General features: G+C 39.0%; 56 protein-coding genes and 1 other RNA gene (1 of these 57 running past the window's edge). 31 read left to right on the forward strand and 26 right to left on the reverse strand.

What is annotated here, in order from left to right:
- The 7 genes from R2S57_RS22730 to R2S57_RS22760 form a co-directional block, all read left to right on the forward strand.
- Nucleotides 1-1,248 (forward strand): type IV secretory system conjugative DNA transfer family protein (locus tag R2S57_RS22730; RefSeq protein ID WP_316847241.1); only part of this gene is annotated, 1,248 nt, incomplete at its 5' end.
- Complete coding sequence (locus R2S57_RS22735) at nt 1,223-1,771, forward strand: M23 family metallopeptidase (protein WP_316847242.1); 549 nt, start codon at nt 1,223-1,225, stop codon at nt 1,769-1,771. The genes R2S57_RS22730 and R2S57_RS22735, both read left to right, overlap by 26 nt.
- A 38-nt stretch (nt 1,772-1,809) precedes the next feature.
- The gene (locus tag R2S57_RS22740) at nt 1,810-2,619 is read left to right on the forward strand and encodes a DUF4099 domain-containing protein (protein WP_316847243.1); all 810 of its coding nucleotides are present in this window, start codon (nt 1,810-1,812) and stop codon (nt 2,617-2,619) included.
- Nucleotides 2,620-3,222, forward strand: coding sequence for a hypothetical protein (locus R2S57_RS22745; RefSeq protein WP_316847244.1), 603 nt, complete (start codon nt 2,620-2,622; stop codon nt 3,220-3,222).
- A gap of 59 nt (nt 3,223-3,281) precedes the next feature.
- Nucleotides 3,282-4,076 carry a hypothetical protein gene (locus tag R2S57_RS22750; RefSeq protein WP_316847245.1) on the forward strand — a complete coding sequence of 265 codons (795 nt, stop codon included), beginning with the start codon at nt 3,282-3,284 and terminating at the stop codon, nt 4,074-4,076.
- Between the two features lie 176 nt (nt 4,077-4,252).
- A complete protein-coding gene (locus R2S57_RS22755; protein ID WP_316847246.1) occupies nt 4,253-5,038 on the forward strand; it encodes a hypothetical protein in 786 nt (261 codons plus the stop codon).
- A gap of 186 nt (nt 5,039-5,224) precedes the next feature.
- Entirely contained in the window at nt 5,225-5,401 is a 177-nt protein-coding gene (locus R2S57_RS22760; protein ID WP_316847247.1) for a histone H1, read from the forward strand.
- 118 nt (nt 5,402-5,519) lie between these two features.
- On the opposite strand, the gene R2S57_RS22765 is transcribed toward R2S57_RS22760, so the two are convergent.
- A complete protein-coding gene (locus R2S57_RS22765) occupies nt 5,520-5,921 on the reverse strand; it encodes a hypothetical protein (RefSeq protein WP_316826094.1) in 402 nt (133 codons plus the stop codon).
- A gap of 119 nt (nt 5,922-6,040) precedes the next feature.
- Between R2S57_RS22765 and R2S57_RS22770 the strand changes: the two genes are divergently transcribed.
- The 9 genes from R2S57_RS22770 to R2S57_RS22810 all read left to right on the forward strand — a co-directional run bounded on the left by R2S57_RS22770 (nt 6,041) and on the right by R2S57_RS22810 (nt 11,957).
- On the forward strand, nt 6,041-6,610 hold the full coding sequence (locus R2S57_RS22770; RefSeq protein WP_316826095.1) for a UPF0758 domain-containing protein: 570 nt from the start codon (nt 6,041-6,043) through the stop codon (nt 6,608-6,610).
- A gap of 396 nt (nt 6,611-7,006) precedes the next feature.
- Complete coding sequence (locus R2S57_RS22775; RefSeq protein ID WP_316847248.1) at nt 7,007-7,426, forward strand: single-stranded DNA-binding protein; 420 nt, start codon at nt 7,007-7,009, stop codon at nt 7,424-7,426.
- Between the two features lie 122 nt (nt 7,427-7,548).
- Entirely contained in the window at nt 7,549-7,767 is a 219-nt protein-coding gene (locus R2S57_RS22780) for a hypothetical protein (protein ID WP_316847249.1), read from the forward strand.
- Nucleotides 7,764-8,315, forward strand: coding sequence for a PRTRC system protein E (locus R2S57_RS22785; protein WP_316847250.1), 552 nt, complete (start codon nt 7,764-7,766; stop codon nt 8,313-8,315). Before R2S57_RS22780 ends, R2S57_RS22785 begins: the two co-directional genes overlap by 4 nt.
- A 16-nt stretch (nt 8,316-8,331) precedes the next feature.
- Entirely contained in the window at nt 8,332-8,550 is a 219-nt protein-coding gene (locus R2S57_RS22790; protein ID WP_316847251.1) for a PRTRC system protein C, read from the forward strand.
- Between the two features lie 231 nt (nt 8,551-8,781).
- Nucleotides 8,782-9,723 carry a hypothetical protein gene (locus R2S57_RS22795; protein ID WP_316847252.1) on the forward strand — a complete coding sequence of 314 codons (942 nt, stop codon included), beginning with the start codon at nt 8,782-8,784 and terminating at the stop codon, nt 9,721-9,723.
- Nucleotides 9,704-10,417: a PRTRC system protein B gene (locus tag R2S57_RS22800; protein WP_316847253.1), complete on the forward strand. Its 714-nt coding sequence runs from the start codon at nt 9,704-9,706 to the stop codon at nt 10,415-10,417. The genes R2S57_RS22795 and R2S57_RS22800 overlap by 20 nt, the downstream gene beginning before the upstream one ends.
- Nucleotides 10,414-11,202, forward strand: a complete 789-nt coding sequence (locus R2S57_RS22805; RefSeq protein WP_316847254.1) for a PRTRC system ThiF family protein — start codon at nt 10,414-10,416, stop codon at nt 11,200-11,202. The genes R2S57_RS22800 and R2S57_RS22805 overlap by 4 nt, the downstream gene beginning before the upstream one ends.
- Nucleotides 11,203-11,822: 620 nt before the next feature.
- The gene (locus R2S57_RS22810; RefSeq protein WP_316826103.1) at nt 11,823-11,957 is read left to right on the forward strand and encodes a hypothetical protein; all 135 of its coding nucleotides are present in this window, start codon (nt 11,823-11,825) and stop codon (nt 11,955-11,957) included.
- A 54-nt stretch (nt 11,958-12,011) separates the two neighbouring features.
- Here R2S57_RS22810 and R2S57_RS22815 read toward each other — a convergent pair whose 3' ends face one another.
- The 8 genes from R2S57_RS22815 to R2S57_RS22850 form a co-directional block, all read right to left on the reverse strand.
- On the reverse strand, nt 12,012-12,344 hold the full coding sequence (locus tag R2S57_RS22815) for a hypothetical protein (protein WP_316847255.1): 333 nt from the start codon (nt 12,342-12,344) through the stop codon (nt 12,012-12,014).
- A gap of 5 nt (nt 12,345-12,349) precedes the next feature.
- Entirely contained in the window at nt 12,350-12,646 is a 297-nt protein-coding gene (locus R2S57_RS22820; protein ID WP_316847256.1) for a helix-turn-helix domain-containing protein, read from the reverse strand.
- 99 nt (nt 12,647-12,745) lie between these two features.
- Nucleotides 12,746-13,486, reverse strand: coding sequence for a hypothetical protein (locus R2S57_RS22825; RefSeq protein ID WP_316847257.1), 741 nt, complete (start codon nt 13,484-13,486; stop codon nt 12,746-12,748).
- Nucleotides 13,487-13,582: 96 nt separating this feature from the next.
- Nucleotides 13,583-14,128: an ORF6N domain-containing protein gene (locus R2S57_RS22830; protein WP_316847258.1), complete on the reverse strand. Its 546-nt coding sequence runs from the start codon at nt 14,126-14,128 to the stop codon at nt 13,583-13,585.
- Nucleotides 14,129-15,385, reverse strand: coding sequence for a site-specific integrase (locus tag R2S57_RS22835; protein ID WP_316847259.1), 1,257 nt, complete (start codon nt 15,383-15,385; stop codon nt 14,129-14,131). It lies immediately after the preceding gene.
- 259 nt (nt 15,386-15,644) lie between these two features.
- Nucleotides 15,645-16,010, reverse strand: a transfer-messenger RNA (tmRNA) gene (gene ssrA / locus R2S57_RS22840).
- Between the two features lie 141 nt (nt 16,011-16,151).
- A complete protein-coding gene (locus R2S57_RS22845; protein ID WP_316847260.1) occupies nt 16,152-17,351 on the reverse strand; it encodes a pyridoxal phosphate-dependent aminotransferase in 1,200 nt (399 codons plus the stop codon).
- A 62-nt stretch (nt 17,352-17,413) separates the two neighbouring features.
- On the reverse strand, nt 17,414-17,806 hold the full coding sequence (locus R2S57_RS22850) for a DUF1573 domain-containing protein (protein WP_316847261.1): 393 nt from the start codon (nt 17,804-17,806) through the stop codon (nt 17,414-17,416).
- A 172-nt stretch (nt 17,807-17,978) separates the two neighbouring features.
- Between R2S57_RS22850 and R2S57_RS22855 the strand changes: the two genes are divergently transcribed.
- From R2S57_RS22855 to R2S57_RS22865, 3 genes are all read left to right on the forward strand, one after another.
- Nucleotides 17,979-20,399: a thiamine pyrophosphate-dependent enzyme gene (locus R2S57_RS22855; protein WP_316847262.1), complete on the forward strand. Its 2,421-nt coding sequence runs from the start codon at nt 17,979-17,981 to the stop codon at nt 20,397-20,399.
- A 265-nt stretch (nt 20,400-20,664) separates the two neighbouring features.
- Entirely contained in the window at nt 20,665-22,290 is a 1,626-nt protein-coding gene (locus tag R2S57_RS22860) for a tetratricopeptide repeat protein (RefSeq protein WP_316847263.1), read from the forward strand.
- 24 nt (nt 22,291-22,314) lie between these two features.
- Nucleotides 22,315-22,980, forward strand: coding sequence for a sensor histidine kinase (locus R2S57_RS22865; protein ID WP_410479105.1), 666 nt, complete (start codon nt 22,315-22,317; stop codon nt 22,978-22,980).
- A gap of 1 nt (nt 22,981) precedes the next feature.
- Here R2S57_RS22865 and R2S57_RS22870 read toward each other — a convergent pair whose 3' ends face one another.
- The 9 genes from R2S57_RS22870 to R2S57_RS22910 form a co-directional block, all read right to left on the reverse strand.
- A complete protein-coding gene (locus R2S57_RS22870; protein ID WP_316847265.1) occupies nt 22,982-23,737 on the reverse strand; it encodes a LytTR family DNA-binding domain-containing protein in 756 nt (251 codons plus the stop codon).
- Nucleotides 23,738-23,862: 125 nt separating this feature from the next.
- Nucleotides 23,863-24,471 carry a DUF1684 domain-containing protein gene (locus tag R2S57_RS22875; protein WP_316847266.1) on the reverse strand — a complete coding sequence of 203 codons (609 nt, stop codon included), beginning with the start codon at nt 24,469-24,471 and terminating at the stop codon, nt 23,863-23,865.
- Between the two features lie 9 nt (nt 24,472-24,480).
- A complete protein-coding gene (aroC, locus tag R2S57_RS22880) occupies nt 24,481-25,578 on the reverse strand; it encodes a chorismate synthase (RefSeq protein ID WP_316847267.1) in 1,098 nt (365 codons plus the stop codon).
- A 148-nt stretch (nt 25,579-25,726) separates the two neighbouring features.
- Nucleotides 25,727-26,995 (reverse strand): 3-phosphoshikimate 1-carboxyvinyltransferase, encoded by a 1,269-nt coding sequence (gene aroA / locus R2S57_RS22885; RefSeq protein ID WP_316847268.1) that lies wholly within the window; start codon nt 26,993-26,995, stop codon nt 25,727-25,729.
- A 128-nt stretch (nt 26,996-27,123) separates the two neighbouring features.
- The gene (locus tag R2S57_RS22890; protein ID WP_057934078.1) at nt 27,124-28,263 is read right to left on the reverse strand and encodes a chorismate mutase; all 1,140 of its coding nucleotides are present in this window, start codon (nt 28,261-28,263) and stop codon (nt 27,124-27,126) included.
- Nucleotides 28,264-28,392: 129 nt separating this feature from the next.
- Entirely contained in the window at nt 28,393-29,226 is an 834-nt protein-coding gene (locus R2S57_RS22895) for a prephenate dehydratase (protein WP_316847269.1), read from the reverse strand.
- A gap of 685 nt (nt 29,227-29,911) precedes the next feature.
- The gene (locus R2S57_RS22900; RefSeq protein ID WP_316847270.1) at nt 29,912-30,874 is read right to left on the reverse strand and encodes a sterol desaturase family protein; all 963 of its coding nucleotides are present in this window, start codon (nt 30,872-30,874) and stop codon (nt 29,912-29,914) included.
- Nucleotides 30,875-30,876: 2 nt separating this feature from the next.
- Complete coding sequence (gene aroB, locus R2S57_RS22905) at nt 30,877-31,935, reverse strand: 3-dehydroquinate synthase (protein ID WP_316847271.1); 1,059 nt, start codon at nt 31,933-31,935, stop codon at nt 30,877-30,879.
- Nucleotides 31,935-32,141, reverse strand: a complete 207-nt coding sequence (locus tag R2S57_RS22910; RefSeq protein WP_029275915.1) for an RNA-binding S4 domain-containing protein — start codon at nt 32,139-32,141, stop codon at nt 31,935-31,937. The genes aroB and R2S57_RS22910 overlap by 1 nt, the downstream gene beginning before the upstream one ends.
- 94 nt (nt 32,142-32,235) lie before the next feature.
- Here R2S57_RS22910 and R2S57_RS22915 point away from each other — a divergent pair, with 94 nt between their 5' ends.
- Nucleotides 32,236-33,420 carry a proline dehydrogenase family protein gene (locus R2S57_RS22915; RefSeq protein ID WP_316847272.1) on the forward strand — a complete coding sequence of 395 codons (1,185 nt, stop codon included), beginning with the start codon at nt 32,236-32,238 and terminating at the stop codon, nt 33,418-33,420.
- A gap of 586 nt (nt 33,421-34,006) precedes the next feature.
- Here the strand turns inward: R2S57_RS22915 and R2S57_RS22920 are convergent.
- From R2S57_RS22920 to R2S57_RS22940, 5 genes are all read right to left on the reverse strand, one after another.
- Entirely contained in the window at nt 34,007-34,327 is a 321-nt protein-coding gene (locus R2S57_RS22920; protein WP_316847273.1) for a DUF962 domain-containing protein, read from the reverse strand.
- An 8-nt stretch (nt 34,328-34,335) separates the two neighbouring features.
- The gene (locus R2S57_RS22925; protein WP_316847274.1) at nt 34,336-34,971 is read right to left on the reverse strand and encodes an HAD family phosphatase; all 636 of its coding nucleotides are present in this window, start codon (nt 34,969-34,971) and stop codon (nt 34,336-34,338) included.
- A 128-nt stretch (nt 34,972-35,099) separates the two neighbouring features.
- Nucleotides 35,100-37,808 carry a PQQ-dependent sugar dehydrogenase gene (locus tag R2S57_RS22930; protein WP_316847275.1) on the reverse strand — a complete coding sequence of 903 codons (2,709 nt, stop codon included), beginning with the start codon at nt 37,806-37,808 and terminating at the stop codon, nt 35,100-35,102.
- Between the two features lie 151 nt (nt 37,809-37,959).
- Nucleotides 37,960-39,375 carry a PQQ-dependent sugar dehydrogenase gene (locus R2S57_RS22935; protein ID WP_316847276.1) on the reverse strand — a complete coding sequence of 472 codons (1,416 nt, stop codon included), beginning with the start codon at nt 39,373-39,375 and terminating at the stop codon, nt 37,960-37,962.
- Between the two features lie 91 nt (nt 39,376-39,466).
- Complete coding sequence (locus tag R2S57_RS22940; protein ID WP_316847277.1) at nt 39,467-39,649, reverse strand: hypothetical protein; 183 nt, start codon at nt 39,647-39,649, stop codon at nt 39,467-39,469.
- 222 nt (nt 39,650-39,871) lie between these two features.
- On the opposite strand from R2S57_RS22940, the gene R2S57_RS22945 reads away from it, so the two are divergent.
- The 9 genes from R2S57_RS22945 (at nt 39,872) to R2S57_RS22985 (ending at nt 50,664) form a co-directional block, all read left to right on the forward strand.
- The gene (locus R2S57_RS22945; RefSeq protein WP_316847278.1) at nt 39,872-40,102 is read left to right on the forward strand and encodes a hypothetical protein; all 231 of its coding nucleotides are present in this window, start codon (nt 39,872-39,874) and stop codon (nt 40,100-40,102) included.
- A 338-nt stretch (nt 40,103-40,440) separates the two neighbouring features.
- Nucleotides 40,441-41,343 carry a helix-turn-helix domain-containing protein gene (locus R2S57_RS22950; protein WP_316847279.1) on the forward strand — a complete coding sequence of 301 codons (903 nt, stop codon included), beginning with the start codon at nt 40,441-40,443 and terminating at the stop codon, nt 41,341-41,343.
- Between the two features lie 105 nt (nt 41,344-41,448).
- Nucleotides 41,449-42,456 carry an aldo/keto reductase gene (locus tag R2S57_RS22955; RefSeq protein WP_316847280.1) on the forward strand — a complete coding sequence of 336 codons (1,008 nt, stop codon included), beginning with the start codon at nt 41,449-41,451 and terminating at the stop codon, nt 42,454-42,456.
- A gap of 179 nt (nt 42,457-42,635) precedes the next feature.
- Nucleotides 42,636-42,824, forward strand: coding sequence for a cold-shock protein (locus R2S57_RS22960; protein WP_316847281.1), 189 nt, complete (start codon nt 42,636-42,638; stop codon nt 42,822-42,824).
- Between the two features lie 4 nt (nt 42,825-42,828).
- Entirely contained in the window at nt 42,829-43,026 is a 198-nt protein-coding gene (locus R2S57_RS22965; RefSeq protein WP_316847282.1) for a cold-shock protein, read from the forward strand.
- 224 nt (nt 43,027-43,250) lie between these two features.
- Nucleotides 43,251-44,027: an AraC family transcriptional regulator gene (locus tag R2S57_RS22970; protein ID WP_316847283.1), complete on the forward strand. Its 777-nt coding sequence runs from the start codon at nt 43,251-43,253 to the stop codon at nt 44,025-44,027.
- A 620-nt stretch (nt 44,028-44,647) separates the two neighbouring features.
- Nucleotides 44,648-47,734: a TonB-dependent receptor gene (locus R2S57_RS22975; protein ID WP_316847284.1), complete on the forward strand. Its 3,087-nt coding sequence runs from the start codon at nt 44,648-44,650 to the stop codon at nt 47,732-47,734.
- 6 nt (nt 47,735-47,740) lie between these two features.
- Complete coding sequence (locus R2S57_RS22980) at nt 47,741-49,243, forward strand: RagB/SusD family nutrient uptake outer membrane protein (protein WP_316847285.1); 1,503 nt, start codon at nt 47,741-47,743, stop codon at nt 49,241-49,243.
- Between the two features lie 2 nt (nt 49,244-49,245).
- Nucleotides 49,246-50,664 (forward strand): arylsulfatase, encoded by a 1,419-nt coding sequence (locus R2S57_RS22985; protein ID WP_316847286.1) that lies wholly within the window; start codon nt 49,246-49,248, stop codon nt 50,662-50,664.
- Nucleotides 50,665-51,718: 1,054 nt separating this feature from the next.
- Here the strand turns inward: R2S57_RS22985 and R2S57_RS22990 are convergent.
- On the reverse strand, nt 51,719-52,987 hold the full coding sequence (locus R2S57_RS22990; protein ID WP_316847287.1) for an Hsp70 family protein: 1,269 nt from the start codon (nt 52,985-52,987) through the stop codon (nt 51,719-51,721).
- 157 nt (nt 52,988-53,144) lie between these two features.
- Between R2S57_RS22990 and R2S57_RS22995 the strand changes: the two genes are divergently transcribed.
- Nucleotides 53,145-54,113: a hypothetical protein gene (locus R2S57_RS22995; protein WP_316847288.1), complete on the forward strand. Its 969-nt coding sequence runs from the start codon at nt 53,145-53,147 to the stop codon at nt 54,111-54,113.
- Nucleotides 54,114-54,296: 183 nt separating this feature from the next.
- On the opposite strand, the gene R2S57_RS23000 is transcribed toward R2S57_RS22995, so the two are convergent.
- A complete protein-coding gene (locus R2S57_RS23000; protein WP_316847289.1) occupies nt 54,297-56,390 on the reverse strand; it encodes an HRDC domain-containing protein in 2,094 nt (697 codons plus the stop codon).
- A 470-nt stretch (nt 56,391-56,860) separates the two neighbouring features.
- Between R2S57_RS23000 and R2S57_RS23005 the strand changes: the two genes are divergently transcribed.
- Nucleotides 56,861-57,127 (forward strand): hypothetical protein, encoded by a 267-nt coding sequence (locus R2S57_RS23005; protein ID WP_316847290.1) that lies wholly within the window; start codon nt 56,861-56,863, stop codon nt 57,125-57,127.
- Between the two features lie 130 nt (nt 57,128-57,257).
- On the opposite strand, the gene R2S57_RS23010 is transcribed toward R2S57_RS23005, so the two are convergent.
- Nucleotides 57,258-57,671 carry the 3' portion of a hypothetical protein gene (locus R2S57_RS23010; protein WP_316847291.1) on the reverse strand. The gene runs 9 nt beyond the window's last position, so the window shows 414 of its 423 coding nt (coding positions 10-423); its start codon lies beyond the right edge, outside the window; its stop codon occupies nt 57,258-57,260.

A 57,671-nucleotide genomic window follows, 5' to 3' on the forward strand; every position in this document is an offset into this window, starting at 1 on the left:
CCGGACCTTGGAAAAATTGCTTATTATCACTTTTTGCTCTCGAAGAAAAAAGGATTACTGGAAGGATTTACTTTTCACGTGATCAATCTGAACGAAGTCGAAAAAAGCAGACGGATCAACCCACTCCGTGCCGATTACATCACAACCCTGGCAGATGCTTCCGAAACAGCTGAAGCAACCGTAGAGGCATTGAAAAAAGGGGATAAGGCCAGTGGTAGTGATGCTTTCTTCACTCAGTCTGCAATTAATTTTCTGGCCTCCTGTATTTATTTTTTAAGTAGGTATCAGAGCGGTAAACTTTCAAGCCTGCCGCATGTGATGGCTTTTTTAAACCGGTCCTATGCAGAGATATTTGCCGTACTGTTTACCGATCCTGAACTGGTTTCGCTGCTTTCCCCGTTTAAATCAGCATTTGCGGCAAAGGCATTTGATCAGCTCGAAGGGCAGATCGGCACACTGAAGATATTTATGAGCCGTATGGCGACCAAAGAAAGCTTCTGGGTGTTTTCGGGAGATGATTTTAATTTGAAAATTTCCAGCAAAGAATCACCCGGTATATTGGTGCTGGCGAATGATCCCAATACGCAGAACATCAATTCCGCATGTTATTCCGTAGTGCTTAACCGTTTGACCAGGTTGATCAATTCAAAAGGCAATCTTCCTTCCGCGCTGCTCATTGATGAAGTACCTACACTTTTTGTACACCGTATTGAGAACCTGATTGCCACGGCCAGATCCAATAGGGTTGCTGTTTTGATCGGGCTTCAGGAACTGCCACAGTTTAAACAGCAATATGGTAAAGATACCGCCTCTACGATTATTTCTGTAATCGGAAATGTGCTTTCCGGATCCGCAAGGAACAAGGAAACACTGGACTGGTTGGAACGGATCCTTGGAAAATCCAAACAGTTGGGTGAAAGCCTTTCGATCGACAGGAGCAAGGTTTCGGTCTCATTGAGTGAAAAACTCGAGGTATTGATCCCTGCAGGGAAGATCGCCTCGCTCGGTGCTGGCGAGATGGTAGGGGTAATTGCAGCCGATGCGCAGAGTTCTTACTCTGGTAAATTCGAGACTTCTGCAATCAATTGCAGGATTAACCTGGATGTGGACGAAATTAAAAAAGAAGAAGATGGATATGTCGAGCTGCCTGTTTACTATGATTTTGGGGGCAAAAAAGAAGAAATTCTCCGGAGCAATTTTATGCGCATCACCAGGGAGATCGATGTTATGGTCGCTGGTTTTTCTTAAGGTAATATGCCTTTCTTTTAACCTTGCCCATGCTCAGTCTTTTGACGGACTGAAATTATCGCTTCCACTGCGCAAGTTTCAGGTTAACTCTGGATTTGGTAACAGGACACACCCCGTAACCGGCAGGATGAATGTTTTTCATACTGGCATAGATCTGCGCGCAAGATCAGATACCGTTTTTGCCATCCTGCCCGGGGAAGTAGTCAAGGTCTCAGCTGACCTGATTATCGGAAACTACATCATCATTGCTCATGGTGCCTATAGCAGTATTTATGGACATCTTTCAAAATCCATGGTCGGTATTGGGAGTCTTGTGGCTTCCGGAACTTCAATCGCTATCACGGGGAATACCGGCAGGGTTACAGGGGAACACCTCCACTTTGGAATAAAACACGAGGGGAGATTTGTTGATCCGCTAAAGTGTCTTTATTTCTTCGGTAACCTGTACGGAAATGACCTTTATCTTTTTTTAAATGACCTTTTCTGGGTAAGAAAACCATCCGGGGTAAACTATTCATATTGAACGCGAAACTGAAATTAACCATTAAAACCGAATTTATTATGAACACAACAATATTGAACGAAAAAGATCTGCCCCTTGAGCAGCTCCGGGAGATCGGGCTTGTAAAAGGTGAAGAACTGTTGATCGATCGAAAAGATATTCATGCGCTTTTATCAGGCGGTAGGACCAATCTGATCAAATTACATGATATCTCCCGTAGCGGTATCGAGATCAAAGAGATGGAAGTAAAACTCTCCTTAGTTAGGGGCGTGTCAGGAAAACCTGACTTGTTGGTCCATCCCATATACAAACAGTCTTTGAATCCTTCTTATATTAACCAGGCAGAAGCTGATCAGCTCATTCTGGGCGAGCGTGCAAATATCTTAAAAGAAGTCGACCGGGACGGGGAGAAAAAATCACTGCTGGTCGAATATGATTGGGACACAAAAGAATTTGTGGTGACTGATATGCTTAAGGTGAAAGCGCCGGAAAAGGTGAATGGTATGACTTTGAGCCCATATCAGAAAGAGCGTTACAGTGCCGGAAGACAGATCGAACTGGAAGATGGCACTTTGATACAGGCGAGCAGCACCAGTGCCGAGGGCATCCGCTCAAACAGGCTTGCATTGGTTGTTTCGGTTTTGATGGACGGTGGGATTTCTTATCTGCTGTTGACCGGCCTCAAGGCATTGATCGGTGAAAAAGGCTTGCTGGCACAAAGCAATGAAAAAAACAACGGTTACAAACAGGCATTTAAGGAATATGAGAAACAGCAGATGTCTAAGCTTGGGGATATGATTTCTGATGAGAAGTTTAGTGCTGGCACTGGTCATAGTCGGGGCTATACCCGATCAGGAACATCAAGATAAATGTTTTCTGCTGTTTCTGTTGCCAGGAAAATATGCGGGATCTATGGATTTTCGTTTAGGACCGATATTTCCGGCAGTGTGATATTTGACTATAATGGTGGCCTATCCGAATACTTTGGGAAGGATGGACATTTAATAGCCGTTGCCGGAGATTTCTGGAGCAGTAGTGTTGTCAATCTAAATATTGTAACCCAAGTCTTTATCTGTTCAAGCGCCATGGAAGCCGTTGCTTTTCTGCATTTTAATCCGAGCAGGTTTACCAGACCAGACGAGCTGTTGTTTATTGCCATTGGTCCTGACTATCATTTTCCCGGAGAGATACTTAAACAAACTGGGAAAGTACAGATTAATTTGCTTTTAGGAGGAGATTTGATCGAAAACCTACGGACAATCAAATTCTGTATGGACTATAGGGGGATTGCGGTTCATTTCACCCTCGGGGATGAAATGGTATTTTTCAAATTACCCGGTAATATTTTTTGTATCCCTCAACAGCTCATTTCGCTGCGGCGGTTTTTCTTATTGGTCAAAATACGGCCTTTTTTCAGGCAATATGTCCCGAAATCCAAAATTTCTTTTTTACACGAATTTATGAATCAATGAAAATGGCTGTATCAACAGCTAAATTTTATTTTTTATCAATCAAAATTAATCCATTTATTATGAACGAAAACAATTTGGAGTATCTTCAGAATAATCTGAAATACTTAGGGTTTGGCGAATCGTTGAACCAGAAACTTAAGGAAGCAATCGAAAAACCACTTCTGGAATTCAAGCTTCAGTTGGAAGTGAGTATGGCAGCCCCAAATGCCAAGGATAAGCCCGAACTCGCTGATAGCATGCGCTATGAGCTTGACTTTTCAAAAAGCAAGGATACGGAAATGTATTTTTTCAACAAATACAATGCATCCCTTCAAAAGGCAGGGCAGCCTGATGCGGTTGACCAGACTTTTTACATCAATAAGGGAAAAGGGGTAACTGTTAAAGAAAGTTATAACCTGCTTTCAGGACGGGCGGTGAATAAAGATGTAGTGCTGAAAAGCGGTGAGAAAGCCAATATGTGGCTAAAGCTTGATCTCTCGGAGCGTGACCCGGAAAAGGGCTTTGCAGTTAAAAATTATGGTGAAAACTATGGCTATAACCTGGCTTCTACTGTTGACCGCTTTGTACTCCCTGATATCAATAAGCAGGGTTTTAAAGACCAGTTGATGAAAAGCCTGGAAAGGGGTAACCTGCATGAAATGACTTTTTCAAAGGATGGCAAAGAGATGAAGGGCTTTATTGCTGCAAATCCGCAGTTTAAAACCCTTGATTTTTATGATCTGAACCTTGCTTCGGTTTATAGCAAAGCGGTTGATCTGAAAGAAGTCCCCGTGAAGACCTTGGCCCCGGTAGAAAATAAGGAAGCTGTTGTAGAGGAAACTTCGGTTGAAGCGAAAAACGGCAGGGGAAGATAATTGTGTTTTGTTTGGGGGGTATCCTCTGTTTAACTGGGGACTTCGGTCCCCGGTTTTTATCTGCTTGCCTTTTTAAGTTACTGGTCAACTGGGTAGAAATTAAGAAAATGAAAGGCTGTTTTAGAATGTTAGGCACTATCTTTCATTTTCGATAAAAGGCATTTCATGTGATGATTATGAACGAAAAGAATTTTAGTGATCTGAAACATACTCTGGAATACCTTGGCTTTGGGAGGACTTTAAACGCTTCATTGAGAAATTGTATAGAATTTGAACTGCCACGGTTCCGTATGACCCTGGACTTAAAAATGCCTGTGCCCAATCCGAAAAATCGGCCGGATCATGTAGATGTGGTACAGTATCAGCTTGAAATATCAAAAGAAAGCGGTACCGATAAGTATTCATTTGACAGATATGATATATATCTTCAGCCGGCCATTAAGCCATATGAAATGAGAAATCAGCGGTTTTATATCAAAAAAGGTGAGGGAATAACAGTTAAAGAGAGCTACAATCTACTTTGTGGACGTGCGGTCAATAAGGATGTTGTGCTTAAGAACGGAGAAAAAGCCAACATGTGGTTTAAGCTTGATCTCTCGGAGCGTGATCCAGAAAAAGGCTATGCATTCAAAAAATATGATTATAATCTGGTTTCTACTGTTGAGGGGTTTGTATTCCAGGGTATTGACAGACCGGGATTTAAAGAACAATTGTTGAAAAGCCTGAATAGGGGCAATCTTCATGAGGTGACCTTTTTAAAGGATGGCAAAGAGATTATGGGCTTTATTGCTGCAAATCCTAAGTTCAAAACCCTTGATTTTTATGATCTGAACCTTGTTTCGGTTTACAGCAAAGCAGTTGGCATTAATGAAGCTTCGACTAAGGCATTGATATCCAGTGAACTTAAAGAAGCTGCTATAAAAGACACTTCGGCTGAAAAAAAAACAGGGAGGGGCAGGTAGAATTGCTTTAATTACCGGACAGACTGCTGTCACGGGCACGGAGGCGAAAGCCTCCGTGCTTTTGCATATTTAATATTTTTAGGCTGTTTTTTTAGGGTAATGTGATGTCGTAAAGCTGTTTATGATTTGAATAATTTGGTGGATTGATGTTAATGGATATATTTGCCGTTCAAATTTATTATAAGCATGGAAAAATTCAGTAAAATCAAAGAATTGATAGCTTCTGTTGAAGCTGATGTAGAAAAATTCTACAGCGCAGGAAACGCTGCAGCAGGAACACGTGTACGTAAAGGTATGCAGGATCTTAAAAACCTTGCTCAGGAGATCAGGGCTGAAGTAACAGAAAAGAAAAATACAAAGTAAAAGAAATCTGTTTTGGGAAATAGTAGCAGGGCCGCTGTCCAATTGGGCAGCGGCCCTGCTTTTGCATGTCGTTAGGGATGTTTTTAACAGCAGACTTTAATCACAAATAGTTTAGAGCTCAGATTTCGACCATCTTCTCGTTTTTTACGATCAGTATCTTTCCGTTCTCCAATTCCAGCCAGCCATAATTGAAACAAAATCTGTAAATGCCTTTTGATGTGTTAAGAATCCGCGTATGGTATTCGAAATTGAATCCGCTGTCCCTTAACAGGAAATTGGTAATTATCGTATTCTCCCCCTTTTCTTCAAATTGGTGTTTTAGTATTTTATGGTTGTTTTTAATAATTTCAGAAAGTTTATCATAAAAAACCGGTTCATTCCATTTTTCAGTCTTTAGCTGGTCGCGCCGCGCATGGTTACGGCATTGATCACTGCAGAAGATCTTATCACTCCTCCCTTCAAATGTATTGTTACAGTTGCGGTAGCTACAGGTCCGCTCGTTTTCTTTAGGCTGCTGCATTTTGAATTATCTTCTGTAGTCCCTATCCGTTTTTTATCCGGTCGGATCGGATAAGCCAATATACAACCGAATCCTCAGAATACGATAGATAATTTTGTTCATACCTAAACTTGATGGATATGAACACCAATAATCTCACCTCCGAAAATTTTTCCTCAGGGAAAAGAAATTACTTTCTTGATTTTAAAAGAGCAGCTAACGATAACCGTTATTTGTGCATTACCAGAAGTGATGCGCAGGATGATGGAACCTATAAACGTTCGACAGTTGTCGTCTTTGAACAGGATTTTCATTTTTTGATTTCTGCAATGTCTTCACTGTTCCACTCTGCAAGCTATCTGGGCCAGGACAATTTCAGTGTTGCGGATGTAGCCCGCCTTAAAAGTTCCGCTGATAACAAAGGAATAAGGTCATGGGATATCAATTTAAGGCCACGGGAAAAATTTGTTTCTTCGGGTGCATCCCAAATGAGTGATGCAGAACTGATGGCGATGCTGATCGGTTCTGGCCGGGCTGATGTGAGTGCTGTCGATTTAGCTCAAAAGATCTTAAAAGCAGTTGGGGGTAGGCTTGAGGTGCTGGCAGCGCAGGACCATAAATCGCTTTCCAGGTTTAAAGGTGTAGGGTTGGCAAAGTCCAGTGCTATCCTGGCAGCGCTTGAGCTGGGTAGAAGGATGTGCGCGGTTTAGGGTAAGTGTAGTACTGCAATTGAAAAATCAACGCATTGGAAATATTTGAATATGGTAAAACCCTGTAAATCATTTATATATTTTTTTTTAGGCTGATTTCAATGTTGGTTTTTGGGGGCCTACGTTAATAGTTTTACGGGGCAAGCGTCTTTTTTGCTATAGGCTGTAAAGTTAAACTTTACAATAGAAAACGGTAAAAAAGGCCGTAAATATCGGGCGCTCGGTGCTCTGCGAGCGCATAATGTTTTGGCTGCGCCAAAACACCCTCCGGGACTTATAGCTCTCGTTTCCTATACACCCGTTTTTTCGGACTTTCTTTTTTTTCGTTTTTTCTTTTGGAAAGATTTTTCGGAAAAAAGGAAAGGAAAAAAAAAGTTAAACTTAAAATTTTACAGAATGGAAATTACAGGAAGATTGACCGCTGATGCAGCGGTAAGAACAGTAAGCGGAGAGAGAAAAGTTGTTGGCTTTTCAATTGCTATCAATGACACTTACCGCTCTGGCGGGGAACAGAAAAAGGTGACCACATTTATCGAGTGTTCCTATTGGCTTAATACAGGAATAGCGGAATATCTAAAAAAAGGGGGTTGGGTACAGGTTTATGGCCGAATTGGTATTAACGCCTATCTGAGCGGTTCGGGTGAGCCCAAAGCCTCTTTAACCTTTCATACTAGTGAAATCAAACTCTTGGGAAGTAATCAGAGAGGTGAAAGTGATTACCCTGCTGCTGAAAATACACAGCATGATGCGCCAAATGCAGAAGAAACAGTGCCCGTAAACAAATTCGAGGGCATTGACGGTGATGTGCCATTTTAATTATTAGGCGGTACTTATCCATTTTAGGTTTTCCGCATGGGACACGACCTAAATTATAATATTTCATTTCAACTGAATTAAAACATGGGGAGCGGTTCACCGCTCCCTTAAAAAACCATATCATGAGCATATTAGCCGATACCACAGAAAAAAAAGCCCTTTACGAAATCGCCAAAACATTGCAGTTTTTTGAAAACCTCTATTGTTTACGGATTTCCGCAGGGGATGCCGTGCGCATCCGCCATGCCGAGAACATTATTAAAAGCGTAATCGGGGGCAACGGTTTCGATGCCGTTTTTTCAAAGCAAAGGGGAACACACTTAATTAAACAGAAACCATGAGAACCAACTTTTTTCAGGCTATCCAAAGGCTGCACAGTGCAGGTTCTTGGATCATCAATGTTTCATTTAGCGCAGAAAGCGAACTGCTCGTTTCTGTTCTGCTCAAAAGTAGCGCAGCAGAATCGGGTGGTAACACATTACCACCAATGTTATACCGTGGAACAGCTAAGGAAATTGACGAGGGCTTTTTTGAAAGCCTTTCTGCTCCCGTGGAACAGACCGTTTCTTTTTTTGCAAACCTATCTGCCTACCAAAAAGGATTGGAAGACGCAAAAGCAAAACTGATCTCCAAACCCAAGGAAAAAAGCAGTTCAGTCTCCGATACGAAAAAGATAGGGGACAGTACAATCGCATCCATAGAATCTGCTTCTATCAAAACCAAATTCGAGGATATTGTAAAAGATATTGCTGCGCTGAACAGTTCCTGTAAATATGGGGAGGCTCTCGCGATTCTTCCAAATGTGGAGGATTATCCCGATAAAAAAGCAGAGATCGAAAAACTCCAAAAGGAACTCAATTGGAGAAAAAGCCAAATGACCCTATTGTAAACCAAAAAAAACAGCCATGCTTAAAGCAACCGCATTACCAAGAACATTCGTTTTCAGCGATAAGGGACAGGAGGTAAAACTGTCTGACCCTGCACAAAAATTCAGCCCCGAACAGGTTATGGATTTTTATTCGGGGACTTATCCCATTCTCACTACGGCAAAGATCGAGGGACCCGAAATCAAGGGAGATGCCCTCGAATTTAAATTCATTACCACATTGGGTACAAAAGGCTAACCATGAAAAACATAGCGAAATGCATCAAAACACAACAATACTCGCAAAATTGGAAACTCCACCAAAATTTGGGGAAATTTCTCGAAAGGTTGGACAGACTGTCCGACCTTTCGGAAATAAAAAAGACAAAAAAAGACCTGCACCCCAATCCCTGACAGAAATGGTTTTTTAAGGCATGTTTTCAGCCCCGTAATCAATGGCTATCCTGTCGAGATCAGCAACAGGGCTTGCGTGGAACGGGAATTTTTTAGTTCTGCAGAAAAACTGTGCAGCTTCTACGGGATAGCCCCTGCGAATTTTCCATTATCAGTGTATCCCGAAAATATAGCAAAGTCAATTAAAGATTTAAAGCAGAAGCTTGAGGGAGTAGATAAAAACCTCGAACTCATTGTGGCGCATGATGAAGATCATGCGGCCTGTTTATCGGTAAAGAAGACCTTTGATACAAAAACCACGCTATACTATCTGCCTGTAGAGCCTTTGTATGATCTTTTGCAGGATGACAAAAGAAAAAAAACAGCCGAACTGTTGCTTTCAGTTTTAGCCTACCTCTATCAGATCGGGGGAATCCCTTATCACGGTGAACAGGGCAGCTACCTGTCTTCTGTTTATGATATGATTTATGACTGGTCAAGTGAAGAAGAATGTTTCGACGATGAAAATGAGCAGCAGTATATCCTCGGCCACATCGAACTGATGGGACATCGCAGCAAGTGGCTTCTTGAAAAGCTGAATAAAAAAGTCCACCTGCAAAAGTTTGAAAAACGCCTCAACGGTTTTCGCCCCTGTTCTGAAACCGAACAAGAACTTTTGGCTTTGGCTAAACAGGCATATGCGCTGTATTGTGATTTCCCCAACTTTTCGATCATAGATCGGATTGATACGGGTCTTTTTGACCAAGATGAAAACTATGATTCATGCAGGGTATATGCGGAAAATTACCTGTCTTTTATTTGGAGTTTTACTGATTGCCTGTACGATCAGGTAATGGAAACAGTAAATAATGAGTTACAGGAATACAACGAAATCGATGAGCCGGCAACCATACAGTTTTTTGATACCGTACAGTTATCCCAGGCGCATGACCACACTTTTGAAATTCGGTTTTTTGATTTACTGAACGGGATAACCGATAACCTAAACGATTTTAATCATGAAAAACATAACCGATAAATTCTCCAGAACCTATCTTCCTGCCAAAGCACTTTTGCTCTACCAACAGCAGGGCAGCGATGAATTTTACATCGAAAGCTATGACATAGGAAAAAGCGGAACACCTATAAATGCACACCCGCTTTCTGTTCGTGAGAGCCAGTCGCTTGCCGATGTTCTTAATACGTCCGAAGAAAACAGACAGGGGTTTTTGCAGCCAAATGGACTGCTTAGAGAAGAAGTAATCTATATCAATTCGCAGCGGAACGGTTTTGTGATTTGGTACACGCCTGTGAAGAAAAGACATTTGATTTTTAAATCGGGACTGACCATCCCCGATGGAATGGCTTCAATGCCACCGCTTTTGTGGAAAGCCACTGCATCTTCACTTGAAATATGGGCTTTAAAAGAATCCAAAAGACCCGAAATGTCGACTAATTTATATTATGCACCATTTTTTAATATCTATACCGATGGCAGGGTATGCATGGGGAATGTAGATATAGACATAGATACTGATTGCGACCTAGAGACATTCATTTCAACTTGGGAAAACTATTTTTTTGGCTCGGCATTCAGCCACCTGCTCACAGAGATTTCTCCTGTTAAGGTTAACATTGTTCCCCTTTGGCAAAAACTCATTTCTTCGGGGGAAGATTTTCCAAAGAACATCTTAAAGAAACACCCTAAAACCATCAAAGATCTGCTGTCATGAAAACAAGAGTCCACATCGTTCATCCAAGTTTTTTAAATCCTGCTAACCCCATTTCTGTCAACCTTATTGGCGCAGGTGGTACAGGAAGTCAGATGCTGACGGCCTTGGCAAAAATTAATGCTGCACTCGGGGCTTTCGGCCATGCAGGCTTACAGGTCACTGTTTTTGACGATGATACCGTTGAACGGCCAAACCTGGCAAGACAGCTTTTTACAGAATTTGAAATCGGTATGAACAAAGCTGTTGTCTTAATTAACCGCTACAATTGTTTCTTTGGGACAAACTGGAAAGCTGTGCCAGAGCGTTTTGAATCTTTTTGCAGCGAAGATAATAACAGGTCTGCAAAGCTGACCATTTCCTGCGTGGATACCCTTTCAGCCAGAATAGCAATTGAAAAAACAATTGCCCTGCAAGCCATCAAAGCCAATCATCGGGACAGTTGCCTGTACCTGATGGATTTTGGTAACAGTAAAGATTCGGGACAGGTAGTGCTTTCGACAATCGGAAAGATCAAACAGGCTGAATCCAAAAAAAATACTACCGTTGATTCTCTCCCTTCACTGACAACAGAATATGCCGAATTGCTTGCAAGTTCTGAGCAGGGCGATGATACGCCAAGCTGTTCGCTTGCCGAGGCACTGGATAAACAGGAACTTTTTATAAATCCTGTACTTGCCAATATAGGTGCATCTTTGCTGTGGACAATGTTCCGTGACGGTATAATCCAATACAGGGGATTCTTTTTGAACCTTGGGGATTTCCGCACGCAGCCTATTGTAGTGTAGCAATCCGCCGAAATCGTTTGGCGGGCTTCGGCCGCCAATTTTTTTTACCTGCTCTTCTCCTGACTCCCAGCCTCCACAAAGAAAAGCAGGTAGATTAAGGATTGCAAAAAAAAATCCGAAGCTCGTATTCAGGTTTTTGCAGAATCTCTCAGGAATCGGAAATTTTAGCTGATGGATTTTAATGTCGGAAAAAAAATGCAAATTTTCCATCGCGGTTTTTTTATGCGGCTAATAGTGATCAAAAGTTGTCTAGTACACATTTGCACATAACTGCTTGTAAATCGACTAATTAAATATATAGAAATGTTAAAAAATGTTAAAATAAATTAGGAAGTGACAATTAATTTTCTCAACTTTATTGTAATTAAGTATCTAAATTTCTAAAACGCCTTAATCAAAGCACCCCATTTTCGGAACTTTGATTTTCCTCCACTCGGAGAAGATAAATATTAAGTAAAGTGTTCATGTATTGATATCAGCTAAGCGGTGTAGACTGCTGTTGGATTAGTTTATCCAATTAATAGCGCTCTCTATTACGAGTATCCACTTGTGGGTATTTAAGGATTTGGTGAAGGACGAGGAATAATTAACTAAATAACTAATAAATAATTTAGAATTGTATGGATGTACAAGATGCTGGATGGATTATAGCTGGATTGCTACCTTTTGCTACGCTGGCATATAAGTATTTAATGAGAAATCACCCGAAGGAAGTGAAGAAAAATGGTGATGAAGAACATATAACTTATCGATAAGAATTACAAAAACCTTAATATGTAAAAATATTAAGGTTTTTTTATACTAAAACATTAGAAGTTAAAATCCATTATGAAAAGTTTTTTGGATTTTCCTTCGAAGTTTTTATGCCAATAAATGGTGCTCCCAAAAACCGGATGATAAGAAGGGAAATAATTAATGTACTCAAACTCATGAAGCTGTTTAATGCATTTATGATAAGTCCTGGTAGAACAAATTTTGCAGATCGCCATTAATTCGCGACGGCTTATATTAAATGGGTATTGAAAACCGTTACGTTCCCAACAAAGTGCAATCGCTGTAAAAAGGCCGAAATGAATTGTCGTAATTCTTTGGTCATCACAGATTGCCCTGAATAAACTGGCCAATATCTTGTTTTTTGCCATAATGGTTAAGGTTGGAGTGATGGCTTTTTTTTGTTCAGATCTTTATATTTTCGGTCCAATAAATTTTCTACTGTTACGGTAAGATAGTAATAAATACTTCCGATTTTTGAGAATGGTAATATCCCATTGATCCTGAGGTTTTGAAGGGTGCCCTGGGATATACCCAATAGTTTTCTTACCTCATTTCCCTTGAGGTATTTTTTTTCAACCGGTTTTTCAATGCTAATGATTTTTCTGATTTCAATCAGCAGCTCTCTCCCAAAATTATCTAAATCCACTTTTGTTATGATTTCCAAATTCATACTTTCTTCTCCTAGATCATTATTATTTTTTTTACGGTAAACATAGGAGCTGGCGGTAAAAAAAAAATGCCCAAAGTTTAAATTTGGGCATTTTTCGGTTTAAGTTTTTGAAATAATCTCAAAGATTTTATCCTTGGGTGATATTTCGGTATATTTTATTGAAGATTCGGGAGAAAAATAATTCTGGGCGGTTGCCATTGGAATGTCCTTGTCCCCGTGCACAAAGTACTTTGAGATCAGTTTATACCAGGAACTATATCCCTGAAACGTTAGGATTTTTGATCCGCTGGGGTGCTGCAATGATTGAAACTGGCGTAGAATATCCATAAAAGTCGCAAGACTTCCCTTTGTAATGCTTATTTTTTCACTAGGTTCAAACTGTTGAAACTGCTTGATCTGGGCTTCCAATTCAATAATCCTTAATTTTAATTCTTCATTTTCTGAATGTTTTTCCCCAAGTATCCTATCGATGGCCAGTGAATTGCTCCATTTAAGGTTCTTTAAAATAGATTTTTTAAAAGCGGAAAGTGAAGCCAGGTATTCCAGGTGTATCGGGTGTTTTTTGGAAAACGGATCTATCCTTTGGTAGTAATTGATTCTAACCGATAGGATTTCAAATACTGAGTTGTAAAAAAACTTTTCCTGGTCGGGATGCTTTCCAATAAAATGTGTGAGATGAAAATTATAAAACTCATCGTACGAACTTTCTGGAAGGCTATACATCTTCAGCAGAAAAAAATTATCTGCTGAACCCTCATCTCTGAAAACCGGTCTTCCAATCTCAAGCGGATTTGGGGAAAAGTCAAATCTTCCCCGGAATTTAAAAAGGTCCTTTCTCATATGAGTAATGTTATGTGTAACTGTTTAATAAATTTAAACAAAAATGGACCCAATACAGAATTTTTGCAATCTCAGCCCATTTTAGTTTATTGAATGCTATATAAAATCCGGTTTGAAACCAATTCTTTTTCTTGGCTCTTTTTCGTTTTCCCTTGATATGATGAGTTCATCCAGATAATTGAAGACGATCTCGAGATTTTTATCATGGTCATTCAGCCTGTTTTTGATTCTTTCCACGTCAGACCTCAATGAGTTTGATTCAACCAAGGCAGCTCGGATCTTTGTGAAAGTCCGTATAATCTCAATGTTTACCAGAATTGCTCTTTCACTGCTCAATACGCTTGAAAGCATTGCAACGCCCTGCTCTGTAAAGGCCATAATCCCATATTTTGAATACTTTCCATGTCCTAAGGTGCCAAATTGGCTCCTTAGGATTTTCTGTTCCTCATCACTGAGTTCAAACATAAAATCCGCTGGGAATCTGAGCAGGTTTCTTTTTACCTGCCGTTTTAACTGTTTGGTCTCGACCTGGTAAAGATCTGATAGATCACTGTCCAGCATTACTTTTTGATCTCTTATATGATAAATTTTGCCTGTCACCATTGCTTCGGTAATAGACGGGTTAATTTCTTTTGTTTCCATTTACTTTGTTATTGTGTAATTATATTTTGTTGAATTCTGAATTGGTTTAAATTCAGCGATCTTTTGTTTAAGGATGGCCATGTCATTATCCACTTTTCTGTCCATTACTTTTGCATAATGCTGCGTTGTCTTAAGATCCTTGTGCCCCAGCATCTTACTGACAGTTTCAATAGGTACATCGTTCAATAGAGTAATAGTTGTTGCAAAAGTATGTCTGGCAAGATGGTAGGTTAGCGGAATATTAAAAGCACACAGATCGGCAATTTCCTTTAAATACGAATTCATTTTTTGGTTCGAGCTCACCGGAAACATTTTATCTGAATCACAGCAAATAGGATGGTCAGCATACTTATCCATAATTAGTACGGCGTTTGGCAGAAGTGGAATTCTTGTTGGTGTACCTGTTTTTTGGCGGTTGGATATTATCCACCGGTCACCGTTATTTCCTACTATAACCTCAGATTTTTTTAACTGATATATATCAATATAGGCCAGTCCGGTATAACAGCTAAATAGAAAGATGTCCTTCACCCTTGCAAGTCGTTCATTACTAATATATTTTTGTTCGAGGACTTTAACCTCTTGTTCATTCAGGCAAATACGATCTATTACCTTGACTGTAGCTTTAAAATTCGCAAACGGATCTTTAATGATCCATCCATGTGCCAAGCATATTTTAATAATTTTTTTGAGATTTTTAATATACTTGACGGCTGAATTGTTGGCGCATTTTCTTACAGTTCTAAGAAAAAAATCATAATCGGTTAAAAAGGTGTGATTGATTTTTTTAATGTCAATATCTGTAGTGTTATATTTTTCTTTAAGAAACTGTCTAATATGGCGGAGGGCTGTCTGATATCTTAATAATGTCATCTTTGAAAACTCACTTCCAACTAAAGCCTTCATTCTATCATTATGGTCTTCAAAAACCTCCGTCAATTTTCTAACCTTATAGCTTCTGCCCAAGAGTTCATCCATCAGATTGAGTGCCGTAGCATCTTCATCCGCCATCATAAGTTTTCTCTGGGCATCGTGGACTTTTAGCTCAAGTTGCTTTAAAAAAGGGTTGATACTTTTTGCTGCTGACGAGCTTTTTCTGACTTTTCCATTGTCCCAGTCAATGTCTAAACACTGTTTTCCCGTGGCAACTTCTGCTCTTTTTTTCTCAACAGTGATCCGAATGTAGATCGATGAGGTGTCTTTTTGGTCTGTTTTTCCTTTCTTCAGAAAGAAAATTAAACTGAAATTTCTTTTCATAATTGTAATCTTAAAAGTGTTTTAAACTTAAGATTGCAGTCAAAAAAAGTCAAGATGTGTACGTGGTAAACTAGTTGATAGTCAATTAGTTAATATCAAATTCGGTGCGTCCGAAACTTTCGTAGTCTGACGCACCGAATGACGCACCTCGCATATGCGTTATTTGGTCAAAAAAGCCATTATTTCCCAAAAAACAAAAGCCTGCAAATCGTTGATTTGCAGGCTTTTAGTGTTTTTTGGTGATTTTTGTTACTGATTCCAGTGGAGCCGAAGGGAGTCGAACCCTTGTCCAGTTGTGAGATAAATTATACCTTCTACATGCTTATTTTTCAATTGATTTTCGGGAAATAAACGGGCTGAAAACCGACCTTATTTAAATCCTTAGATACTTTATCTCACTTTAAGTCGTATCTCCTTAAAGCCAGCTTTGTTGTTTCGATGCCCCGGATTCTAACCCAACAATGCAGCAGTTAGAGGGACAAAAGCTAGTTAGTTCTAAACTAAGCAGCTAAGGCGTAAGTATTTTCGCCAACTAAAATGTGATCGTTCACTTTAAGTGCTCTCCGAACAACGCACTGCATGCTAACATAACCTTCGCCACCCCGTCAAATCCAAGAACGGCCCCAATTTCAGTTTGCAGTTTTAAGTAATCAGTTTGCAAACCGTATTGCAAATGTACAAAAAAAATGGTTAACTGGTTAATTGTTTAAATCGGTTAACTGTTCATATTATTCCATCAATTAACCAATTTAAACAGTTTTAACAATTAACCTACTCTGCCCGGATATTGTTGCAGGGCTACTTCCAAACAGTCCATCGCGGCATTTAAATCATCGGTATTTAATACGTATGCCATACGCACTTCATTTTTACCCGACCCGGGGGTAGAGTAGAAGCCGGTAGCAGGCGCCATCATTACCGTTTGGTTATCATGACTAAATTCTTCTAAAATCCACTGACAGAATTGATCCGCATCATCAATAGGGAATTTTGCTACGACGTAAAATGCACCACCTGGGTTAGGGCAGAAAACGCCATCAATATTATTTAACCGGCCAACCAAAGTATCGCGGCGTAAGGTATATTCCGTATTTACTTTTTCGAAATAGCTATCTGGTGTATCTACAGCAGCAGCTCCGGCAATCTGTTCTACCATGCCGGGGCTTAATCTTGCCTGCGCAAACTTTAATCCCGAGGCTATAACTTCTTTGTTTTTGGTAATTAAACAACCTAAACGTGCACCACAAGCGCTATAACGTTTAGAAACCGTATCCATAATCACCACATTTTCGTCTAATCCATCTAAATGCATCGGCGAAATAAATTCCCTTCCATCGTAACAGAATTCGCGGTAAGCTTCATCTGAGAATAGAAACAGGTCGTATTTAACGCAAAGCGTTTTTAAAGCTTCTAATTCTTCTCTTGAATATAAATAACCTGTCGGGTTATTTGGGTTACAGATAATAATAGCTTTGGTTTTTTCGGTAATCAGTTTTTCAAACTCTGCAATTGGAGGTAGCGCAAAACCATTTTCGATGTACGAAAGGATCGGTTTCACCACCACGTTGCTCATGCAGGCAAAACCGTTATAGTTGGCATAAAAAGGCTCTGGAATGATGATTTCATCACCTTCGTTTACACAGGTCTGCATGGCAATGGTAATGGCTTCTGAGCCACCAACAGTTACCAGTATATTTTCGGGCGTAATGTTGTAACCCAGTTTATTGTAGTATTCGGTAAGTTTTAAACGATAAGCAAGTGTACCTTCCGACGGTGTATAGGCCCAAACATTAAAATCAATGTTTTTAATGGCGTTCAACATTCCTTCAGGTGTTTCTATATCAGGTTGGCCAATATTTAAGTGGTAAACCTTTTTACCCTCTTTTTTAGCTTGATCTGCAAATGGAGTTAATTTTCTGATCGGCGATGCAGGCATCTGCACACCTTTTTGTGAAATTTTTGGCATGGCACAAAAATAAAAAAGTCCCGATGAAAATCGGGACTTTTTAAATATTATCGGTTAAAAAATTATTTTGATGCTGCTGCAACCGTTTCGCCTTTAATATAAAGCACTTTAATCGGTGTTTTAGCATTTGAAGTAATGGTTACCGCTTTAGAAAAAGTAGATGGACCAGCAGCAGCGTTAAACGTTACTGAAATTACACCAGTTTCGCCTTTTTTTAATGGCGTAGAAGTGTATTTAGGTACTGTACATCCGCAACTTGCTTCAGCTTTAGTAATAATTAATGGCTGTTCACCAACGTTGGTGTATTTGAAATCGTAAGTTACTGGTTTGTTTAAAACAATTTTACCGAAATCATGCGTTTCAGTTTCAAATTTAAATTCAGCAGGTTTAGCCTGTGCATTTGCAGCAATACCAAAACCTAATACAAAAGCGAATAATACTAAGATCTTTTTCATGTTATGTGGTTGTAATTTATTTTTTTAAATTCTAAAACAAATTTAATGTTTTCATATTAAAACAAAAACTATTCCAATTATTATTTTACAATTCGATATATAATTTTACAATCGAGGATAAAGGCAAACTTTTAATTTTGTATATATTTGCCACAACCAATCTTTGATTACTATGCCGAATGAAAAATTGATGACCAACGCTACTGATGCTTCCGAACTGAGTTTTGACGATTTTAAATCAATTGTTATAAGCGACTACAAAATAGCCTATGAGAGTAGGCAGGCCAGTGTTTTAGGCCGTAGGGAAGTATTAACAGGCAAGGCTAAATTTGGTATTTTTGGCGATGGTAAAGAGGTTCCGCAGGTGGCCATGGCCAAAGCTTTTAAAAATGGAGACTGGCGTTCGGGCTACTACCGCGATCAAACTTTTGCCTTTGCAACGGGCATTTCGACTATAAAAGAATTTTTTGCCCAGCTTTACGCAAATCCTACTGATGGAGCAGATCCATTCTCTGGAGGAAGACAAATGAACTGTCACTTTGCTACAAAATCAGTGAATGAAGATGGCAGCTGGAACGATTTAACGCAGATAAAGAACTGTTCTTCAGATATTTCGCCAACAGGCGGCCAGATGGCTCGTTTGGTTGGTTTGGCATATGCCTCTAAATTGTTCAGGGAAAATAGAGAACTCGATTATTTAAAACATTTTTCTGTTAATGGAAACGAGGTGGCCTTCGGTACTATTGGCAATGCCTCAACATCAGAAGGTGTATTTTTTGAAGCCATTAATGCTGCCGGTGTTTTACAGATCCCAATGGCCATTTCCATTTGGGATGATGCTTACGGAATTTCGGTTCCGGCAAAATATCAAACTACAAAAGAGGACATTTCGGAAGTTTTAAAAGGTTTTCAGCGTGAGCCTGAACAACCAGGATATGAAATTTATAAAGTAAAAGGCTGGGATTATCCTGCTTTGTGCGAAGTATACGAAAAAGCAATAAATGTTTGTAGAGCCGAGCATGTGCCGGTTTTAATTCATGTAACGGAACTTACTCAACCTCAGGGACATTCTACATCAGGTTCACACGAGCGATATAAGTCTAAGGAACGTTTAACCTGGGAAAGCGAACATGATTGTATCTTGAAAATGCGCGAGTGGATGCTCGACTCGGCTGTAGCTACGGAAGAAGAAATTGCGGAAATTGAAAAAGCGGCAAAAATACTTGTCCGTAATGCGCAAAAAGAAGCCTGGAATGAGTTTTTAGACAGCATTAAGCCAGAACATAAACAAGTAGTAGATCTTATCAGCGGAGTGGCTAAACATCAGCCTGAGCTGGCTAAAATTGCTGCTAATTTGGCTTCAATTGCCGATGCGCAACGTAGGGAGGTTTTTGTTGCCGCACGTAAAGCTATCCGATTGTCGGCCAATCACCCTTCAGCAGAGCGCGATGAACTGTTAAAATGGTATAAAGATCAGGGTGCACTTAATTACGATAGGTACAATTCTAAACTGCATACCGATGGTAAAGAAAGTCCTGCTAATATTACTATAGTAGACCCCATCTACGATGATCTTTCCAAAATGGTTGATGGAAGGGAAGTGCTCAATGCCTGTTTTAACGAAAACTTTGCCCGCGACCAGCGTTTGGTAGCCTTTGGCGAAGATTTAGGTAATATTGGTGATGTAAATCAGGGTTTTGCGGGTTTGCAGGCTAAATATGGTGAATTGAGGATTACCGATACAGGCATAAGAGAAATGACCATTATGGGACAGGGTATTGGCCTGGCCATGCGTGGTTTAAAACCTATTGCAGAAATACAATACCTCGATTATTTAATATTTGCTTTAAATGTATTGAGCGATGATTTAGCTTCACTTTCTTATCGTACGAAAGGGATTCAAAAAGCACCGGTTATTATACGTACACGTGGTCACCGGTTGGAAGGAATCTGGCATTCGGGCTCACCAATTAGTATGTTATTGGGCTCTTTAAGAGGTTTACACCTGTGTGTACCTAGAAATATGACGCAGGCAGCAGGAATCTATAATACCCTTTTTAGGGCCGACGAACCTGCAGTGGTAATCGAATGTTTAAATGGTTACCGTTTAAAAGAAAAGTTGCCCAGCAATGTTGGTGAATTTACTATTGCCTTAGGTAAAGCCGAAGTTTTAGAAGAAGGAAGCGACATTACGGTGGTTTCTTATGGTTCTTCGTTAAGAATCGTTCAGGAAGCAGCAGAAGAACTGTTACTTCTGGGTATTTCAGTCGAAATTATTGACCCTCAGACGCTTTTACCTTTCGATATTGACCATGTTTGTGTAAACTCGCTTTCCAAAACCAATAAATTACTGGTGGTAGATGAGGATGTTCCTGGAGGGGCGTCAGCCTATATCTTACAAAAGATTTTGGAAGAGCAAAAAGGTTATTTCCATTTGGACGGGCAACCGAAAACATTATCGGCTAAAGCACACCGACCACCATTTGGTTCGGATGGCGATTATTTTAGTAAACCTTCTGTAGACGATGTGATTGAAACGATTTACCAGATGATGCACGATGCTAATCCGACAAAATACCCTGCATTCTTTTAATTTAAAATAATGAGATTCATTTAAACCTAACTGTTGGTTTAAAATGAATGAGATGGTGGCATGCTCAAGTAATGTAAAAAAATGTTTTTTTATCAATGTGGTAAAAATTCGGTTACTTAGTAATTGAATTTTTATATACTTTTATAAACCAAATAAAATTTTTTATTTCAGCATGTTTTATATCATCCCAATTGTGAAACACTGTAATTTTCAAGGTTCTTTGTACATATTTTCCAATAAAAAAAATGTTTAATTTTATTGGAAAATGAAGCGATACCTTATTGATAAACAGGTAAGTACCTTTTTCGTATTTTTTAAAACAGGTATCACGTTTTTGATGGTTTTGTTTTCTTATAGCCTCTGTTTTGCACAACTTGCGGCACCACAAAAAAAACTGGATAGCCTTTTAAGTTTAAATCAAAAGAACTTAAAATCGGATTCGACCAAGATCAAAATATTGACAGAAGTTTACCGTCAATATATGAGGATGCGAAACATAGATAAAGCGGAGGAATATTTAGATCAGACCATCCGGCTTTCGCATGAAAAAAACCTTAAAAAATTCTCTTCAATGGCCTATTACCGAAGGGCCGTGATGTACCATGGAAGGTCTAATTACCAAAAGGCTGAAGAAAACTATTTGATAGCAGTTTCCGAATTTTCAGCAATTGGTAATCTGGATATGGAAGCAGGTACTTACCTCAATCTGGGGGCATTGTACAGCAGTATTCCTGATTATGTAAAATCCTTAGAAGTGAACCAAAAAGCCATCGCTATATATGAGAGATTAGGGAATGAAATCGATATGGCCAGTTGTTATACCAATATTTCTACCATTTATCAAAGTTTGGGTAACCAAAGCCAGGCCCTTGTTTATATGAAAATGGCCTTAAAGGTATTTGCTAAAGAAGGAGAAATAAGCAGGGGAGTAGCGGTGGTTTACGAGTTGATTGGCACAAATTATTTTCAGGCATCCGATCGCGAACTGATGGAAATGAATGTTTTACCCAACCAGAAGATTAAACTGGCTTTAGAATATTACAATAAATCACTTAAGGTAGCTGAAACTATAGGTGATATGGGCATTGTAGCCACAGTGAAACGCGATCTGGGCGATCTGTATAGTGCTATAGGACAAAAAGATGCCGCATTAAAATCTTATCAAAGATCAGTCGAATTAAGTAAATCAGGTGATGATCAAGAGGCCTATGCTTCAAGCTTATTTGCCTTGGGTAATTTTTATCAGAAAGAAAACGATTTTACAAACGCCATTATTTTGCTCGGCAATAGTTTAAAAATTGGTGAGGAAAACAGGTTTTTAGATATTGAAAAGCAAGCTGCTTTGGGTTTAAGTACAGTTTACGAAAAACAAAAAGAGTATAATAAATCGTTAGTTTATTATAGGCAGTATATTGATGTTCGAGATCGGATTTTTGACCAGGAAAAGGAAAAAGAGATTACCCGCCGACAAATGCAGTTAGATTTTGGTGTAAAGGAAAGAAATTATTTACTGAAGCAAAAACTTACCGAAGGAGAGTTAAAAAGACAACAACAGGAACTTACTTTAAAAAGGCAGCAACTGGCCTTAAGTGATAAGGAAAAAGCACTGGATCTGTTAACTTTTCAGAAAGCAAAGGCTGATCTTGATATTCAGCGCTTGGCACAGGATGGTAAATTTGCCAGTGCTAAATTTCAGGCACAGATTGCGGCAAGCATAAAAGACAAACAGATCAGTAAGCAGGAGCAACAGATTCAATTTGATGAACGTGTAAAAATATTCCTCTCTATCGCTGCCACTTTAATTTTAATTATTGCTGTTGTGATATTTTTAAATCAAAGAAAAACAACAAGGCTGAATAAAATTATCAATAATCAGAAAGCTGAATTATAGCAGTTAAGTAAGGTTAAAGACCGCATTTTTAGCGTAGTAAGTCATGATATGCGTACACCGGTAAATTCACTGATATCTTTTATGCAGTTGTTGGAAGGTGGCAACATTGAACAGGAGAAGTTAATCCGTTATGCAGCATCGCTGAAGAATAATTTAACCTATACCTCAACGATGATGGAGAATCTGCTCAATTGGGCCGCAAGCCAGATGCAGGGCTTCAATCCATATCTGGAATCGCTCGATATACAGCATCTCACAGCTGAAGTAATTAATTCCTTAAAAGATTATGCTGATCAAAAAGAGCTGAATATCAGGAACTTAATCGCTGACGGGACCATCTGCAAAGCGGATGCAAATATGCTGGGTTTGGTGATCCGAAACCTGGTAAGCAATGCCATTAAATTTACACCAAACGGTGGAACAGTAGAAATTACTTCAGCTAGCCTGGGCAAGCAACAGGAAATCAAGATTTCTGATACCGGCATTGGCTTAAGCTCGGTTCAGGTGGCTCATTTTAATAAACCAGGTTATATTGGTGCGGGTATAAGCACTTTAGGTACGAATAAAGAAAAAGGTACGGGTTTAGGTTTACTGCTCTGCAGAACTTTTGTAGGCATGATGGATGGTAAAATCAATGCTGATGTTAATCCTGCTGGCGGTAGTAACTTCAAAATTGTATTGAAAAAATAATTTATTTTAAAAATCTGGATAAAATTTTCTTATCAATAGATTTTTCCAATAATTCCTGTCGGTTTGATGCACTGATTGGAACCAGAAAATTATGCTCTAAATGCACCTCATGATTGGTTAAGGTGGTGATATGATTAACGTTGATGATATATTGCTTGTGTACCCTGGAGAATATTTTAGAAGGCAGTTGTTTTTCAAGGTTTTTAAGGCTAACCAAAATAATGTGCTTGTCGGAGCTGGTAAACAGTTTAGAAAAATCGCCCATGCTTTCGATATAGATCACATCATCATACTTTAATTTTGTAATCCCCTTGGTTTCTCTGAAAAAGAAATGATCGCCTCCTTCCTCATTGGTGGAGTTATGATCAAAATGATTTTCTTTTCCGACAAGTTTTTTCAACTCAAGGTATTCAATAGCTTTATTGGTTGCTTTTAATATACGCTCGAAAGTGGCTGGTTTTACAATAAAATCTAAAGCATCCAGATTGAAACTTTCAGCTGCATATTCGCTAAATGAGGTAATAAATATAAATAAAGGTTGTTTTTTAAGACTCTTTAATAAATCCATGCCTGATAGTTCTGGCATATCAATATCAGAAAAAACAATATCTACATCGGTTCGGGATAAAATTTGTGATGCCTCAATACCGTTGCCACAAACTGCTATAATATTTAACGAGGGAATTTTTTTAAGATGCATTTCAATGGCATCTCTTTCAATTTCGTTATCATCAACGATTAAACACGTATAGGTCATTTAGGGATAATTATGCAGTTTAGTTTGGGAACAACTAATTTACATTTAAAGTTTCTAATTACCGCTAAAATGTAGATCATAATACAATTAAAGTATTATTTTTTAGATCAACATATTCCTGTATTTTATTTGCGGTGTTTCTTCTCTCCTGTGTATAACTTCTCTCCAACATTAATGGCCAATTGCAGATCATTTTCTTCAGGCGGTACCGGGCAACGATATCCATCGCTATAGGCACAATATGGATTATAAGCCTTATTAAAATCGATTTCAATGTGGTTGTCTACAATTTCTTTTGCATCCAGATCAATGTACCTGCCACCACCGTAAGTTTCTTTGTTATTGCTTTCATCAGTAAAAGGGAGAAATAGATGGTCTTTATAAACCGGATTGCTTGATAAAGAAACACTTCTGTATAAAGTCATCTGCATCTTTGTTCCATTAAGAATGAAATTTACATGTGCATACCTATAATAATCACTGCTGGTACCATTAAAAGTTGGCATCTTAAAAACCTTTTCATTTTTGAGTAGTTCTACTTCGGCCAATACTTTATAAGTGCTATCCGCCTCGTAAAAATGAAGGTTTTCCAGGTCTTTTTTCTTGAGTGGAGAATTGTTATCCTTTATAAAATCATGTTTGTATTCCTCCCGATGTTTTGCAATCTGCTCAGAATAGCGTTGTGCAAATGCGTTAACGCTGATCAATACGAATAAGATGCTTAGTATTCTCATAAACAAAAATTAGATCGTACTTACTTTATTTCTTAAAAACTGATCTGCCAGAACCAACGCAGCCATCGCTTCTACAATTACCACAGCTCTTGGTACTACGCATGGATCATGCCTGCCTTTTCCTTTAATTTCAGAAGCTTCGCCGGCAGCGTTAATGGTTTGTTGGTTATGCATGATGGTAGCCACAGGTTTAAAAGCCACTTTGAAAGTAATATCCATACCATTCGAAATGCCGCCTAAAATACCGCCAGCATAATTGGTTGTGGTTTTAAATACTTTCGAATCTGCAGCTTTTGGTTGCGGAATATCGTTGTGCTGTGATCCTCTTAACTCACTTCCTGCAAAACCAGAGCCGTATTCAAAACCATGAACGGCGTTTATGCTGAGCATTGCCTTACCTAAATCGGCATGTAATTTATCGAAAACAGGTTCGCCCAAACCAGCCGGGCAACCTTTTACTACACAGCCAATTTTACCGCCAACAGTATCGCCGTCTTTTCTAACCGAATCAATAAATTCAATCATTTCGTGTGCTGTTGCCGGATCGGCACAACGTACAATATTTTCTTCTCTAATCTGTAGCAAAGCTGATAAATCATTGCTTTCTAAATTTGGCGCTTCGATGGTACCTACTGAAGTAACATGCGCGAAAATTTCGATGCCCTGTTGTTTTAAGAATAATTTAGCAATGGCACCAGCTGCTACACGGGCTGCCGTTTCGCGTGCAGAGGAACGGCCTCCGCCACGGTGATCGCGGATACCATATTTGGCATCATATACATAATCGGCATGGCTAGGACGGTAAACATCAACATTATGACCGTAGTCTTTTGATCGTTGATCTTCATTAGGGATCAAAAGCGCGATAGGTGTTCCCGTACTTTTCCCCTCAAACACACCCGATAAAATCTGAACCGTATCGCTTTCCTTTCTTTGTGTCGTAATTTTGGATTGACCCGGTTTACGTTTATCCAGTTCCGATTGGATAAAATCCATATCGATATCCAATTGCGCCGGACAGCCATCAATGATTACCCCAATGGCTACGCCATGAGATTCGCCAAAAGTTGTGATGCGAAATAGTTGTCCGAATGAGTTGCCTGCCATATTATTTAAATGTTAGATTTGAGATAATAGATTTGAGATTTACACCTCAAGCCCTACTCAAATCTAGTTAGCTTGTTGTTTATTTGTCTTAATTTAATCTAGTGTTTCAACCCTGGTATAGATTCTCTCAAATCTCATATCTCGTGTCTCAAATCTCTTTCACCTCAAAACCAGCCTTTTTCAAATCTTCCCAGTAATAAGGATAAGATTTTTCTACTACCTGCATTTCTTCAATTTCAACTTCGTTGATCAATAGTGCAAGAGGTGCAAAAGCCATCGCCATACGGTGGTCCTCGTAGGTTGCAAAGGTAACCTTATCTGGAAAATGAAGGTTGTCTGTATTTAAAGTATAAACCAGATTATCTTCAGTAAAAGTAACGCCTATTTTAGCCAATTCGTTCTGAAGGGCTGCAATACGGTCTGTTTCTTTGATTTTTAAGGTTTCTAAGCCTGTAAAGGCCATATTTTTGCCCAAAGCAGCAGCAATAACCACTATGGTCTGCGCTAAATCAGGACAGGTTTTCAAATCTAAAACTTCTTTGGTATCCAAAGTAAGACCTAGATTACTAATGGCAATTCCTTTATCGGTTTTGCTGGTTGCGATACCAAAAATCTTCATGATATTTTTGATCTGGCTATCGCCCTGTAAACTTTTCTCTTTTAAAGCTGGGAGAGCGATTTCTGCCTCATCAGCCAAAGCTGCAATGCTGTACCAGTATGATGCTGCGCTCCAATCGGGTTCAACTACCAAAGTGCCAGGTTTAAAAGCCTGTGGTTTAATAGAAATTGAATTTCCTGCCCAACTGTGTTCAATACCAACTTCTGCAAGCATATCTAAAGTCATTTCTACATATGGCTTCGAGGTCAATTCACCTTCAATTTCTAAAGTCAAACCCTGCGGTAGGATAGGTGCAATCATCAGCAATGCCGAAATATATTGACTGCTGATATCTCCTTTAATCTTTACCTGGGAAGTTTTTTGATCCAACGGACCAACAATATTCAATGGAGGAAAACCTTCTGACTCTGCATAGGAAATATCGGCACCTATTGTTTTTAAAGCTTCAGCTAAAATGCCAATTGGGCGTTGTTTCATCCTTTCAGTTCCCGTTAACAGGAAATTTCCGTTTTTAGCCGAAAGATAAGCCGATAAAAAACGCATCGCTGTTCCTGCAGGTCCGACGTCTACTGTTTTAGATTCTTCAATTTCTACTTCTAATTCTTCTTCAAGATTATTAAGGATACCATTTAATGTTACTGTATCAGCAGCATTGGAAAGATTTTCAACTTTAACCAGTTTCTTGCTTAAAGCGCTAATAATTAAGGCCCTGTTGCATTCACTTTTCGAGCCTGTTAATTGGATTTCCGTATCAATATTCTTGGTTCCTTTAAAAGAAACTAAGGCGTTTTTCGACATTTTATTCTGTATTTATTCTTAAATGTACTGTCAGCTGTTTTCAGCTGACAGTACATTAATAATGTTATTTGTAGAGGACTTCTTTTTTAGCGTTTTTTGTTTTCCCTAAACCCTAAACCTCTACCTTATTACGCTTTAACTTCAGTATGTTGCTCAGCAGCAATGCCTTGTTCAGCTTTGCCAGCGTTCATAATTTCAGTTTGTTTACGGATCGATTCACCGTGCATCAATTCTAAGAATTTCTCAGTAAAGTTTAGGTCTAATTTTAAAGCTTTTGCAAAAGCATGACCTTTTTTAATGATGGCATCCCAACGGTTAACCTGTAAAATAGTCACCTGATTATCGCGTTTAAATTCACCGATTTTTTCAACAATAGCCATACGTTCACCTAATTTCTGCAATAAGATATCATCAATTTTATCAATTGATTTACGTAAATCAGCCAATTTATCAGCGAAAGCTTCGTTTGGTGCTTCTGGTTCACGTACAGTTAAACGGTCTACCAATTCTGCTAAGGCAGCAGGAGTAACTTGTTGTTTGGCATCTGTCCAGGCTACTGAAGGATCTACATGAGATTCGATCATTAAACCTTGCATATCTAAATCCAATGCTTTTTGAGAAATGTAAGGGATTAACTCACGGTTACCACAAATGTGGCTTGGATCGTTGATGATCGGTAATTCAGGACAAAGTGTTTTTAATTGGATAGCCAGTTCCCACATTGGTTCGTTACGGAAAGAACTTTTCTCGAACGATGAGAAACCACGGTGGATGGCACCGATTTTAGTAATTCCAGCGCCGTTGATACGCTCGATTGCACCAATCCATAATTGTAAATCAGGATTAACCGGGTTTTTGATCAATACCGGAACATCATGGCCTTTTAAAGCATCAGCAATTTCCTGAACAGTGAAAGGGTTTACAGTAGAACGTGCACCGATCCAAAGGATATCAACGCCTGCTGCCAAAGCTTCTTCAACATGTTTTGCATTTGCAACTTCAACAGCTGTTGGTAAACCAGTTTCTGCTTTAGCACGTTTTAACCACTCTAAACCAATACTTCCGATACCTTCGAATTCTCCCGGACGGGTACGTGGTTTCCAGATACCAGCTCTCAATACCGATACTTTACCGGTAGCAGCCAATAAATGTGCCGTTGTTAATAATTGTTCTTCAGTTTCTGCACTGCAAGGACCAGAAATGATTAATGGTTCGTTGTTTACGTTTAACCAGGTGTTTAAAGGTTGAATGTTTAAATTAAGTTTCATGATGATGGGGGGTGTTTAAATTCCGTAGTCCTTTGTCGGAAATCCGGAGTTATATTTTAATTATTTTATATTATGAGTTGATTGTTCTGTTATTTGTCTTCGGACTCCTGACTTCGGACCTCTGACTATTTATACTTTGTCGTTCTTTTGATATTCGCCAAGGATATTAAAGTTCGAAGTGTATTTTAAAGCTTTTCTAATGGCCTTATCATATTTTTCGGTACTCGGCCACTCTAAATCGACGTAAAAGTAATATTCATTTCGTTTACCTAAAACCGGCATAGATTGTATTTTTGTTAAGCTTACATCCTGTTCGGCAAAGATGTTTAAAACGGTAGCCAATGAGCCTGCTTTGTGTCCAACCTGAAAACAGATTGATGCTTTGTTTATTTTCTTTCCTTCATCTGTTTTATCCTTTTTAAGGATCAGAAAACGGGTATAATTTTTCTTGTTCGATTCTACGCGGCGTTCTAAAATGTTTAAGCCATAAAGTTCAGCAGCTAAACTGTTTGCAATGGCCATCGTATCGGTTAATTTCTCTTCCTGAATGCGTTTTGCACAGGCAGCAGTATCATTGCTCTCCACAATTTTAATATGTGGGTAATCGTAAAAGAAATCAATGCACTGACGGATGGCGATTGGGTGTGAGGTAACCACTTTAATATCCTCAAACTTTACTCCAGGCAGCGCCATTAAGTGCAGTTGAATAGGGAGGTAAACTTCGCCTACAACTGAAAAGCCATAATCGCGGATCAGTGTATAGTTTGGTAATAAACTACCAGCGATAGAGTTTTCGATTGCCATTACCACAAAATCGGCTTCGTTTTTCTCTAATTTATCACAGGTTTCTTTAAAAGAATTACACTCTACAGTTTCGATGTTTTTACCAAAGAATTTGTATGCGGCTTCTTCGTGGAAAGATGCTTTAATACCCTGAATTGCTACTCGTTTTGTCGTTTCCATTTTTGCGTTAAAACAAAAAAGTCCCGGCTGTTTGCCGGGACTTTTTTATACATTTTAATATTGTTATATATCTTTTTGCATATTAGCCCCGGCTCTTACTAAAATAGTAAAAGTAACCAAAGTAATATGTGTTAAAATTTTTCATTTTTTTTTCGTTGAGCCAAATGTAGTAACAAAATTTAATTTGTCAATAGGAAAATGAAAATATTTTTAATAAAATTTAATTTTGTTTAAAACAGTCTGTTTTCTGAATTGGTCTTTATCTTATTTAAAATAGCTTAAAAACGAATTTTTATATGGTTAAAGTGTTATAACCACAGATGAAAAAGATCAACACAGATAAGTTGTCATAATGAGAAAGAAAGCATCTCCAAGCGATAAAACATTTGTTTTGCATACTCAGAGATTCTTCGCTGTGCTACCATTTACCGATCCCAAAAGAATGTTCGTCATCCGATAGCTATCGGATATAAGGAGGACTGAAGGAGCAATTTTACAAATATGAAATAATAGCTAATGCATTAAGATTCCCGCATGCGCGAGAATGACGTTTATGGTAGCGGATAGGTGTTATGAATTTAATATCCGTGTTTTTCCGTGTATCCCCGCCTAAACGGCGTGGCTAGAAAACAAAAGAAAATGTAACAAAAAAGGTCTGTGGAGACACAGACCTTTAGGTTATTTTTTATCCTGTAGAACTTAATTCTCCGCGGTCATTAAGTCCTTTTACTTTTTCCTGCTGTAATGCTTCGTAGTTCTTTTGTTCTTCTTCGCGTAACTCTTGCTGCATAATTTTGGCAATTTTAGTGCTTCCATCATGGCTCCATCCCGGTGGATTGAAGATATATTTCACTTTATCGATAAAGGTTGGTGCTTTTTTAACGTCAGCTTTTAGGGCAATAAACTCGTGGAAAATAATATTTACTGCGCCTGTATCCTGAGGTTGTGTGGTTAAACCATATTTCACCACATCTTCAGGCAATTCTTCCTGAAAGGTGCCAAACCATCTGTCCCAAAGGATTAAAACCATACCCATGTTTTTATCCAGGTAACGCACGTTGCTGGCATGGTGCACACGGTGGTGCGATGGGGTTACAAAAATGTATTCGTACCATTTCGGAAACTTAATGTTGTATTGTGTATGCACCAGGTTGCCATAAATCTGGGTAACCAGGTAAGCAAAAAGAATATCAACTGCAGTAAAGCCCATAAATGCCAGTGGCAAATAAAAGAAAACACGATAAAGCGGTTCAAATACGGTTGAACGGAAACCTGTTGTGAGGTTAAAATGCTCTGATGAATGGTGTGTAACGTGCATGGCCCAGAAAAAACGTACATAATGGCCAACGGTATGCAGAAACCAGTATAAGAAATCCTGTGCTAAAATCAACACGATCCAATATACCCAAACGTTAGCGATCTGGAACAAACGGAATTGGTAACAATAGGCCAATAAGAAAAACGTGAATGTTTTTGTGCCTAAATTGATCACAACAGCGGCCGTCATCAGATAAATGTTGGTCCAGGTGTCGCGTTTGGTATATAACTTTCTGTCGTGCTGGTAACTGAAATACATTTCAACCAAGGTTAAAACGATTACGAAACCAAATAGCCCGATAACAGAAATATCACTTCCGGTAAAATTCATTTTTACAAACTGTTATAATAATCTAAACTGCTTAAAATATCGGCAGTGCTTACACGGCAGTTAAACGTGCATTTGCCTTGTTTTTCTAAAAGGGAGAATAGGATGTTTCCATCTTCATTCTTTTTATCACTTTGCATCAATTCTAAGAGGGTATCGAAACTTTCTTTTTTGATGTGGTATTTAGGATACAGCGATAAAATATATCCACTGATATCATTCAATTCTTCTTTCGTTAAGGTGCTGTTTTTGATCGATAAAGCCGCTTCACAAACAAAACCGATGGCAATCGCCTCGCCATGTGTTAATGGATTTTCGTCGTTAGCCAAAGAGTAACCTTCTACAGCATGCCCAATGGTATGACCGAAGTTTAAAATCTTCCGCAGGTTTTTCTCCTGTGGATCGATCGTAACCACTTCGTTTTTAATTTCAACAGAACGGTAAATATCTTCGGCAGAAGGTGTTAAATAGTTACTTTCTTTTAATTTCTCGTAATATGGCCTATCATAAATTAGACCATGTTTGATCATTTCGGCAAAACCTGATAAAAGCTCGCGCTGTGGCAAAGTTTTCAAAAATGCGGTTTCGATAAAAACCATTTGTGGCAAGGTAAAAGTACCCACCATGTTTTTTACATTGTCGATATCAATTCCGGTTTTACCACCCACCGAAGCATCAACCTGCGATAAAAGGGTAGTGGGCACATTGATAAAATCTATCCCTCTTTTATAGGTAGATGCAATAAATCCCCCCATATCGGTAATTACGCCACCACCTAAATTAATCATCAAACTTTTGCGGTCGGCTTCAAAATCCAGCAGGGTTTTCCATATTCCGATACAAAAATCGATGTTCTTGTTTTCTTCGCCTGCCGAAGTTTCAATCAGATCGAATTCAGAAAAATCATCCAAAAGCGATTGAAAGAGGGGCAAGCAGATTTCGCTGGTATGTTCATCCGCCAGCACAAAAACTTTGCTGTATGTATTGCTTTCTAAAAGTGTTTTTAGTGCGGCTAAGTTGCTTTCGAAATATAGGGTGTGGCCTGCGCTGGTTAGTGGTTCCATTAAATAACTTCTATTTTGTTTTCGCCAAAAGTAATAATATCGCCAACTCTAACCTTATAACGTTTGCGAAATTCGACCTCGCCGTTAGTTTTTACTAAACCATCTTCTACAACGGTTTGGGCATCACCGCCACTGCCTACCAATCCACTTGCTTTTAACAGCTGGATTAATGGAATAAATTCGCCTTCTAATTTGAATTGTATCATTTTATGCAAAAATACGAATATTTAGAGGTTTTTAGTTTTAACAATCAATGCTTTTTATAATTTTGCACCAATCTGACTTATTATATAGATAAAAATGGATTTATCCCCCAACAAACAACCTAATTTCGACAATACGGAAATCGCTTTCCGTCAAAAATCTAACAACGAACTGAAAAAAGCATTTTGGCTTTTTAAAATGATCGGCAGTAATTTTCTTACCAAAGTTGGTCCGGCCATTACAAACTTCTTTTTAAATATCGGTCTGCCGATTCAGGGTGCCATTAAAGCAACCATTTTTCAGCAATTTTGCGGTGGCGAAACCATTGCCGAATGCAATAAAGCCATTGAGCAATTGGATAAAGGCGGAGTGGGTACCATTTTAGATTATTCGGTAGAAGGAGAAGAAGAGGAACAGGTTTTTGACGAAACCTGCGCCGAAATTATCCGTACAATCGTACGCGCTGATGGCGATGCCAAAATTCCGATTACGGTTTTCAAAATTACGGGGATTGGCCGTTTTGCCTTATTGCAAAAACTGGATGCCAAAGAAACTTTAACAGCGGAAGAACAGGCCGAATACGAAAAAGTGAAACTGCGTTGTGAAATGATCTGTAAAACCGCTTTTGATAAAGGCGTACCAATTATGATCGATGCTGAAGAAACCTGGATCCAAAACACCATTGATGAACTGGCGCTGGATATGATGCGTAAATTTAACCGTGAGCGTATTATTGTATACAATACGTATCAAATGTACCGTCATGATAAATTGGCTGATATGAAAGCCGACCACTTAATTGCCAAAGCCGATGGTTTTATTCTGGGCGTGAAAATGGTACGTGGTGCTTACATGGAAAAAGAGCGCAAACGTGCAGCTGAAATGGGTTATCCTTCGCCAATTCAACCTGATAAAGCAGCATCCGATCGTGATTACAACGAATCTTTGCGTTATTGTGTAGATCATATTGAAGAAATTGCCATTGTTGCCGGAACGCACAATGAGGATAGCAGCCGTTTACTGACTTATCTTTTAGAAGAAAAGAATATTACCCATAACCATCCTCATGTATATTTTGCCCAATTGTTGGGAATGAGCGATAATTTAAGCTTTAACCTTGCCGATTCAGATTATAATGTGGCAAAATATGTTCCTTACGGACCTATTAAAGCAGTAATGCCCTATTTGTTCAGAAGGGCACAGGAAAATACTTCGGTTGCCGGACAAACTGGTCGTGAGTTGGGTTTAATTGAAAGAGAATTGAAAAGAAGAAAGCTATAGTTTAGTTTTCGGTTAATCTTAGGATCGTCATTTCGAGCGAAGTGCAACGTAGTCGAGAAATCTATATCAGAAGATCTCTCTATTTCACTATCGATGAAAATCGGTATAGGTTGGACTTCATCCGATAGCTATCGGATCGAGGTGACGATTTTTCTTTAAAATCTTTTGAAGTAATTTAGTTCAGCATCTTTCCTGTCTTATTTTTGATGCCCTACGACATGCGGGAAAGGAAAAATAAATCTAATATTTGTGATCACAGAATAAGATTTTATTAGGATTAAGATGTTAATGCTTAAAAGATCCTGAAATAAATTCAGGATGACGACCGCCTCTATGGCCTCGCTATAAGGTAGGGTAGTTCTAGAAACTGCAAACTGAAAATTGCCAACTTTTTTGTTTAACTCACTTGCGAAGCTTATTGAGCTTGTGGGGGACGGCTAACTTCGCGAGTCTTTGATTTTTTTTGAAAATGAGCGTGCAGTTGTCCTTTGGGATATGCAGTCTCGCTTTGCGCTATATCCCCAATAAAGGATTGGGGGATGCCGCTTCAATCGAGTTTAGGTTGAACGGTTTTTGCTAAAGCCAATTACTTCTTTACCACAAAAGACTGTTTGCCGCTAAGCAGATCGTAGAACAAAATAAAATCGCTTACTAAACTGTAACCCGGATACTGAAAAGTAGCGGGTTTGTTTTTTTCGAAGAAAAAGTGGCCTACCCAGGCAAAACCATAACCCAATACGGGGATGGCTAAAAAGAAATGCCAGTTGTGAAAAAGAAAACCTGTAAAAAAGGCAAGGCAAACCAATCCTGTACCAATAAAATGTAAAATACGTGATGTGGTATTGCGATGTTCTGATAAGTAAAAAGGGTAGAACTCTTTTAGCGACTTAAACTTTTTTTCTGACATACACCAATTTACAAAATTCCGTTTGCTTTTAAAAGGGCTCCGAGCTTTGCAGGTTTTTCAGTCATTAATAAGGTATTTAAACCTACTTTTTTAGCACCTGCTATATGTTGTGGACTATCGTCAATAAACAAGGTTTCTGCAGGATCCAGGTTATTGTCTTTTAATACCTGTTCGAAAATATTGGTATTGGGTTTACGCAGTTTCATGTGCTGAGAAAAATAAGCTTTCTCAAAATAATCGTCGTAATTATTGATTTTGAAAGTGGTTTTTAGGTAATTGATAATCCAATCGTAGTGGATTTCGTTATTGTTGCTCAATAGAAATGTACGGTATTTATCTTTTACCTGAAGCAACAAATCGTGGTTTTCCTGAATGGTTCCGATCAATAAACTATTCCATGCATCATCAATCTGCTGGTCGGTCAGTTCTGGTTGGTCTGCAGCTTTTCTAATTCCTGCTCTAAACTCGGCTGGTGAAATTGCACCGGTTTCAAAATCATCAAATAATTGGTTGTGTGCTTTATGGGCGAAGAAGTTTTCGATATCGGTAATGCCGAGTTTTTGAAAAGATGCTTGCGCAATTCTGAAATCGATATCAAATATTACGTTTCCGTAATCGAAAATGATGTTTTTAATGTTCTGCATGGAAATCCTTCGAATTTGCTGCAAAGATATTATTGTTGATTTAATGAAAGGTGTTAAACGGTATTTTTTTACAATAAAAAGCCCGAAACCTAATGTGAATAAGTTTCGGGCGCGATAGTTTATTGAAATTATTTAGGTTCTACAGTAATCGACTGGATAATCGGTCGGTTCTTTTTGTCGCCGGTTTTTAGTTCTTTAAATATAAAATAAAGAGAATGGAATTTTCCATCCGAGATCATATTTACCGGGATACTTTTCCTAAAAGTTGATTTTCCGATCATGATCCCTTTACTATCATCCAATCTGATTTCGATTTCGCCATCTGATCCAGGATCAAGGTTTAAGAATGAGTAACCAAAGCCCGAAATGCCTGATAAATCTACATTTTTAATGGCGATCCAGCCATTATCTTTTGTTAATACCAGTTTTTCGCCGCCATAAATATCTTTGCGTTCAAAACCGCCAAAGTCTTTAATGTCGTCAGCATCAATGATACTGCTTTTCAGGTTAATCGCGTTTGTAGTGGTTAGCGGTTTTAAACCTGCACCTCCTGCATCAGTGTAGGTAGCTTTTAAGGTGAACACCGTTTTCTTTTTATCTGTTGCTGCCGGTGGTACGATTTTTCCAGAAGTTGGCAATGATGCTTTAACTGTTTCTTTGTTGCCCAAAGTCATAATCCATTCGGTAATTTTCTTCACATCTGCTTCTTTCATTGCGGTGTGTGCAGGCATTGGTACTTCTCCCCAAACACCCTGGCTACCACCAATCACTTTTGAAGCCAGATAATCAGAAGCTTTACTGTCGCTTTTATATTTTGCAGCAATTTTATCGAAGGCTGGGCCGATAGAAACTGCCGATTCTTTGTGGCAGGTACTACAATCGGCTTTTAACATTAATGCTCTGCCTACCATGGTTTGCGCGGCCTGTTGGTGACCCAATTGTGCTCCTGCTAAATCTGACCCTTCCGTATAGGTATTGGAAATATAAATGCGGCTATTGTTTACTTTCGAGCCTTTATCACTCACCAAAACCTTATAATCAATAGGTTTATTTGGGAAATAGAAAGTTTTATTTCCTGCTAAATCGATACTCACGTTAGGATGTTCGTTTCCTGCAAAAACCGGAATCACCCGACTTTTTGCCGAAGCCTTACTTTTATCCATTACTGTTACACTCACAGGATATTCGCCTGCTTTGGTAAAAGTATATTGTAAGCTTGGTGCAGTAGTTGTTTTGATAATTCCTTTTCCAAGGTTCCAAACATAAGTTAAAGCATCACCATCAGGATCTTTGGCGGTAACAGTTGCAGTTAACTTGTAAGGGAGCAAGCCACTAGTTTTGGCAATATTTAAACTTTCAACCGATGGCGGTCTGTTTCCTTTTAAATAATCAATTCTGGTAATCGCAGCATCTGGATTTTTCGAAAACCAACCTTTACCATATTCAAGAACATATATTTTTCCATCTGGCCCCAATTCCATGTCGATTGGTGCTGCTAAAGAAACATTCGCCATAAAGGGTTCCATGCTTACATAATCGCCCTTTGCGTTCATTGTTACCGCTTTAACCCATCCACGAACCCATTCATAAATAATCAGTTTTCCGTTATAATAAGTTGGATAGGGCGAATTTGCAGTTGCATAATATACAGGGCCGGCCATTGCGGTACGTCCGCCTGCACCAACCTGTGGAAATTCTGCCGATTCGCCATAAGGATACCAGATATATGCCGGTTGTGCCGGTGGAAGTTGCTCTAAACCAGTATTGTTTGGCGAATTGTTGATCGGTTTAGCCGGATCAAAAGCGTTGCCATTGGCACCGTTGGTATAATCGTAAGCTTTATATGGATAGTTATTGCCTATAAATAATGGCCAGCCGAAGTTACCTGCTTTACGTGCCTGGTTTACTTCATCGTAACCTCTCGGGCCTCTTAAAGCGTCGTCATTGCTTGCATCAGGTCCAACTTCTCCCCAATATACAAAATTCGTTTTTTGATCTACCGAAATGCGGTATGGGTTTCTATCGCCCATTACATAAATTTCGGGTCTGGTTTTAGGATTGTTTTTTGGGAAAAGATTGCCATCAGGAATGCTGTAGGTACCATCTTCATTTACTTTAATCCTTAATATTTTCCCTCTTAAATCGTTGGTATTACCGGCCGATCTTCTGGCATCGTACTGTTCGAAACCTTTTCTATTGTCTAATGGGGCATATCCTTTATTTACATATTGTTGTTTTGGCGCATCAAAAGGAGTGGAGTTATCACCAGTAGAAACGTAAAGCAGGTTGTCTGATCCAAAGGCGATAGATCCACCGGTATGGCAGCAGATTTCGCGTTGAGAATAGAATTCTAAAATGATCTTTTCTGATGCTTTAACAATTTGATCGTTAACCAGTTTAAACCTCGATAATCGGTTTACCGATTTGTCAAACGGACTGTAAAAAAGATAGATGTATTTGTTTACTGCAAATTTAGGATCTGCGGCCATGCCCAATAAACCCTCTTCTGCATTTACATCAGGTGTATTGGTTTTGAAATACACATCAAGTTTGCCCGCTTCTTTGATTTTTTTAGTCAGGTTTTTATAAATTAATACTTCTCCTCTGCGTTGTGCTACCAAAATATCGAGATTTGGGAGGATAGTCATTTCGGTTGGTTCCGTAAATTCTCCTTGCGCAAGGGTAACTTTAACAAAACGATCCTGGTCTGGCGTATCAATTTTGTTTTTAGCCTTTAAACTGAAAGTTCCGTTTTTGTAAGTCTTTTTGCTTAATGTGGTTGCTGAAATAAGTAGAACTGCAATTGCAGATAACAATAGCGTAAAAGTTGTTTTCATCTATTTGGTTGAGGGATTTTTTAATAAATATAGAATATTGTTTTTTAGGATCAGGTATTGTATCAAAATTTATGCGAATTTAAGGGTTGAATGACAGAATGATTGAATTGAATGACAAAATGATTTAATATTCTTTCTTTCCCAATTATTTTCAGCGTTTTGTTTCCATTAATATATAATTAGCCAAACTTTCGATGTCTTTTTTACTAATGGCGCCATTCCAGGCTGGCATACCCTTATCGATAATACCGTTAGTGATATTGTTAACGATCGATTGTTTATCTGCCCCATGTTTAAATTTGCCTCCTATAAGGCTATAAACGGTTTCGGTTCCCTGTAGTTTGTCGCCATGGCACGATGCACAAAGTTGTTTAAATAGGGTAGCTGTGGTAAGCTCAGTCGCCGCTGTTTTATTGTTGGATGAAATGTTTTGGGCAAGGTGACCGGCTTTTATACCTGAAGGACTCAACCTGAGGATCATATCGTAAGGCCGCTCACCTTTGCTTTCGGGCAGATCAAAGTTTGATGTAGCTATATAAATGTATCCATCGGGGCCAATAACCAAAGACCTGATTCTTCCATATTGTTTCTTCAGCAGCACTTCCTGTTTAAGCACTTTACCTTTATCCATTTCGATCCTTAAAATAGATTCGCCTCTTAAACAGGCAACCAATAAGTTATTCTTGAGTTGGGGAAAGGCTTTTCCACTGTAAAATCTGGCTTCTGCCGGGCCAATTGATGGCGTATATTCAAGAAATGGTGTAATCATGCCTGTTTTAGTTTCCTGGTGATGGATCACAGGCCATCCGTAATTTCCCCCTTTTTCAATCATATTCACCTCATCACCGCCAGTTGGGCCATGTTCTGTTGCATAAAGTGTTTTTGTATTGGGTTCGAAAGCAAGTCCTTGAGGGTTCCGATGCCCATACGACCAGATTTCTTTACGTGCGGTATCATTTTTGACGAAAGGGTTATCGCCAGGGACAGTTCCATCACCATTTATCCTTAAAATTTTACCATTGTAAGTTTTCAGGTCTTGTGCCAGGATGGGTTGGTCTGCATCACCGGTAGAAATATAGAGTTTTTGGTCTGGATCGAAAACCAATCTGCAGCCCGTATGGTTTCTTGCCGCTGGAATTTGTTCAATTAGGGTTTTTGGATGGATAAGAGTATCGTTTTTGAATTCATATCGAACCACACGGAGCCATAGGCGATTATCAGCTCCATAATTGTGTGCGATATAAATAAAATGATTTTTGATAAAAGTAGGGTCGATAACCATGCCCAACAGCCCTGTTTTAGTTTCAGCTCTGATATCGTTTACCTGAAGAATAGGTTTTTCCAGAAGCTTTCCCTGGCGATAGAGCCGGACAACACCCGTCCGCTCGGTAAACAACATGGTACGATCGGGCAGGAAAGTAATTTGCCAGGGAACAGTTAGATTTTTAGCTAAGGTGTCTATCTTAAAAAATACATCATTTTCAGCTACAATAGCTTTATAAGTAAAGCTGCTTGCAAAAGCAAAGGCCGATATAAAAGCCAAACAGATAAAATGTTTTGTTTTCATGATGTTGGAGGATGATTAAATCGTTTTACTACCTTAAATATAAGGTTAAATATCAAAACTTAAATGTTTGATTGTTAGCAATTAAATAGTACTACTTAATAACCAGGATGGTGCCATCATTTTTAAGCTTGTAGTAATATTGTTTTTCAAATCCCCGATTTAGAATTTCAATTTGGGTAACCTCTCCCTGTTTTCCAGTGTCATCCTTAATGGTGTCACCGGTTTTTACATTTTCCAAGTCTTCATTAGTGCTATTTTTGGTTAACTTTTTCATATTAGGCTAGATTAATATTGACTATTTAACATCGTTGCCAGTTTTATGTTTAGGATTTGTTGTAGAAAGTAGATGATTAATATCAAAAAGATGATGAAGGCCTTTTGTCCGAAATTATTCATCATTCAATTAGTGAGTCTTATCTATTTATTCTTTTAACAGGTCTACAATATGATAGGTATTGTGCTGATAGTATTAGGTTAGATGACTAAAAATGATTTTATGATTGGAGTAATTACAGCCTACAACAAGAAAAGAGGGTTTGATTTAATCTCACAATATCTGGTTCAAGAGAACATTTATTTTGATATTGTGGATTGCAAAGCAAAAGGTTTGTATATCGGAAGCTCAGTTGAGTTCGATACCATTATTACGGAAAATGGAATAGTTGCCAAGAATATTATGGGTGTATCCAGGTTAAAAGTTATATCCAGATGTGTAGTGAAGCATTAGATTTAAAATTTCGCTTTTCCTAGTAGCAAAAAATCCAATTAAACGATTTAAAATTAGTTACTAACTAGTAAATTTATTTAAAGCAAAGAGAACTGTCGAAACAGATATTCTTACAACTTTCAGTTGTATTTGTAATAATTTTGTGTCAGCCTATTGTCATTACGAATTTTGTTTGTACATTACAGAATGGGCGATAAAATAAATATGATTCTTGGAATAGTTTTCCTTTTAGGTGGTTTTAGTGTTTTCTTTGTAATTTTTAGTGGTAAAAAGAGCTAGTTCAATTTTCATAAACTTTTCATAGCGTAATTTTCTCTTTGAATTGTTTAATTTTGAACATGCATCAAAATTCAATATCCAACAAAAAAGCAAATTCATTTTCTGGTATTCACATCGATCCGATACAGTTTAGGGTTGCTGGAATGAATGATGATAAATGTAAGCTGACCGCTTATAACAGGAGGGATTTTTATAAAATTTCTTTGGTTACCAAGGGTTGCAGTACTTTGTTGTATGCTAACCGCGATATCGAAATCAGTAAACCAGCTCTGGTTTTTACCAATCCGTTAATTCCCTATTCCTGGGATGCAAAAGCAGAGGATATGGTTTATGATGGGCACTTTTGTGTGTTTAGTGAAGACTTTTTACATACAGGTACACGTATGGATAGTTTGCAGGATTCTACCTTGTTTAAGGCGGATGGAAACCCGGTTTATCTTTTGGAAGATGAACAGGTAGCTTATCTAAAAAGCATTTTTATCAGAATGCAAACAGAGATGGATAGTGATTATATCTATAAATACGACCTCATCCGTAATTTTGTAAATGTAATTATCCACGAGGCCGTTAAAATGCAGCCCGCTGTCGCTTATTTTAATCCAGCAAATGCTGCCGCCAGGATTACCAATCTATTCCTAACCCTTTTGGATAAACAATTTCCTGTAGATTCGCCACAAGATCCGCTAAAGCTGAAAAAGGCCGGCGATTATGCCGAAAGATTATCGGTTCATGTGAATCATTTAAATGCTGCAATTCAGGAAGTAACAGGTAAAACCACTACTTCCATCATCAATGAAGCCATCATGGCAGAAGCCAAATCGCTATTGCTTCAAACCGATTGGAGTGTTGCTGAAATTGCTTTTAGTTTGGGTTTCGATTACGCATCATACTTTAATAATTTTTTCAAAAAACATACAGGCTACACCCCAATGAAAATTAGAAACAGCGTTTTGCCCGCTTAAGTTTCTATATTTTTGTTTCGTTGATTTGTTTAATAAACACTTTGATTTGTTTAACTGGTGTTGGTGCTTAGCACGATACCTTTGTTAATCATTAAGAAAGAAAATATGAACATAAAAAGAATCAACTTAGGTAGCCAGGGGCTACAAGTTTCCGACCAAGGTTTAGGTTGCATGGGTATGACAACCATAGCTGGTGGCGATATTTATGGTAAAGCCAACGAAGCGGACTCAATTGCAACCATCCACAGGGCATTGGAACTCGGGATTAATTTTTTAGATACCGCCGATCTGTATGGCCCATTGCTGAACGAGCGTTTGGTGGCAAAAGCAATAAAAGGTAAACGTAATGAATATACCATCGCCACAAAATTTGGATACGAAGTAGACGATAACGAACAGTTAACCTGGGGTTTTAATGGTACGCCAGCCTATGTGAATAAAGCTATAGATCGCTCTTTAAAAAACCTCGGCACCGATTATATTGATTTATATTACCTGCACCGCGTTGATCCCAATACCCCGATAGAAGAAACCGTAGGCGCTATGGCCAACCTCGTTAAAGCAGGTAAGGTTAAATACATTGGTCTATCGGAAGTTTCTGCCGATAGCATCAGAAGAGCACACAAAATCCATCCAATTACGGCAGTGCAGAGTGAATATTCACTTTTCGAACGTGAGGCAGAAACCAGTGGTGTATTGGATATCCTAAATGAACTTGGAATTGGTTTTGTTGCTTATTCTCCATTAGGACGCGGCTTTATTTCAGGTGATCTAAAAAGTCCGGACGATTTTGCCGCTGATGATTTTCGTAGAAGTATTCCCCGGTTCCAGGGCGAAAATTTCTATAAGAATTTAGAATTGCTAAAAGAAATCCAGTTAATGGCGGCTGATAAAGGCATTACTCCATCTCAATTGGCACTGGCCTGGGTAATTAATCAGGGAATTGTAGCCATTCCCGGTACAAAACGCATCAAATACATCGAAGAAAATGCAGCCGCATCGGGCATTGTACTTACTCCGGATGAAAAAGAAAAATTAGCATCTATTGTTCCTGTTGGTGCTACTGCTGGTGGACGTTATGATGCTACACAAATGCAATTTGTTAATGCTTAGTGTAATATCGTTAAGATATTAAAGCCGCGAATTTAGCTTGCTTTTTTTGTAACGTCTTTTTTAGGCCTATTTTTAAATCACTGCTAATTATTGATTTATCAATAAGATTTGTCGAAAAATCTATTTGATGTCTAAACCTTTTTAAGTTTTGTCTGTTTATAGTTTAAAATCTAAATTAAATGCAGGGAACAATAAAATTTTATAACGAATCTAAAGGTTTTGGATTTGTTGTTACAGAAAACGGAGATGAAATCTTTGTTCATGTTACAGGGCTAATCGATAAAGTAGGTCAGAATGATCGGGTCGAATTTGAGGTGGCTCAGGGCAAAAAAGGACCAAATGCCGTTAATGTAAAACGCATTTCGTAGTTACATGAGGTTAGGAACAGTAAAATTTTATAACAGTGATGAGGGTTTTGGAGAAATCACACCATCCAATGGAGGTAGAGAAGTTAATTTTTTTGCACATGGTGTAACCGGTATGATCAAATCCAATAATATTGTTCAGTTTGATATCGAATTTACTCAAAAGGGAGCGGAGGCCGTAAAAATTATGGTTTTATCTGCTTAATTATTTTGTTAATCTCTTAACAGCGACCCAAACTAAGGTAACTGTTTGATTAATTGGCTAAAATGATTAATATTTATTTAATAAATAGGGTCTTCTAATATTTTTAGAAGACTTTTTTGTAATATTTATCCACTGAATAAAATATCAGGTTATAATAAAAATAAAGAGATTGTAACCTGTTGGAACTATTTTAGTCTTACAGATGTTTATCCTTTAAGTTTATTATGATACAACTAGAGCCAATTAGCGGGGTTTTTAATAGAGAACGTGCGTTGCAGGCGATATACCCCATGCGTATGTTGATTGTAAAGGAGGGAAATGGCTTTTTGTGCATGAATTCTGGCGATTATAAATTGTTGGATAAAAGAATATTTTTCATACCTGAGGAAGGGCTTGTAAGGCTTGATGGCAAAATTACTTCTGGTTATTGGTTAAGCTTTAGCAGTATGTTGTATGCTGAATTTTTACTCCAACATTTAGATCCACTAGCTAAAAACCTGTTCTTAAATTTATCTTACCGAGACTTATCTCTTCCAGAATCAACCAAAACCTATAGCTTGCTCGACCAGTTAAAAAGAGATATCAATGCTAAAAAAGACATTCGTTTTCTGGCACAATACTTATCTCTGTTTTTAGGTATTACTGCTGGTTTAGACGGATACCTGGCAGCCTTAACTTTGGATGAATTACAGCAAGTATTACGTTTTAGGGCTATTTTAGAGCAATTTTACAGAACAGAAAGATCTATCCAGTTTTATGCTGAAGGCATGGGCATGAGTACAGGGAAACTGAATAAGTTTTTAGATCACGTTTTAGGGAAAAGCCTAACCGTGCTGATTAAAGACAGGATTATGAGGGAAGCAGAAGAATTATTGCTTCAGAGCGAATTTAGCGTAGATGAAATATCAGATATACTTGGTTTTGAACATACCACCAAATTCATGACGAGTTTTAGACGCCATAAAGGAATATCAGCCATACAGTTTAGTAGATTGGTTTAAAAGAAATGAAAATTGGTGCGTCTGGGCAAAGAAATGAACATCAATTGGATTTCATCTCTTCTAGATAACAGGTTTTCCAGACCTCACAACATTACTTGCTGCTGCGCCTAACACGTAAGGCTTTGCTCACTGCATCTAATGATCAGCCGCACCAATTTTACATCGGCTAAATTATAAAATCTTAGCTTAAAGAAAGAAAATATTCCTAATATTGTTACATACCTGTATTTTAGTGTTTACAAACCTGTGTCTGAGCCAGTTCTGGCTGTAAAATAAAAAGTCTAGTAAATTTGTAGTCTATCTGAAAAAAATTATATTTGCCGAAAATATAATCATTATGAAACAAGAGTTTACTAAATCTTTCCCTTTGCAAAATGGGCTAAAAGTAATTTTTAATAGGATGTATTGTTGCTGTTGATTTAGCATAATTGCTAGCTGCTGTTAAGGCACAGGGCAAAAAAAAGGAAAATACAAAAGTATTTTCCCCAGGCAAATTAACGGAACAGGAATTCAATTGGCGTTGCACCTGTTCCAAATCAATTCAAATCACCTATTTCAAAGTTATGCAAAATTTTGAGAAAGTCAATCCCGCACAAGGGTTATTGACTTTACGAAGTATCATGTCCAATTTTCGCTTGGATAGCTGGCAAACATGCCGTTTTTTATTACCCATTCTATTTTTTCTCTCTCCAACATTATCAAAAGCACAAAATCCTACAGAGCCAACCATTAATGCTACATTATCGGGAACTGTAATTGATGCAAAAACCAAAGAAAGCTTAATTGGTGCTTCTGTTAAAATCCAGGGAACAACCAATGGTTCCTCAACCGATCGGGAAGGAAAATTCAGGCTGATTACCGGGCAAAAATTTCCATTTACCTTATTGGTTAATTTTGTTGGTTATAAACAAACTGAAGTGGTGGTTACCCAAAGCCAGATTACCGTTGAGCTGGTGGAAGATTACAACCCGCTTAACGATGTGGTTGTGGTAGGTTATGGCACGCAGAAAAAGATCAACCTAACAGGTTCAGTAGCTACTGTTGATGCCAAAACGCTTGCCAACCGGCCCATAACAAATGCCACGCAGGCACTTCAGAATGTGCCAGGGGTTTTTACCAATCAAACCAAAGGACGGCCAGGTGCAGATGCCGCCGCCATCCGGATCCGTGGTTCGGGAACGCTAAACAATAACAATCCATTGGTATTGGTTGATGGGATTGAATTCCCATTGGGCGATGTTAATCCGAATGATATTGAAAGTGTAACCGTTTTAAAAGATGCCTCATCTGCTGCCATTTATGGTAACCGTGCAGCAAACGGCGTAATTTTAGTGAAGACCAAAAAAGGTAAAAAAGGTACATTTTCGATCGACTATAACTTTTATGCGGGCTCGCAAAAGGCAACCCAGTTTCCGGATGTAGTAACTAATACGGTAGACTATATGATCGGCAAAAACAGGGCTTTGGCCAATGAGGGCAAACCGGCAGAAAGCAGTGAGGCATTGATCAATGAGTTTAGAACGGGTACCGATCCTTTTATCTATCCCAATACCAATTGGTTTGATGTGATGTTCCGCAATGCGGCTATACAAGAACATAATCTCCGCATTTCTGGTGGCTCAGAGAAAACTGCATTTTCCATTTCCCTGGGTTATCTCGATCAGGATGGGATTTTAATTGCCTCATCGGGTAAACGTTATTCGCTAAATTCGAACATCAGTTCTGATATTACCAAAAGGCTGAAAGTGGGTGCCAGCTTAACGGCAAATTTTTGGAACAGTAAAGAAAGTGCCTACAGTGCCGACGATGGTAATGGAGAGGGAGGATTAATGGGCTTAACCTACCGCGGCCTTCCTTTCCAAACCCCTTATGCGCAGGATGGTAGTTATGCCGATCAATGGATCCGTGTTCCGGGGCATAACTTTTTCAGGAATACGGTAGCATTGGCAAATGAAGGTTTTAATAAAAACAACCAGTACCGTACGATGGCCAATGTCTTTTTAGAATACCAATTGCCATTTAACATCAAGTACAAAACTACTTTAGGCGCCAATCTTCTTTATGGTATCAATAAATATTCTTATCCGGCCATTAATCTAACCAATCCAAAGACGGGGGTGATATCGCCTATCGGCAATACACCGGCAAGAGGGGTAAGACAGATCAGTCAGAACAATATCAACATTACCAATTTTCATACCTTAAACTGGGAAGGTGCATTGGATAAACACCATTTTGGTGCTTTGGCTGGATTTAGTTTAGAACGTTTTGATGATAGTAATTTTTCTGCCTATAACGAAGGTTATCTGGGGAATGATTTAACCGAATTGAATGCCGGAAGTACATCGCCGCAGGTAACTGGTACATCAGGTGCCTCGAGGTTACAATCTTACTTCGGCAGGTTTAATTACAATTACAACGAAAAATATCTGTTCGAAGCCAACTTTAGGTACGATGGTTCCTCGCGCTTTGCCGCTGGTAACCGTTGGGGATTTTTTCCTTCATTTTCAGCAGGCTGGAGAGCGAGTGAAGAAGAATTTATCAAAAACTTGAATGTGTTCAGCAATTTAAAATTGCGCGCCTCTTACGGGAAACTGGGTAACCAGAATGTGGCTTTATTTAGTTATGTTGATGCCATTTCGCTTGGACAGAATTACAACTTCAATGGAACCATTGTAAGCGGGGCAGCCATTACCCAACTTAGCGACCCCAACATTACCTGGGAAACCACTACCATGAGCGATATTGGTTTAGAGGGTAGCTTTTTTAAAAGCAAGCTTACTTTCGAGATCGACCTGTTTGATAAACAGACCTCCAAAATTTTAAGGCAGATCAGTGTGCCAGGGCAGGTGGGTAATTTAGCTGGTCCCGTAAAAAATATCGGCGCAGTAAATAACCGTGGTTTTGAGGTTACACTGGGTTTTAAAGATGCGGTACAGGATTTCCGCTATAACATCGACGCAAACCTTACCTATATCAAAAATAAAGTAACCAATGTAAATGGTCAGAAGTATTACAGTGGCAACACGATTATTCAGGAAGGATCGCCAATTGATAGTTTTTATGGTTTACAGGCCGAAGGGATTTTTCAGACAGCTGATGAAGTGAAAGCCCATGCTTTTCAGAATGCAGGTACAGTTCCGGGCGATCTGAAATATAAAGATGTGGATGGAAACGGTGTGGTTGATAATAACGACCGTGTGGTTATCGGCAACAGCATCCCGAAATTTGTATATGGTTTCTCCGGTGGTTTTGGCTATAAACGATGGGATTTCAGTTTCATCTTCCAGGGTTTACAGGATGTAGATACCTATTTAACCGGAAACCTGGCTCAGCCGTTTAAAAACGGTGCGGGCGTAACCAATGACTGGCTTACCGATTCGTGGACACCAACCAATACTAGTGCATCTTTGCCGCGTTTAACCACTTCTAACGGTTATCCACAAAACTTCCAGACCTCGAGCTTTTGGGTAAGGGATGCTTCCTATTTAAGGTTGAAAAACGTACAGATCAGTTATTCGTTTCCAAATAAATGGCTTAATAAAGCGGGCATTGATGTGTTAAAAGTGTTTGTGAATGCACAAAACTATTTAACCTTTTCGAATTTCAAATTCAGCGATCCGGAACGGAATTTAACCCGGGCAGACCTGATTGAATATCCGAATGCAAAAACAATCAGTGCAGGAATTAATGTATCATTTAAATAACAGGCGATGAAAAAATATTATTTATTATTACTGATTTCAGTGTTCTTGTTTAGCTGCAAAGATTATCTGGAGGTTACACCAACAGATCGTTTTACACAAGATACCTACTGGAATACCAAAGTGCAGGCAGAAGCTGCGCTGAACGGCACTTATGCCGCGATTTACTATAATGTTTATGGCGCCAATTCTATTTATTTAGATGCCTTAACCCCGAATACTTACCAGTACAACAACGATTACAACATCATTTCGAGAGGCTTGCATAATGCCGCAACAAGCTATTTTAACGAAACCTGGAACGGCAGTTATAAAGGTATCGGTAGAGCCAACAATGTATTGGCCAATATCGATAAAGTAAATATGGACGGCCCCTTGAAAGAAAGATATAAAGCAGAAGCTAAATATCTGCGTGCTTTATATTATATCCCCCTTTGGAACTATTTTGGTGGTGCCCCGTTAATTACCGATGCCACCAATTATGAAACCCAGGCGGGCCTGCCTAGAAATACTGCAGACGAATTGCTGGCGCAGATATTAAAGGATTTAACAGAAGCCTCAACAGGTACGGCATTGCCCTTAACCTATTCCGGAGTGGATAAGGGAAGGGCAACCCGTGGTGCAGCCTTAGCTTTAAAGGCAAGGGTTTTATTGTATGCCAAACGCTGGAAAGAAGCCGCAGAAGCGGCAAAAGCCGTAATTGATCTAAAAACCTACAGTTTATTTCCCGATTATCGTGGGTTATTTTATCTGGAAAATGAAGGCAATGCTGAAGTGATTTTTGATGTACAGTACAAATATCCGGAGTTTACCCATTCGCTTGATATCAGTTTAGATCAACAATTGGGTTCGGCACCCTTACCCGATCTGGTGAATACCTATTATGCAACAGATGGGAAACCGATAAGCAGTTCTGCCGTTTATAATGCTGCAAAACCTTTCGAAAACCGCGATACCAGGTTGCAAGCAACCGTTATTATACCTGGGACACAGTTTAAAGGCGCTACGGTAACGGCAATACAATATCCAAGCACGGGTTACGGCTTGAAAAAATATACTATTTTCAAGGACAATGAAAAACCTGTAGCGGCACCAACCAGTGGAACTTCCGAATTGAATATCATTTTGCTGCGGTATGCTGATGTATTATTAACTTATGCTGAAGCCAGAAATGAAGATACAGGCCCCGATCAGTCGGTTTTTGATGCCTTAAATTTAATCCGGGCCAGGGCCAAGATGCCCAATATTCCAGCTACTTTAAATCAAGTGGATTTGAGGGCGGAAATCAGGCACGAACGAAGGGTAGAACTGGCAGGAGAAGGTTTGTATTATAACGACATCCGAAGATGGAGAACTGCCGATCAGTTATTAAACGGAAATATTAGCAATAGCGCGGGCGCGCGGATCGATAGCCGGCTTTTTGATGCCAATAAGGATTACTTATGGCCAATACCTTCGATTGCGATCCAGAATAACCCGGCACTGAAACAAAACCCCAACTATAACAAATAGAGATGAAAAATGTATTAAGATTGATAGGCTTTGCGCTGCTTGCAGGTAGTTTAGCCACCGCACAGGCGCAAAGTAAAAAGAAGCCCAATATTATCTTTATCCTGGCGGATGATTTAGGCTATGGAAATGTACATAGCTTTAATCCCAATTCTAAAATCCCGACGCCAAATCTGGATAAACTGACTGAAGAGGGCATCAAGTTTACCCGATTTTATTCTGGAAATACCGTGTGTGCACCATCACGCTGTGCGTTAATGACGGGTTACACCATGGGGCATGCCTGGGTAAGGGGCAATGCCAAAGCAAAAGATGGCTTGGCCGCGCTACGCGCGCAGGATACCACCCTGGCGGAACGCCTAAAGGGAAACGGATATAAAACCGGTATGTTCGGTAAATGGGGCTTGGGCGATGAAGACAGTAAAGGTGCGCCACATTTAAAAGGTTTTGATAGTTTTTATGGATATCTCGATCAAGCGCATGCGCACGATTATTATACCAATCGCTTGTATGAAATTGTTGGGGGTAAAACGGTAGAAGTACCTGTTGATACCACAAAATATACCGAAGACCTGATTGTCAATAAAGCTGTTGATTTTATTAATGCAAATAAAGATCAGCCATTCTTTTTGTATATGCCTTTAACAGTGCCACATGCGGAGTTAAAAGTACCAGCAGAATTGTTGAAGAAGTTTCAAAATGCAGACGGATCAAGTAAATTTCCTCCTGAAACGCCCTTCGAGAAAAAAGGAAATTACGATAGTCAGGCACAGCCACATGCTGCTTTTGCGGCTATGGTGAATAAACTTGATGCCGATGTGGGTACCATTGTGGCCTTGATTAAAAAGTTAGGACTCGATAATGATACCTATATTTTCTTCACCAGTGATAACGGTCCGCATAAAGAGGGTGGGGCCGATCCGGTGTTTTTTAACAGCAGTGGTGAGTTTAGAGGGGTAAAAAGAGATTTATACGAAGGAGGCATCCGTGTACCGCTAATCGTTAGAGCACCTGGTAAAATTGCCGCCGGGCAGGTTAATCCTTCGCCATGGGCATTTTGGGATGTATTGCCAACATTGGGTGATTTAACTGGAACTGCATCGCCTAAAAATATAGATGGTTTGTCATTCTCTCCGCTGTTAAGTGGGAAAAAAGCAGTAAAAGAACATGATTATTTTTACTGGCAGTTTAACGAAAGTGGTTTAAAAGAGGCTTTAACCAAAGGCGACTGGAAACTGATCCGTTTTAAAGATAAAGGTACCACCGAAAAGTTGGAATTGTATAACTTAAAGACTGATATCGGAGAAAAGAACAACCTCGCAGGCAAAAATGCTGATACAGTAAAAGCACTTTATGCTTTAATGAAACAGGCCAAAACACCTGCAGAAAATCCGCGTTTTGATTGGTCGGAAATTGAAAAATAGATGAAAGTGATTAAGTCCGCTTTGGTTTTATGCTGTGTATTATGCTTTGGCTGTAAAAGTGATAAAGTGCAGCACAATACTAAAATCTTGAAATATAAACCTGCTGCTTGTTGTTCATCTAATCTGCCTTCGCGGTTTGGTTTGAAAAAACTAACCGATAAGGTAAGACTTTCTGGTGATGATCAAGCCTTATAGGCAAGCTAGAGAAGTCAAGTTTTGAAAACTTGACTTCTCTTTAAGATAATTTTGTCATTCTAATCCGATAGCTATCGGATGCAATGAAGAATCTTTCTACTATTCTGCGCTCTTATCTAAAAGCATAGATCATCCTTCGACTCCGCTCAGGATGACCCTATGAGGTTATGCTTTGTATACAGAATTCTTACCATTGGTAACGTAGTGGAGCGACAATTTTAATTCATGATCAGGAAATGAACGCACAGCAGTCCTTGGCGGTTTGCAGACCCGCCATTCGCTTATAGTCTTCGCTGCGGGCTATTCTGCTTTATCGCCTGCCTGCTGCAGGCAGGGGTTTAAGAACAAAGGTTTGTACGCCCTGCAACCCACCAAATGAAATATTGCTCTGGCCACATAGCCCCGGTTGAAGTGTTACCCTGCAGCGACGAGGTACGAGGAAGCGAAGCGTAAAAGCGAAAAACGGGAAGAAACGCATTGCATTGTTACAGGCACTGCGCTCCGCGTTTAAATCAGCTTTTTGTTTGTGTTCTAAGGGAATAAGATCTTAAGTTAAATGGTCTGTGTGGACACAGACCATGGCTTAAAGGTTTGTGTCCACGCTTTGTGCTCTCTGTGGGTTAAAAACTATTTTGGAACGAATTTTTGTTATGGTTTCGCTGCCAAATATTTTTACCATATAAGGCATTTGAGGGCATATAAGCTTTTATACTCATCATCTTAAATTAAATGATCCATAGCTTGCGCTCGTTTCACTAAAGAGTGCCTCAATAGCTGAACGATTTTATCGTTGTAAACGAAAAACTATCTAACGCTCGTTAGAAACGGGCATTAGCATAAAACTCAGAATAATAGGTTTTTAATTCTCAAACAGATAACCACTATAGGCTAACCCCTTGGCTACACTTTTAAAGTTATCGCCAGAGTTTAAAGGAATGTGCGGAAATTTGCGTTTAAAGAGGTTTTGTACGGCCGAAACCATCGATGTCCCTCCGGTTAAAAACAAACAGTCGATATCTTGTGGATTGATTTTATAAGTCTCCATAAACTGATCGAGGTAAGCATCGATTTTGTTGATGTCTTTTTCGATAATCGAATTGTATAGTTCGAGCGAAATATTTTCTTTAATCTCGATTTCCATATTGTTGTAAGCGAATGTAGAGAGTATCTGGTCGGAAAGTTCGATCTTTGTTTTCTCGATTGATCTGAATAAAGAATAGCCCAGGTTGTTTTCGATCAGCGTGATCAGGTTTTTAAATTTAGGATCGTTTCCGGAGTAATAATAGTATTCTTCAATCTCTTTCTGGATTTTTAAACCGTTAAAGAAATTCATTTTATCCCAGGTACAGATATTGGCGAAAAGTGATTTGGGTACATTTAAAACTTTACCAGGTGTAGCCTCATATATGGTGTTTTTGCCAAAGTATGGCGTACCCTTCTCCCACATAAAAGCAGAATCCAGACTATCACCACCAATGTAGATACCACCCGAGGCAATCATGTCATTTTTTCTGTCTTTGCTACCCACTTTATCCGGATCGAGAATGAGGTAGGTGAAATCTGTTGTACCGCCACCTAAATCGGCTACCAGCACACGTTCTTTCTTTGTAATTGTTTTCTCGTAGGCAAATGCCGCTCCAATAGGTTCGAACTGAAAACGTACATCAGTAAAACCTGCACTTTCTGCTGCTTTTTTTAACCGTGTTTGGGCCAGGGTATCTTTTTGGGTATTGTCGTCATCAAAGAAAACCGGGCGGCCGATAATCGCCTTGTGGCAATCTTCACCCGTAATCAGATCGGCTTTTTCTTTTAAGTCTTTCAAGATCAGTGTAACCAGATCAGATGCTGTATACCGTTTATTGTGGATACGGGTTTCGGTAAAGGTGGTTCTAGAAAGAATCTGTTTAATAGATTTAATAAAGCGGCCTTTCATGCCATCGCTCAGGTAAGCATCTATTGCTTTTTCGCCTACAATGTGGTTTTCGCCATCGATGATGCTTTTTACTTCTGTAAAATAGATCAACGAGGGGATTGAAATCGTATCTACAATTTCTTTCTTTTCTTCATCATAGATAGAAAGGGCGGAGTTGGTTGTTCCAAAATCGATTCCGTATAAAAACTTACTCATGGGCTTGGTGTGTTGTGCTTGTGGCAACTAAAATGGGGTTGCGAAAGTATTAAAAAAAAGCGAAGCCTGAAAGGTTTTTAAGCTAAAAATATCCCTCATAAATAAAACCTTATTCACTATATTTAAAAAACATTCACGCTTTAAAATTAAATCGCAGTTGAAAACCACTAAACTCTTTTTACTGGGCTTAATTTTCCAGATTTTGTGCCTAAACGCCGTTTCTTTTGCGCAGAAAAATACACCAGATACTGTAAAAACTGGAATTTATGTAACCAGTATTCACGATATTGATTTCAAAGACAAAGAATATACCGTAAACTTTTGGCTATGGCTGAAATATAAAAATAAAGACTTTAATTTTGCTGATAATCTTGAAGTTCCGCAGGCTAAAACAGTAACAAAATCATTTTCGACCATCGATACGAGTGGAAGTGAAGTATATATGCTGATGAAACTGCAATGTGTAATGAAAGATTCGTGGGCGATCGATAATTTTCCTTTTGATCATCAGTTGTTGCGGCTATCTATCGAAAATTCTCAATTTGATTCTGCATCCCTAGTATTTATGCCCGATACCTTGGGCAAGCAGTTTGATCCCAGGTTTACCTTACGTGGATGGAATATCGACAGTTTAAAAACCACTTCGGCAAATAAAATCTATGAAACGGCTTTTGGCGATCCGAGTATCAAAGTGCCGAGAACAGAATACAGTAGCTATAAAGTGAGGATCGGGATCAGCAGGGATGCTTTTGGGCTTTTCTGGAAAATGTTTTTAGGTATGTATGTGGCTTTTTTAATTGCTTACATGTGTTTTTATATTCATGCCGATAGCATCGATTCGCGTTTTGGCTTAAGTGTGGGTTCTCTTTTTGCGGTAATCGGAAATAAATACATTATTGATGGTTCGTTACCCGAATCTACCACTTTTACCCTGGTTGATACCCTACATGGAATTACCCTGATATTTATTTTGGTGGTGATAGTATCAACGGCCTTTTCCCTCAAAATGATCAAAAGAGGTGAGGAAAAGAAAGCCCAAAAGTTTGATAGGTTTTTTTCTATTGTGCTTTTGGCCGTTTACATCATCTTAAATGTCTTCTTTATTCTAAAAGCGATCAATGCGTAATTCATTGGCTCGATTTGGTAGTTGAAACTATGCACTTTCAGCGCAAGACTTTCAGTTTCTACAAAATTCATATCTTTTTGCCACAGATTGGCAGATTTTTCTAATCTGAGAATCTGTGGCTTTTTTAACAACGAATTTAGTTTTTCATTAAATCTGTAGATTTTCAATCTACAGTGATTAAGCTTAAAACAATTCACTGGTGCCCAAATGGGCATTTACAATACGGGTAATCTGCTGGCCAAGTTCTTTTGCATTGCCAATACCTACGCTTTTAAGTGCGGCCAGTTGGTCGGTTGTTCTGGGCATCCGTTCGGCAATAGAAAGCAGTGCTAAATCAGATAATACGGCATAATCTTGCGTTCCGCGTTGTATGGCAATGGTTTTGCGCCATTCGACCAGGTTTTTATATACCTGTGGATTGGAAATTTCTTTGGGTTTAATACTCGATTTAACAGGTTTTTTTGCAGGTTGCTTATTGCTCGCGGCATGTAAGGTGCTGATGTAATCTTTGATGGAAAAAGGGTTCCAGGAAATCTTAAATAAAGATAACTTGATCTGGAGGGCATCTTTACAATCGTTTAATGTGGCGAGCAGCTTATCGGAGTGGGTATCGTTGTAAAAATTGATGGCCACTATTCTGGCGATGAGGGTCATAACCTGTTCCAGTTTCGGTACGAAATAATCAGATGCCTTCTGCAAACGTTCCATAAAAGCGATTTCGTTTGCAGGGTTTTCGTGTGTACTTATTTTCGAAAACTCTTTGGCAATAAAGTTTCTGGCCACTTTGAAGATTTCATTTTGGAGGATCTGATTTCCCTGCTCGTAAATCGATAAAAAGGCATTTTTTTCATCTTTATCAATGAGTTTAGAGCGGCCAAGTTTTTCCCAGTCTTTGGCAACAAGTGAAAAATCCAACAACTCATGGATCAATCCCCAGGCATATTGCTGGCTATAACGTGCCAATAACTCGGGCGTAGGTTTATCCTGATGGCTGGCTTTTGTGAAATCAATTACTTTGGCATCGGTAATGATGTTTTCGGCAATTACAGGCGATTTTAGAATCAAGCCTTCCAGACTTCTGCATCGGCTCAAGGCTACGTAGGCCTGTCCGTGGGTAAACGCGGTGCTTACATCTACAATTGCCTGATCGAAGGTTAATCCCTGACTTTTATGTACGGTAATGGCCCAGGCTAGTTTAAAGGGATATTGGGAAAATGATCCTGTACTGGTTTCGTCGATTTTATTTTCTTCGTCGCTAAGGCTATATTTAACGCTCTGCCAGATTTCCTTTTCTACTTCAATTTCTCTGCCATCGCTGGTAAAACTCACTTTTATCGAATCTTTATCAATCGCGGTAATTTTTGCCGCTTTACCGTTGTAAAACTGCTTTTTACCCGACGAATCATTTTTAATGAAGATCACCTGTGCACCCAGTTTTAACTGCAGTTTCTCGTCGGTAGGATAGGCATCTTTTGGGAAATCGCCACTAACAGCGGCATTGAATTCAAAAATTTCTCCGGGTAATTTTTCCAGGCAGCCCTGGTTAATTTCGTTAACCAATTGGTTGTGGGTAGTCAATGTAATATAATCATCTTTCCATTCCTGATCTAAAGAGGGATCGTAACGCTCATTCAGTTTTTGAAGGAGCCTGGTATCGAGGTTATTTTCTCTCATGCCGTTCAGGATATCCAGAAATACGGGATCCGACTGGCGGTATACTTTATCCAATGTAAAAGTAAGCATTGGCGTAGCGCGGAAAATCAAACTGTCGAAAAAATACGGACTGGCATAATAAGCGCCCAAAATGTGCCAGGCATCATGAAAGATAGGAGAGAGCTGGTACAGATCACCGATCATTAATACCTGTACACCACCGAAGGGACGGTTAGATCCTTTAACCCGCTTTAAGGTACGATCGATAAAATCGATAATATCTACCCTCACCATACTGATCTCATCTATAATTAAAAGATCAAGACAGCGTAGTAATCTTGTTTTTTCGTCAGAATATTTAAAATTGGTATCGGCGTTTTCATCAACAACCGGAACCAATGGACCGAAAGGAATCTGAAAAAACGAATGTAAGGTAACTCCACCTGCATTAATTGCAGCAACAGCGGTTGGGGCTACAATGGCAAAATTCTTTTTGGTAGTATCCCTAATTTTGCGGAGCAGGGTTGTTTTACCTGTTCCAGCTTTACCGGTTAAAAAAACAGGCTGATTGGTGGTGGCTAAAAAATCTAAAAGGAGTTGGTTGTCCGGATCGGGGATATTCATATCAGTTACAAAAATAACCTATTCGAAATTTATTTGAGGATAGATTTCAGGATGTTTTATCCACATTGCAATTGATTCTTGCGTTAGGCAATATTCTCGAGTGACCAAACAGCAAGACGGCTAAGAAATAGATATATCGGAAAAAAATGTTCATTGGGCTAAAATCTGCTAAATAACCAAATTATAATTAAGGCCTAAATATATCGATCCCTTAGGTAATGAAAAAGGCTGTTTTGATATTCGGCCGTTTTCAATCCATATCCGTCGATTCTGGGAATAACCCGAAACGGATGTTCATTCCTGTGTTTCTCTTTTGCAGTTTTTTTACTTTAGCTAACGGATATCAGTTGAAATCTACCGAATGTAGATTTGGTGTTTTTTTCTGACCGTTTTCTTTTGAAATTCACTTGTGAAAGCAAGGGCCATCTGCCCTTTGAAATAAATAAATTTTAATTAATAAATCAGAAAACATGAAACGTTTATTTGTTGTATTGGTATGCACAGTAATGGGTTTTAGTACCCTGACATCAATGGGAAAGCCCCAAAAGCCCTTGTTTGAAAAGGCTCCGGCAGGTAAAGCTGTAGGGGGAGATATAACCTCAAGAAGAAAAACAACCGCGTATATTTTTCATCTCACCTGCGGTGATGTTATTGTAAATGTTTACAATGATGCCGTAAATGCCCCTGGAGTAATGAGCGGTATTTGGAACCATTTGAACGACCAGAATTGTAAGTAGTTTTATGATGGTAATCAAGTGTTCTTTAGGTACCTAAAGTAAGAAATCGCTATCGGTAAAGGTTCTGTCATTTACCGATAGCCATCTTTAGAAAAAAGGAGGGATGGCCTTTTATCAGTAAAACATTGGCTTAAAAAAAGATGTCGATGTAATCGGTGGTTTCGCCATCGCAATTGAGCATCTGCTGCAACCGCCAATATTTTCTTACCCCGCTTGCCTTAAAAGTAAAAAGCCCCGTAAGTTCACAGGGCTGCCCGTTATTGTTGGAATTGATTTTGGAAATAATTTTTCCATTAAATTTTAGCGTTCGACCCTGATTAAGGAAGGTGCCTTTTATCGTTACATACTCTTGTGTGTTCGGATCTCTTTGTTCTCCTTCGATACTGTACTCATCTTTGCCTATCGGCTTGATGTTTACCCTTCCTGGTGTATTTTCATTAAAACTTATCCATTGGATGGTAAAAGGATGCCAGCCTTTTCGGACGGGTTTCACCTGCGCTTGAGCATGGCTGGTGATTAAGAAAAGCGATGCGATAATCACAAT

The organism is Pedobacter psychrodurus, from assembly GCF_032678585.1.
GTDB classification, from domain to species: Bacteria; Bacteroidota; Bacteroidia; order Sphingobacteriales; family Sphingobacteriaceae; genus Pedobacter; species Pedobacter psychrodurus_A.

Excerpts from the sequence above, each read along its gene's own strand:
- R2S57_RS22965 (WP_316847282.1), top strand. The coding sequence starts at position 42,829 with ATGAGGTTAGGAACAGTAAAATTTTATAACAGTGATGAGGGTTTTGGA.
- R2S57_RS22925 (WP_316847274.1), bottom strand. The coding sequence starts at position 34,971 with ATGCAGAACATTAAAAACATCATTTTCGATTACGGAAACGTAATATTT.
- R2S57_RS22910 (WP_029275915.1), bottom strand. The coding sequence starts at position 32,141 with ATGATACAATTCAAATTAGAAGGCGAATTTATTCCATTAATCCAGCTG.
- R2S57_RS22775 (WP_316847248.1), top strand. The coding sequence starts at position 7,007 with ATGGAAATTACAGGAAGATTGACCGCTGATGCAGCGGTAAGAACAGTA.
- R2S57_RS22770 (WP_316826095.1), top strand. The coding sequence starts at position 6,041 with ATGAACACCAATAATCTCACCTCCGAAAATTTTTCCTCAGGGAAAAGA.
- R2S57_RS23005 (WP_316847290.1), top strand. The coding sequence starts at position 56,861 with ATGAAACGTTTATTTGTTGTATTGGTATGCACAGTAATGGGTTTTAGT.
- R2S57_RS22940 (WP_316847277.1), bottom strand. The coding sequence starts at position 39,649 with ATGAAAAAGTTAACCAAAAATAGCACTAATGAAGACTTGGAAAATGTA.
- R2S57_RS22930 (WP_316847275.1), bottom strand. The coding sequence starts at position 37,808 with ATGAAAACAACTTTTACGCTATTGTTATCTGCAATTGCAGTTCTACTT.
- R2S57_RS22900 (WP_316847270.1), bottom strand. The coding sequence starts at position 30,874 with ATGAATTTTACCGGAAGTGATATTTCTGTTATCGGGCTATTTGGTTTC.
- R2S57_RS22870 (WP_316847265.1), bottom strand. The coding sequence starts at position 23,737 with ATGACCTATACGTGTTTAATCGTTGATGATAACGAAATTGAAAGAGAT.
- R2S57_RS22915 (WP_316847272.1), top strand. The coding sequence starts at position 32,236 with ATGGATTTATCCCCCAACAAACAACCTAATTTCGACAATACGGAAATC.
- R2S57_RS22800 (WP_316847253.1), top strand. The coding sequence starts at position 9,704 with ATGAAAAACATAACCGATAAATTCTCCAGAACCTATCTTCCTGCCAAA.
- R2S57_RS22855 (WP_316847262.1), top strand. The coding sequence starts at position 17,979 with ATGCCGAATGAAAAATTGATGACCAACGCTACTGATGCTTCCGAACTG.
- R2S57_RS22750 (WP_316847245.1), top strand. The coding sequence starts at position 3,282 with ATGAACGAAAACAATTTGGAGTATCTTCAGAATAATCTGAAATACTTA.
- R2S57_RS22790 (WP_316847251.1), top strand. The coding sequence starts at position 8,332 with ATGCTTAAAGCAACCGCATTACCAAGAACATTCGTTTTCAGCGATAAG.
- R2S57_RS22980 (WP_316847285.1), top strand. The coding sequence starts at position 47,741 with ATGAAAAAATATTATTTATTATTACTGATTTCAGTGTTCTTGTTTAGC.
- R2S57_RS22835 (WP_316847259.1), bottom strand. The coding sequence starts at position 15,385 with ATGAAAAGAAATTTCAGTTTAATTTTCTTTCTGAAGAAAGGAAAAACA.
- R2S57_RS22890 (WP_057934078.1), bottom strand. The coding sequence starts at position 28,263 with ATGAAACTTAATTTAAACATTCAACCTTTAAACACCTGGTTAAACGTA.
- R2S57_RS22745 (WP_316847244.1), top strand. The coding sequence starts at position 2,620 with ATGTTTTCTGCTGTTTCTGTTGCCAGGAAAATATGCGGGATCTATGGA.
- R2S57_RS22810 (WP_316826103.1), top strand. The coding sequence starts at position 11,823 with ATGGATGTACAAGATGCTGGATGGATTATAGCTGGATTGCTACCTTTT.
- R2S57_RS22805 (WP_316847254.1), top strand. The coding sequence starts at position 10,414 with ATGAAAACAAGAGTCCACATCGTTCATCCAAGTTTTTTAAATCCTGCT.
- R2S57_RS22860 (WP_316847263.1), top strand. The coding sequence starts at position 20,665 with ATGAAGCGATACCTTATTGATAAACAGGTAAGTACCTTTTTCGTATTT.
- R2S57_RS22895 (WP_316847269.1), bottom strand. The coding sequence starts at position 29,226 with ATGGAAACGACAAAACGAGTAGCAATTCAGGGTATTAAAGCATCTTTC.
- aroB (WP_316847271.1), bottom strand. The coding sequence starts at position 31,935 with ATGGAACCACTAACCAGCGCAGGCCACACCCTATATTTCGAAAGCAAC.
- R2S57_RS22820 (WP_316847256.1), bottom strand. The coding sequence starts at position 12,646 with ATGAATTTGGAAATCATAACAAAAGTGGATTTAGATAATTTTGGGAGA.
- R2S57_RS22985 (WP_316847286.1), top strand. The coding sequence starts at position 49,246 with ATGAAAAATGTATTAAGATTGATAGGCTTTGCGCTGCTTGCAGGTAGT.
- aroC (WP_316847267.1), bottom strand. The coding sequence starts at position 25,578 with ATGGCAGGCAACTCATTCGGACAACTATTTCGCATCACAACTTTTGGC.
- R2S57_RS22785 (WP_316847250.1), top strand. The coding sequence starts at position 7,764 with ATGAGAACCAACTTTTTTCAGGCTATCCAAAGGCTGCACAGTGCAGGT.
- R2S57_RS22845 (WP_316847260.1), bottom strand. The coding sequence starts at position 17,351 with ATGCCAAAAATTTCACAAAAAGGTGTGCAGATGCCTGCATCGCCGATC.
- R2S57_RS22760 (WP_316847247.1), top strand. The coding sequence starts at position 5,225 with ATGGAAAAATTCAGTAAAATCAAAGAATTGATAGCTTCTGTTGAAGCT.
- R2S57_RS22850 (WP_316847261.1), bottom strand. The coding sequence starts at position 17,806 with ATGAAAAAGATCTTAGTATTATTCGCTTTTGTATTAGGTTTTGGTATT.
- R2S57_RS22975 (WP_316847284.1), top strand. The coding sequence starts at position 44,648 with ATGTCCAATTTTCGCTTGGATAGCTGGCAAACATGCCGTTTTTTATTA.
- R2S57_RS22755 (WP_316847246.1), top strand. The coding sequence starts at position 4,253 with ATGAACGAAAAGAATTTTAGTGATCTGAAACATACTCTGGAATACCTT.
- R2S57_RS22825 (WP_316847257.1), bottom strand. The coding sequence starts at position 13,486 with ATGAGAAAGGACCTTTTTAAATTCCGGGGAAGATTTGACTTTTCCCCA.
- R2S57_RS22960 (WP_316847281.1), top strand. The coding sequence starts at position 42,636 with ATGCAGGGAACAATAAAATTTTATAACGAATCTAAAGGTTTTGGATTT.
- R2S57_RS22935 (WP_316847276.1), bottom strand. The coding sequence starts at position 39,375 with ATGAAAACAAAACATTTTATCTGTTTGGCTTTTATATCGGCCTTTGCT.
- R2S57_RS22780 (WP_316847249.1), top strand. The coding sequence starts at position 7,549 with ATGAGCATATTAGCCGATACCACAGAAAAAAAAGCCCTTTACGAAATC.
- R2S57_RS22950 (WP_316847279.1), top strand. The coding sequence starts at position 40,441 with ATGCATCAAAATTCAATATCCAACAAAAAAGCAAATTCATTTTCTGGT.
- R2S57_RS22920 (WP_316847273.1), bottom strand. The coding sequence starts at position 34,327 with ATGTCAGAAAAAAAGTTTAAGTCGCTAAAAGAGTTCTACCCTTTTTAC.
- R2S57_RS22970 (WP_316847283.1), top strand. The coding sequence starts at position 43,251 with ATGATACAACTAGAGCCAATTAGCGGGGTTTTTAATAGAGAACGTGCG.
- R2S57_RS22740 (WP_316847243.1), top strand. The coding sequence starts at position 1,810 with ATGAACACAACAATATTGAACGAAAAAGATCTGCCCCTTGAGCAGCTC.
- R2S57_RS22875 (WP_316847266.1), bottom strand. The coding sequence starts at position 24,471 with ATGAGAATACTAAGCATCTTATTCGTATTGATCAGCGTTAACGCATTT.
- R2S57_RS22815 (WP_316847255.1), bottom strand. The coding sequence starts at position 12,344 with ATGGCAAAAAACAAGATATTGGCCAGTTTATTCAGGGCAATCTGTGAT.
- R2S57_RS23000 (WP_316847289.1), bottom strand. The coding sequence starts at position 56,390 with ATGAATATCCCCGATCCGGACAACCAACTCCTTTTAGATTTTTTAGCC.
- R2S57_RS22765 (WP_316826094.1), bottom strand. The coding sequence starts at position 5,921 with ATGCAGCAGCCTAAAGAAAACGAGCGGACCTGTAGCTACCGCAACTGT.
- R2S57_RS22735 (WP_316847242.1), top strand. The coding sequence starts at position 1,223 with ATGTTATGGTCGCTGGTTTTTCTTAAGGTAATATGCCTTTCTTTTAAC.
- aroA (WP_316847268.1), bottom strand. The coding sequence starts at position 26,995 with ATGTCGAAAAACGCCTTAGTTTCTTTTAAAGGAACCAAGAATATTGAT.
- R2S57_RS22990 (WP_316847287.1), bottom strand. The coding sequence starts at position 52,987 with ATGAGTAAGTTTTTATACGGAATCGATTTTGGAACAACCAACTCCGCC.
- R2S57_RS22955 (WP_316847280.1), top strand. The coding sequence starts at position 41,449 with ATGAACATAAAAAGAATCAACTTAGGTAGCCAGGGGCTACAAGTTTCC.
- R2S57_RS22830 (WP_316847258.1), bottom strand. The coding sequence starts at position 14,128 with ATGGAAACAAAAGAAATTAACCCGTCTATTACCGAAGCAATGGTGACA.
- R2S57_RS22945 (WP_316847278.1), top strand. The coding sequence starts at position 39,872 with ATGATTGGAGTAATTACAGCCTACAACAAGAAAAGAGGGTTTGATTTA.